The sequence below is a fragment of the Paenibacillus pasadenensis DSM 19293 genome (assembly GCF_000422485.1).
In the GTDB taxonomy this organism is placed as follows: Bacteria; Bacillota; Bacilli; order Paenibacillales; family Paenibacillaceae; genus Paenibacillus_O; species Paenibacillus_O pasadenensis.
This window is the reverse complement of the sequence record NZ_AULW01000016.1, coordinates 113,998-171,668: the sequence shown is the minus strand read 5'-3', so window position 1 is coordinate 171,668 and position 57,671 is coordinate 113,998. Positions and strand designations below refer to the sequence as shown.

The window sequence follows — 57,671 nt, the reverse complement described above, 5'->3', positions numbered from 1 at the left end:
CTGATCGGTCTTGAAGTCGACGATCACCCAGCCATCCTCTTCTTCAAAGGTGAAATCTATTACACCTTTCACCAAGAGATTTAAGCCGTTATTGGATTGTTGCGTCAATGCCGCGGCGGCTGTTTCGAACATCTTTTGCTCGGTTGCGGGATAAGGCGTTGCCTCCCCATTTCTCTGATGCATCATGGTCGGGATCTCAAACAACCGTTGCTTAGCTTGCTGACTACGTTGCCAGAGTCCACTTTCCAGCACTTCCCGGAGTGTTGGCAGAGCATCTCCCGCATCCTCCTCTGCAACCCCTTCGAACTGGCAGAGATATTGAACGTACGCAGGCAATTCACTCATCGGAAGGCCTTTTCCGACCGCCTCAAGTCCCTTATGGATTACACTGCCGAATGATTGGCCCCTCCCAATGGCTGACCACTCCGGCGTGTCGGCCAAGTTCTTCGTCAGCCCGGTAACGGTTGCTTCCGCGTAAGTAGGCTGGCGCAGCTGATGGAACACCTGCTCCCTCTGAGCCAAGTATGCTCCCAAATCAATAGATGAGATATCTCGCTCCATCTCCTCATCACACTCTTCAGTCCCTACATCCGTTTCCGGAACATCTAGCTCCCGGATTTGATCCATCCCCTCCATTAGCGAGCTCCACGGGCATTTCGCCGGCTGCTCAGGGTAGAGGCTGACAACCAACATTTGTTTTGCTCTTGTCGCCGCGACATAGAGAAGACGATCCCGCTCCGCATGCATGAAGGCTCGTTCCCGCACGCTCATCGCTTCCCAGCCGACCGGCTGGGCAATCGTTTCTTTCTGAAACCCTTTCGATTGTTGGATCAGGAAATAGCCCGCGGCCTCTGTCTCCGAACGATCAACAAACTGGTCAGCGTTATGATCCTTTTCGCCACAGGGACAAGCTAGAAATACGATTGGCGCTTCAAGCCCTTTTGCCTTATGCACGTTCATGATCCGTACCGATTGCCCTTTGCCTGTGTAGAGACTGGCGTTTTCCATACCTTGGCTCTCCCGAATGGCCGAAATCGCATGCGCCAGTTCATGCCAATCCGATGCGAGCATGGCGTCACGCTGCAATCGCTCCAACATCTTAAGCAGTGTTCCCGATCGATTTGCCCCTGCCTCTTGTATCGTGGAATAAGGCAAGAGACCGGTATCCTCCAAAAGGCGGTACAAGGCTGCCCATGCAGGCAATTCTTTCACCCAGCCAACATATTCCCGAAGTTTCCGGCATGCAGATGCAACTCGATTCTCTTGTTCGGATGACTCCTCTGGCAGCCGATAGATCGACCACGCATTCCCTAGAGCACGATACGCAATCAGCTCCTTGTCGCTAACACCGAATAGTGGTCCGCGCAATACACTCAGCATCGCTACTTGATCGAACGGATCGGCCAGGTAGAGGACCAATTGTCCCAGCGTATGAAGTTCGGGATATAGAGCGGAGCTTCCGACGGTTTCCGCGGCAACGCCCCTTTTCTCCAGCTCTTCCGCGTATAGATGCAAATAATGTCTCGTTCTTGTCAATATAAGAAAATCGCTGGGCTGTGCCTCTCTGAGTACCCAAGATGTACCATCTCGCTCCTGAATGTGCAAATTTCCATCACGGCAAGCCCACTCGATGTATGCGGCAATACGCCGTGCGTCAACCGCCGCTACTTCCTCCTTGCCTCCGGGAATTTTCGGGTAAGTGAGTGCATAAACCCCGTGACCCGCGCGCTTATTCCCCTTTGGATTCGGTATATTCGTTTCCATCCGGACATAAGCGGCTTGAACATCGGTCTCCCGAACGGGAAGCTTGCCGACAAATTGCCCGTTCACAAAATCGCCGATCGCATCGACGGACCGGAAATTGCTGGTCAAGTGAAGCACATCTCCACATGCTTGAATCCGCGATTTAACCTCGTTATAGATGGAAATATCCGCGCGGCGGAAACGATAGATGGACTGTTTCGGGTCGCCCACGACGAACAAGGAGCCAGGCTTTGGCGTAAGCTTCCGCCAATTCCGTTCATTCGGATCATCGCCGGCACCCGTTAAGAGAAACATCATTTCCGCTTGGACCGGGTCGGTGTCCTGAAATTCGTCGACCATTAGCCGTTGGTAGCGCCCGGCGAAAAACGCGCGAACCTCCGGGTAATCACGCAGCAGACGGCATGCATACATCAGAAGATCTTGAAAGTTCAGCTTCCCTGCCTGCAATCGCCGTTCTTTGCAATACTCCAATGCAGGCAGGACAAATTGAATGACCTTGGGATACAGATATTCCCGCCACGATTGAAGGAAGGGGAACAGGACCGTGATTTGCCAATCGTGAAAACGTTCGGAGGTGGCTTTGGCTTGCTTCTTTTCCGTCCATTTGTACTGCTTCACATCCAGCTTGAAGTCAAACATCTTCGCAAGCGTTAGTATCAACATATCGTCCTGTCCATCCGTCAATCGCAGCATGCGAGTAGCAGTTCGCAGTTTTGCCTGAAGATTATCCCACCCTTTTTCCGGTTCAACTGTCGGTAGAAACCTGTTGGCTTCTTCGATCATAGGAAGCAGGGAGAGCCGGATGAGATTGAAATCAGGACGATGAACCGGTTCGCAAGGGATTTGGAGATCCGTAAAAAGGGATACCCGATCATAGACATTCTTCAGGATGCTGACGTCGATTCCCACCTCGGCAAAGGAGGCAAGTGCTTCACTATCTTCCTCCTGCAGCTGAATCAGATATTCATCCCAGCATTGATCGTGGAACGCGCGATTCATTTCATCATCCATTTCTTCGAAAGAAGGGTCCAATCCGGCCTCAATCGGTCGCTCGCGAAGCATGGAGGAACAGAACGCATGGATCGTTCCAATGAAGATTTGGTCCAGATTGGCCAACGCTTCTTCCGTTCGTTCTCTAGTTTCTCCTTCAACATCAGCCGTTTTCTGCTCTAAAGCAATGCGGAAACGCTCCTTCATCTCATCCGCCGCTTTATTCGTAAAGGTGATCGCCGCAATATGCTCCATCTTCGCCGTTCCGGACTCGATGAGTGCCAGCAATCTGCCGACCAAGCTGGTTGTCTTTCCCGAGCCTGCACCGGCTTCTACCAGAAAGGTCGTGTTCAGCTCCTCCAATATCCTCTTTCTAGCTTGTTGATCGGATGGTTCATTCAATGTTCTCCACCTCCAGCAGCGTGTGCAACAGCTCCGAATTTGCTTCATCCTTTCGCTTATGGGCCATCATCTCTGCGTGCTCTCCGCATACAGCCGCATAGTCGCAATATCGGCAGACCGCAGGATTTGAAGCGGGAATAAACAATCCCTGTTCCATCGACGAAAGGATTCCTCGGATCACCGCGGTGACTCGATTCCGTTCGGTTTGCGAACGTGCAATCACTTGCCCGTGCCCCCGTTCGCTTGGAAAGACGTAAGACGCTTCAAGCACTTTTGCATCAGAATCCACACCCGTTTGCCGAATCCAAAGCTCCGTCCCCATTGCGTAAAGCGCATGTTGCAGCTGCGTGCCGCCTGCGAACATGCCATTTTCCTTGTAAGGCCGAGGACTGCCGGTCTTATAGTCGATAATTCGATATTGATGCGGCGCAACTTGATCGATCCGGTCGACGATCCCGCGCAGCGTAATCGCCATGTCCTCGCCAAGCTCAAGGTGCAACGGCTGGCCGTCCACGATGAGCTCTTGTTCGAAAAACCGGGGAGCCGTCTTAGCCTGCACTTCCATGCGATAGAATACTTCAACATCCCGGAGCATCGCTTGCCGTTCCCTCTCAAACACATGAGGGCTCGGTGCCGGAATCCGCTCGGCATACAAGAGAATCGTCTCCTCAGCAATACGAAGCAAACGGGCATGATCGTGTGTAATAGGCATGACTTTACTTGCGCTGACTTCCGTCATATAACGACGATAAACCTCGTGCAGCAGCGAGCCTCTTTCATTCGGCTTCAGCCAGGAGGTACGATCAAAAGTCACCTGATCTTTCACGCGAATCCTGAGCACATATTGGAAAAAGTACCGCATCGGACATTCCGCGTACTTCTCCAATTGACTTGCGCTAAGCGTCCGTTCGTCTCGGCCTTTCCAATAATCAGTCCATTCATCCCCCGCTATATATCCGTCATGCTCCGTCACTTGCGAGCTGCCACGCGCCTCGAGTGCAAGTCTGCCTTGACGAAGCGAAGGATAGACCGATTCGATGAAGGATTGCCGGTCCCTCATAAGGTTTACATTCGCATGGATTTGTCGGAAGACATAATGAGAGCCGTCTAATGGCAGTCCATTTAGCTCAGTAGAGGATGGCTGTTCTACATCCAAATACCCGACAGGTTCGCCTAAGCTTCGGTGCAACATCTCATAGTCCGCATTCGTTTCTCCGGATACTTTTCGGAATACCTGAAGAAGTTGAAAAGCCGGGCTTGCTGTCGCTCCTTCTGCCAAGTCATACGACGAGAAGCTAAATGTGATATTGCCGCTTATCATCCCAAGCCGACCATCACGAAGGCGTTGCCGATCTCTTTGTCTCTGCACGGCTGTTTGAAGCCCGGCACCGATCCGTCTGCACTCTTCATCGAGAAGCATGGGATTTTGCCTGATATTCCCGGACCACGAATGTTCATCCATCCCGAGAAGAAACGTCTGTTTTCTCCCGCTGTTCCCCCCGTTCGACAAACTCGATATGTACAGGAATCCGGGCTTGGGTAACCGTTGCACCCCGACTCGAAGTTCCTGCAGCATGTCTCGGGCATACAAGAACATTTGCTGAAACGGCATCGAGTCCGGAACAGGACATTCCTGCAGTTCTTTAGCGATACCTTTCATTTCTTGCAGGACGATCGCATCCTCTTCCGTTCCGCATACACCAAATCGATCCAAGATGTTAACTAGCCATCCCCAGATTCCCTTAGGAGAGGAGAGCGCCGCTTCGTCAGGAAACAATTCTCCCAGGAGGTTTGTCAGATGCTTCTTGATCTCGTCATCCCGCTGTTGTTGTTCCGTCCGCTCCCATTCTTCGGGTTTTTCATCTGAATCCCCTTGGGACCGAACATGCCCTGCCACCAGCAACTTGATATACCGTTCTTTCCCCCAGCCGATTCCGCTTTTCTCCAGGGCTCGAATACAATCTGCATTCGTTATTCTTTGGTCACGATCGGAGAACGTGATCAATTGCTGCTGCAGCATCAATACGAGCTGCCGCACCTGATAACCGGACTCCAACCAGTTCAGCAGAAAATGTGCGGCTCTTCCCATTCCGGATGTAATCACAGGCAGCCCGTCTGCAAAGGAAGAGGGAAGACCGAAAGAAGCACACATGGTCGAAATAACCAACGCATATTCTTCATCCGGGACGATCATCTCTACTTCATCCAATGGAATCCTACACTGAATGATTCGTCTCAATGCTTCGCGAACCTCCGCCAGCCTTCCGGTCGCATGATAGAACTGAACCTCTCCGAACGGCATTGTGGATTGGACGTCAGTGAAGGAAGAAACCGCTATAATCCTCGTCATCCGTCCGTTTGACAACCGCTCCAACATTCGAGCGGAAACCGGTGAAAGCGGCATAGGGTCTGGCAGAATAAGCTCCACGTTTTCCGGCAATTGGGTTGGTAAATGCGACAAAAGGCCGGGGAAATCGGTCCAGCTCCGCTGATTCAGAAAGCGCTCATACGCTGACAGCACCTTTCTGACATAGATGCCTTTTTGCTGGCTCAAAAATTGATCGCTTCGCAGTTCTTCTGCTTTCACCCCGGCACGGCGTAAATCCATAATGGCTTGGTGAACATGCATGGCAATACCGGGCTTTACTTGATCCATGGAGATGTAGGAATCCGGCTCGGAAGCCATTTGTTCCATGACATCATGGATAATCCAGAATGAACGCTGCTCCCCGATTAATGTCATCCCTTGTTTATACAGGAAGAACTGAACCTGACTTCTTACAAAGGATTGAACCGTTTGGACCTCCACGTTCATAACCGGCCCTAATTCCCGGCATATTCGCATAAGCCAGGACTGTCCTTCGACGTAGGAAGGAGCAATAACAATTTTGCGGCGAAAAGGCTCTTTACGGATTGCATCATATAAACGTTCTAGAAATGTACCTTCTACTTTCACAAGGGACACCTTCCTTTCGGTTAAACGCACATTTGCACTTACTGCCCATACAACTGTCCCCAACGTTGCAGCTGTTCCTTAAACTTTTCCCGCACAGATGCAGGTTCTAGGATCTCCGCCGAAGGTCCGTACTGAACCACCCAATTCATAAATTCGCGCTCGTGGTTGACGGTTACTTCGAATAATAAGCTGCCGTCTGGCAGATCGGTCATCTTCGGTCTCACGAACAATTCTTCTTCCTTTACATAGCGGGCGACATCCGGATGGAATTTAATCTTGAAGGTGATTAAGGAATCCCCGCGTTCAATAGACCAGGTGTGTTTCATGTACTGCGCGATGCTGAAATCGCCCTTGTCAAAATGATTTCCTGTCAGCTCTACATGCCGGAAACGGCTGGCGCGAAATGTGCGAATCTCCCGCTTGGCACGACAATAACCGATCAAATAAAACCGCTGATCCCTTGGAACCAGGTAGTACGGATCAATTTCGCGCTCCGTCAATTCATTCCGGCTCTGGGTATGATAAACAGCCCTGATCGTCTTGCAGGCGATAATCGCTTCCATGATGGGCAGCAAAAAGTTGGCATTGTTCTCCCGATAAGCCGGGGTGCCCATTTGGATCATGTCCGCGACATTTTCCAATGTATCGTACCGCTTCCGGGTTTCTTTCACATGCGTAGCCATCACCTTGTCGTAGGCGGATTCAAAGCCTGGAGGCAGTTTGCTGGTGTCCAACACGGAAGGCAGGACAGAAAATACCAACGCTTCCTGTTCCGTGAAATTCAGCGGATACATGGCGAAATTACCGACAAAACGGTACCCTTTCCCATACCCCTCGTTCGTGATCGGTGCGATTAAATCCAATATCCTCAAGTCTCTGTAAATCGTTCGATCCGTTGTCTCACATTTATCTGCCAGCTCTTTGGCTGAAATCCCCGGATTGGCTTGAATGGCAAGTAGCATTTTAAAGAGTCGTATCACTTTATCCGTCATATTATAGCTCCCATCGTGGCATATGGAATGTAAATGGTTATCATATTGGGATTCTACTTTTTACCTAGTTCTTCCTGCCTAGACAAGGAGAAAACACAACGTCCTCTGTCGTTTTGATGATGTACATTTCCTCTATGCCCGGTGTAAGTTCAACAATGGCTGTATCCTTCACGACAAATCGCACCATACCGCAAACATGTTGTTCAAATCGATCATAAATCCGTCCGGCACTCCGGCATCCTTTCGGTACGGTATGCGGACTGTTGGCGACATAACCGATTTTGCCCAATGGGATCATATCCACCTTTATTGCTTCATGGTCATGCGGATTATCCGGGTCTTTGATTAAGTGAACGATTTGACCCGGCTTTAGGAAATCAGCTCCGTAATAGTGCTGCGTGCCCGTAACGGCGACATAGATCATTTGGTCCACTGTACTCACTCCCGTATGTCTTTCCTCCATTATGACGAATCAAAGAGACAAGAGATTGTCAGCGAATGTACGTTCTAATTTTTTTTAACGTGGGGGCATTGACAACAAGTCCTACTATCTTTTATAGTATGAAACATAGGCAGAGTCATAGGCAGAATTTTCCCCTGTTATGCGGGATGCGGAAAGTTCCTCTGCTGAATTCTTAATAGTTCAACTGTTAATGAATATAAGTTTCTGGCATACGCGAAAGGGATCCAATTTTTCCACAGGTAACTGTGGTATTTTGGGTCCCTTTTTTGTTTTTCTATGCCTTTTTGAAAGAGGTAATGTTTATGGGGCTTGTTTCACCTAAGGTAATCAAGTGTTTTAAAGGCAATCATTTTCAACATAATGTTCAATCTGCAATTCGGGCTCTTGCTGCAAGTAAAGAATCAAAAACAAGTGGAATGAATACTTCAAAAGTTAATCATGCTTCAAAACGTTAATAGCACTGTTGTTACCCATTTTCGAAGCGGTAATCTCGACAGTAGCTTTCGACTTCAAAATTTCAATTGCTGACAAGAGTGACTGTTTATGATTATCCCCATAAATGACTCTAATTTTGGTTGGTACTACCTTTGCCACTTTCTCACCTCAGTCTTATTAGCTTTTTGAAATCAAATTAAGGAGGTCCCGACATGGATAAAGATTCCAAAAACGCAATTAATGAATTAATTAGCAACCAGAAGCCACAAAACGAACTGTGGAAAGGAACAGAATTATTTCTGTGGAATGCTTCTTCCACAGAAGAATTTATAAATGGAATAAAAAATCCTCACGATGTGCATCTTACAACTGACGCCGTATGGGACGTTAGTAAGAGCAAAGTGAGGAACATTATGGATACATTATTTAATTATGAAGGTTATGACAACTCCACTGATCTGCCCCACACTAAAGGGAACATCGCTGATTGGTTGTGGGAAAACAGAGTTCAGCCAAGTATCAAATTGGACAAAGTGAAAAATTATTTTAAACGGATTCAGACATCAAAGGCACCGATCGAACTTTACGGCTTCTACGAGGAAGCACTGGAATTTCAACAACAGATCTCTACATACATTAAAAAGCCGATTTGGCAGCTTAACGATCTTGATATTACAGAAATAAACTTTCAGTATTGTCTGAAAAACGTCAATTCAGACATAAAGAAATTCTTGCTCAACCAAATCGCTAAATTGTACTTCCCAGGAAGAAGATTCAATATTGTCAAGCAAAACAAAAGGATCCTCTCTAAACTAGCCGATCATGAACTGCATCCCTATTTGAAAAACTTCAATGACCAAATTCAATCAGAAGGTCGTTCCGGAGGATATATAAAAGATATTAACCGCGACGTAATGTTGTTTTTAAACTGGCTTGTTAACAATTACGCTAGTTTCAATGATTTCTCACCGAATGCAATACCTGTTTGGTTAATCGAAAGAGACCATATTTTAGAGTTTGAAAATTACCTTAAACGTTGCCATTCAAAAGGCCTTTACAGCGAAATAACGGTTAGCAATAAATTCTACTGTGTGATTTCGTTCTTTAAGTATCTGTATGACAACAGAATTATCCCAAAGAATATCGGTTCAATAAGAGGAATATCAGCACAGAGGTATCTTCATCGTGATATCCCCAATAAAGATCAATTATCAGATTTCTTCAATACTATAGCTAGATACTCGGATGATCCTGAGTATGATACAGCTTTTTTTGGATCCTTGCTGCATCTCGGACTACGATTCTGTGAAGCCGAGCGTCTAAATTGGGAAGATATTAATTTTCAAGCAAGGATAATCAAAATCCGGGGTAAGGGCAAAGCTGGGAAACCTGTACCCTTACACTTGCCGAAAAAACTTTATCAATATTTAGAATCCCTATATAAAGTTCGTACGGACGAGAAATCTGTCTTTAAGGGAAGACAATCTAAAAAAGTTTTATACGGAAAAATGTTAGATAAATACAAGTTATACTCTTTGATATCCGGTTGGACATTCCCCGGAGGTCTTCATTTGTTCAGGCACACATTTATCACCAAACTGAGTCTTAGAAAAAACGTACATCCGCAAATCATCAAACGTCTAGCTCGACATACCAGACTTGACACGACCTCAAAGTATTTACATAGGCAAAATCAAGAACTTAATGATGCAATGCAAAAAATCGATTCTATATGGAGATGATTTCATGTTCAAGGTAGAAGGTAACTCACCTGTCGCTAATCTGATGGTCCACTTGCAGAAACTTGCTGCGACCAACAGTCATGATCATATGAGACAAGCTTTAGAAAGAAGCAATCTTATTTTCGTTGAAGAACCAAAGGAACGGAAAGATGTAACGTTTGAGGAAGCCGTAAATTGGTACTTACAAAGCTCTGAATTCGGACGAAAGAGTGAAGCTACTCAAAAGACATATCGTTCTGAATTGAACCAGTTTGTTTCATATGTCGATTCGCTGCCGGAAACTCCATCTTTGCTTTCATTTGAGAAGAATCCCAAAGTACTACTTGATTACCTTAAGCCAGTTAAAACCCAAAATACGCGATCAAAAAAAGCTTCATTTTTAAGGGACTTTTTCACTGTTACCTTCACACGATTCTTTGAAATAGATATTAAAAAGATCAAGGAAACCTTGATAGTTGACGTTGAGTTTGATGAAGATCTTCCAAAGGCTTTTACGAAAGAACAAGTAGAGGAAATTATAAACTTATCGCGGCTGACCAACGATGGTTTTAGAAACTTTGTCATCTTATGGACTTTTCTTGGCAGCGGTATTCGCCTTAACGAGTTGACTCAACTTCAAATCGGGGATATTTGCTATAATTCTCAGAATATAAAAGTTCGTGTTAAGGGGAAAAAGCTTCAAAAAGTTCCTCGGCGGATTACAGCTACATCATTAGAGCTTCTTAGAAAATATGTAAGTTTTAAATACGGGTCACTTAAGAGTCAGCCTAATTATACTGATTTGTATGTTTTTTCAACGGATAAGGGAGTTACCCCTATCAGTGATAGTACAGTCCAAAAGATGTTAGATGGGTTAATTTCTGAGGCACAGACCATTTCTCCAGATGAGAAAGAGCGATTATCTGTCCATTCTTTACGTCATTCTTTCGCATTGTTCGCTTTAGAAGAGGGCGTGGATCTTGTCAGTATTTCGAAACTCCTTGGCCATAAATCATTAAAAACAACAACCATTTATTTGCAACTCTTTAACAGCATGCTTCTACAGGCAATCGAAAAACATCCTTTCGCTCGCTCGTTAGCGGCAAATTTATTTGATTGAGGTGGAGACGGAATGACGCCCTCTGGAATTGTATTCGACTCTATTTATTTTAAAACTTGGAGTGAACACTCTGGCTTAAAGAAACCAGCATGCTCAGCAACCAAAAAGGTTCTCGCCACACTTCAGGAATTTCTTTTGGAGAACGGTTTCGAAGGCAATCTAGATTTTGACCGATTCACATATTATGTTGAATCAAATGATTTTGAACCGATTAACAAATCGTTCATTGATCAATTTGTTCAGTATCTTATATCATCAAATCCAGGGCTTTCAAATAAAACCATTTACAATAAAATTAGTTCATTAAAGAGCTTTTTCAACTTTCTTGATCGAGTAAATATGATAAGCCACAACCCCATGGCCCATTATACAAACAAATATTATGAACGAAATATAAATATTAATTTCTTGACTGAGGTTGAGTGTAAAGACCTCCTGAAAGCAGCCCTTCTAGAGGAGCCCTTCTCCAAATATTACTATCTGTTGATTTGGACAGCCATTACAACCGGACTTAGAAACAATGAAATATGTTGCCTTTCATTTGAGCAGATCAACTTTCAAAATAATATGGTGATAGTTAACAAAGGTCAAAAAACAAATGCTAAGGGGGTCGCCATTCCTGGGTTCCTAGCAAACGAACTGAAACACTTCAGACAATATAAGGAGACCATTGAAGAAGATTTTAGTCCATATGTATTCTCAAGAAAAAAACGTAAACTCTATAATAATCAAATGGTATCTATAGTCAGATCTATATCAGAAAAAGCCGGGATTAATAGAAGGGTCATTCCCCATGATCTCAGAAGAACTACCGGATTTCTGATGCTTAAAAGTGGTGCAAACTTGAGAGCAATTCAACAACAATTAAGGCATGAGTTGTTAGGTACCACGTTGGAGTACCTCCCCATTTCGGTTAGTTTGATATTAGACGAGGATTAAAAAAATGCCCTTCCAATGCTGAATTGGACAGGGCATTCATATCGTTTGTAGGATTAATCTATGGCAGTTAAATGTCTCCAAGCCATCTCGATATGTGTATCTTTAAAGACATTCTTCTTCCTTTCATTCCAGGCTTTAAAATGATCAATCGCAATCTTCACATTATCTCTGGAATCAGGAAAATGCTTAATAATCCAATCGGTCGTAGCTAGCAATTCAAGTCCGTATGGGGTTTCGTAACCTTCAATTATTTGTTTGGTATGCTGAAGCCTTATTTCCGTGCTCCCATCATTTAATTGACTCAGAAAGCCTTCAGCTTCCCTTGTTACTTCAGGTAAAAGATAAATCTCCGCATCCCGATTTCGATCTCCATATCCCCGTATATAATGCCCTTCAAGTCTTTGAAGAACATGATTTAAATTGTCAGCATACGGTCCAAACTGAGCTTTAACAAATCTTAGCTTTAAATCCTCTCCACTCTCTTGCAAAAAGTAAGCAAGTTTCTGTATTTCCAACATTGACAGTTTGTAGCCCGGTGCAGCATAGAGATTCATTAGCATTATAAGTAAGGCTCTAGCACGAGTTAACTTCGGCTTTTCGGTTCCAACACGCATTTTATCAGGCTCAGGACTTCCAATTGGCGGGTAAACCATAAATAAAACCTCAGGAACTTTCAATGCCGCTTCCTCAATTAGTGGCCGAACGTCTTCCCAGTTCAAACCACCATTACCGCAGCCTAATGGAGGGATTGCTACTGATCTAATTCCATACTCCCGAATTATCTCAATAAAATCAATTAATCCAGACTGTATGTCTTCAATCTTTGACTTTCCTTTCCAATGACGCTTTGTTGGAAAGTTAATGATGTATCGAGGATTAAACATAGACCCTGTATCAACAACAAACATTTTACCTGGCATAACCATATTATTTTTGCATGCTTTTTCGTACTCTTTAAAATTATCAGGATAAGCCTGTTTAAATTGAAGTGCTATCCCCTTACCCATTACTCCTACACAATTCACCGTGTTTACTAAAGCCTCGGCCTCGGATTCCAACAAGTTACCTTTCTTATACTCAATCACAAACTCACCACCTTAGTAATACCATTCTCTGCGTACCTCAACAGGTATATTAATCGAGTTATTACGCAAAATTTTAAGTGCCTCACCCTTGTAAGTTTCATTAATTACACCAATTTCAAGTATAGAGTCAATGGGAAAAAACTCAAAAGCCAAGAACTCCGCCTGCCGTTTCCGTTTTCTGTCAGGATATTCAGTAGTATCATACCAATATTGGGATCTCATTATTCCCCAGTCAATTTGCTCTAAATCAACCGGGTCATTGTAAAATTCGGAATAACTCATGATCGCATGTCCATCTGTAAACACGAATGGGATTTTCTCTGATAACACTTGTTGTACCGTTGATACCAAATATATAATTTGATTTTGACCACCTTGATACTGTGGCACATTTCCTTGATTAATTGTATACAACATTGGTGACCGCGGCGCAAAGTAAAAAGGAACATAATCATGTAGATTACCGTATGGATGTATTGGAACTTGTTTTTCCGAGCGTCTAGATTGAATTTGCTCATAAGCAATATTCACGAAAGAGCTTTCGTGCTCGTGTAATTGGTTTATACAAACGAGACCATTATTGTTAAGGATCGAATGTAAATTCCCAATACTCGTTATATGATAAATAAATGTTGGATTCGGCACCATTTAGCTACACTCCATGTCTAATCACGTTAGAGTGTTATTTCGACAAAGGAAATGAATTTCCTCCCAGGTAGCAACAGAATATATGTTCGTATTTATTATATTCGAATGATTTAATCAAGTCAAAAGTTACTGATGATGTTATTCAAAGAATTTAACTCGGAATTACTCCATGTCATCAGAAATATGTAATTCACGTTGACACACATCACATTTAACAATTAGATATGTGCCTAAGCCCGAGGGGATAAAAGTAAAAGCGAATTTAGCCCCGCTTACGTCAACTGCTTTACATTGGTCCCATTGATTAATACTTTTCATGATTTCTTCACTTATTGAAAATGTTATCGCTGTTCTCGATGGTTCATTTTTCTGAGTACAATCACCCATATCGTCTAAATTAGTGTGATCAGGGTTTTTGGGATCAAACTCTCTTTGAACTGCCTTATGTAACTCAACGATTTCTTTAGCAAAGTCAAAAGTATTTAAATAAAAACCCCATATTTCTAAGATATCGTTTGAAAGTCCATCGAACATCATTCTTGCCTCTGCCTCAGAGTAATCCATCTTTTTTAGTTCTTCAATAACACCCATGAAATAATGCTTGTACATTTCACTTTTTGATTTCTCATCTTTCATTTTCCGCAACCCTTTCCGTACCCACAAGTATTCAAAAAGCCACATGCTCTGATGTGGCTTCATAAGTAATAAGCCTTTCTTTAATGCAACACTTATGACATTAGAATCTCGTTCTCGATGCAGCGGGCGGCGAATGTCGCCAGCTTCGTGCCCTTGCCGGTCTGGAAGCTTTCGATCGCCTTGATGAGCCCGATCGTGCCGATCGAGATGAGATCCTCCGCGTCCTCGCCTGTATTGTCGAATTTTTTGACGATGTGCGCGACGAGCCTCAGATTGTGCTCGATGAGCAGATTGCGCGACTGCTGGTTGCCCTCGGCCATCAGCTTCAGATGGCGGAGCTCATCCTCCTCCTGCAACGGCTGCGGAAACGCATTGTTTTTGACATAGGACACAAGCAGGCTGAGCTGCTTGATGAACAGGGCGATTGCGGCAAAAAGTCCAGGCATTTCGGAGGCCACCCCCATGCGGTACTACCGTCTCTGCCAGGGGCAGGCGGTGCAGATGTACGGTTAGTTTATGTGGGCGGCCGCCCAGAAGTGCCTGTACTCCGCCATCGAGCCGCAAAATTAGACATTCGGCGCGCGGTTTCATTCGATCCGGATAAGGGGAGCCGATGGCACTCCCGCCTGCCTGAACCTAAAAAAGGAGCGAAGCGTCGATCGCTTCGCTCCTTGCCGCTGTCGGCGAGCCTTCGACTCTCCCCCCAGCCTGCCGCCGCAATCGGCAGCTTCTTGCAGGCAGCCTCTTACAGCTTGACGAACTGCCCGGTCCGCTGGGACTCGAACGCCGCGAGGATGACCTTCAGCGACTTCAAGCCTTCCTCGCCGGAGATCGCCGGCGGCGTGCCGGTCGAGACGGATTCCAGGAACGCGTCGATGACGCCGCTCGGCACTTGCTTCTCGTTGGTCGCCATGGCGCCGACCTTGTACGTCTGGGTGAGGCCCTCGGTCGGCTCGACGATGACCTCGTCGCCGTCGACGGTGCCGATCTTCATGACGCCGCGCTCGCACCAGAGCACCGTGCTGTTGTCCCCGCCCTTGTACTGCGTCCAGCTGGCGACGAGCGTGCCGATCGCGCCGCTCTTCATGCGCAGCAGGCAGGCGGCGTTGTCGTCCACGTCCGTATCCTTCTTGTCCACCGTGCCGATGAAGCCGGCGACCTCCGCCACCTCATCGTTCAGCAGATAGCGGATGAAGTCCGACTTGTGCACGCCGAGGTCGCCCATCGCGCCCATGACGGCCTCGTCCTTGCGGAAAAACCAGCTGCCCGCGCCGTCGACGCTCCAGCCCTCGGGACCGGGATGGCCGAACGACGTGCGGAACGTCAGCACGCGGCCGAGCTCGCCGGAGTCGAGAATCTCCTTGGCCTTGACATGCGGAGGCATCAGCCGCTGATTGTGGCCGACCATGAGGAAAACGCCGTTCCTGCGCGCCGCCTCGATCATCTGCTCGCCTTCCTCTGCCGTGGCAGCCATCGGCTTTTCTACCAGCACATGCTTGCCCGCGTTCGCGGCGAATATCGCCATCGAGGCATGCAGATGGTTCGGCGTGCACACGCTCACGGCATCGACGTCCTCGCTCGCGAGCAGCTCCTCGTAGCTGGCGTAAGCCTTGCCGCCGTATTGGTCCGCCATCGCCTGCGCCCGCTCCAGGATCGGATCGGCAAAGGCGACCAGCTCCGCCAGCTCATTCTCGGCATACTCGGGAATATGTCTGCGCTGGGCGATCGCGCCGCAGCCGAAGACCGCGATTTTGATTTTGCTCATCGGATCGGTTCTCCCTTCGGAATTGGAATCAAGCGTTCAAATAATGGCGCTGCACCCAGGCGTAGCTGTTCGCTACGCTCTCGAGCGGCGGATTTTGGCAATGGTCCTGCTCCACGATCAGCCACTGCACGCCCGCTGCCTCGGCCGCCTCGATGACGGCCGGCAGGTCCACGCCGCCTTGTCCGAGCTCCAGCGTCTTCATGCCGCCCTGCTCGTCGAGGGCGAAGTCCTTGAGATGAAGGAGCGGCAGCCGGCCGGCATACTTGCCGATGTACGCCACCGGATCCCGTCCGGCGAACTGCACCCAGCAGACGTCCATCTCGACCTGGACCGCTTCCGGCGCCGTCGCTTGGAACATGGCGTCGAAAGCATTCTCCTCGCCGACCTGACCGTGAAACTCGAAGTCATGGTTGTGATAGCCGAAGACCAGTCCCTGCTTGGCCGCCTCGGCGCCGATCGCCTGCAGCTCGGCGAACAGAGCGGTCCAGCCCTCGCCCGTCTGCGGCCGGTCCTCCTCCATCAGATAAGGGCAGATCATGTAGGTCGCGCCGATCGTCTTCAGATAGTCGATTTCCTTCTGCAGGTTCTGGCGCAGCGCGTGCAGCGAGACGTGGCTGCTGAAGCCCTTCAGCCCCAGCTCGTCCAGCGTCGCTTTCATTTCTTCGGCGGAGAGGTCTCCGTATCCTGCGAACTCGACGCCTTGATAGCCGAGCGCCGCCGCTTTGCGCAGCGTGCCCTTGAAGTCGGACGCGGTCTCCTCGCGCAGCGTAAACAGCTGCAGGCCGATGCTGATCTTGGTCATTGGTAGTCAATCTCCTCTGCGGAAAGGATTTTAGGCTCAGGTTTCATTCTAGGCGATTCCCCTCTAGAATGAACATATACAATTCCGGCAAAACATGAACGATTTGCTTGGAAATCTGAAGACGGAGGCCGTTCCCGGTGGAAACTTCCCTGCTGATCTGCGATTATTCCAGCCATTACAAGCCGTTTCTCCATGATGTGAGGAGCGGCCTGCAGCATTACCTATTTCGCCTGCAGGCCGAAGGCACCTGCGAGGTCGCCTCGGGCGGCGTCTCCTACAGGCTTGCGGGAGGAGACCTGCTCCTGCTGCGGCCCGGCGACGACTATCATCTGAGCGTGAGCGAGCCGGCCAGGAAGGGACGGCTGTCGAGCGGGGACTATTATCTGTTCTGCCATGGTCCCTGGATCGACGCCTGGTGGAGCCGCAAAGAGCGCCCGACGGTCAGCCGCGTCGGAGCCGACGAGCAGCTCATCACGCTTTGGCGCAGCCTTCTGCTGGAGAAGCGCCGCCATGCCCTCGACGAGGATGCGGAGCTGAAGGACGCGCTCCTGCGCAGCCTCTGCCTGTATATCGACCGGGCGATCGCCGAAAGCGCGCCGAGCGGGACGCCGGGAACGGCGGCGCTCAAGATCAAGCGGTTCATCGAGGAGCGGGCCTTCTCCACCTTCAAGCTCGAGGAAGCCGCGCGGCATGCCGGACTGAGCCTCTCCCGAGCGGTGAGGCTGTTCAAGGAGCAGTTCGGCAAGACGATGATCCAGTACGCCATCGAGATCCGGCTGCAGGCGGCCGTCGAGCAGATCAAATACGGCGAGCTGAAGCTCGAGCGGATCGCGAAAGCATGCGGCTTCGCCAGCTATTCTTATTTCCACCGCGTCTTCCGGACGCATTTCGGGCTTTCGCCGCTGGAGTACCGTTCGCTGCACTACGAGCGAGGCTCGAGCGGGCCGGTTGGTTCGGACGGCTCGGCCAGCTCGGGCGGACCGGTTGGCTCCGGCAACCCGGGCGGCTCGGGCGGAGAGACCGGGCCGGAATGACCGGTCACGGCACGAACACGTCGATCCTCGCATTTCCATCCTTTTCATAAAAAACACTCAACTTCCCATGTCTTCCTGCCGATAATCTTTGGGTTCGATTATAGACAAGGGGAGAGTCCACCGATGGAAACGACCATCCAACCGCTTGACGGAAGCCCGTCCGGCCCGAATCCTTACGCGCCTTATCGCAGCGACGAGCCCGTCAGCGTCAAATCCTGGCTGATCACGCTCGTCATCCTGATGATTCCGATCGTGAACATCGTCATGCTGTTCGTCTGGGCGTTCGGCGACAGCGCCAATCTCAACCGCAAGCATTTCTCGCGCGCCTATCTGCTCTGGGCGCTCATCGGCATTGCATTCTACTTCGTCCTATTCGCGATCTTCGGCGCTGTCATGATCAGCGCGTTGAGCGAAATGCCGGTCTAAAGGAGGAATTTCGACATGAATGCACAGCCTTATTCCGGCTCGGCTCGCGATCCGTATCACGGGGGCGGCCCCAGCTCGGTCATGACGACCGGCAACTGGTTCGTCACCCAGCTGCTCCTGGCGATTCCGATCGTCGGCCTCATCCTGCTCTTCGTATGGGCGTTCGGCGAGAATGCCAACGTCAACAAGCGCAACCTGAGCCGCGCCTACCTGCTGCTTTTCCTGATCCTGATCGGCGTCGGACTCGCCATTTCCATGCTGAGCGCGCTGATCGTAGCGAGCGGAAGCTAGCCGCAAAAAAGCTGCCCTGCCAAGTCGACGGACTTGGCGGAGCAGCTTTTTTTTACCCTAAAGAAAGCCTCAGCGCAGAGCGCCTGCGGCCGTCGCTTGCGCCCGCGCGATTCGGCCGCGCAGCCAGACGCTCTCGCGGGCGAGCATGCCGGCGGGGTCTCCGCCGAACCATTCGACCGAGCCGTACAGCTCCGGCTCGCCCGCGGCGAGCTCCAGCAGCGGCTCGTAGTCGATCGCGCCGTCGCCGAGCGCGACCATGCCCTCGCGGCTGCCGCCGGCCGCATAAACGATGTCCGGCCGGAATACGCCGACATGCTCCAGCCGGTCGATGTTCTTGAGATGCACATAGCCGATCCACGGCTTCAGCGCCCGCCAGCAGGCGGACGGCTCGCCTCCCGCCTCCCACAGATGGAGGGCGTCGAAGTTGAGCAGCGCCGCTCCCGGCCGCAGCGCATCGGCCAGCCGCATCATCTCCGCCGCCATCGCCGGCGTGTCGAGCAGCGTCGCCGGATGCGTCTCCAGCAGCAGCTGCACGCCCGCCTCGCGGCAGAGCGCCCCGAGCTCGCAGGCCTGCTCGATGACGACGCGGCGCTCGCCGCCGTCCAGCTCGGCGCTGCCGCGGCTGCCGGCGAAGATGCGCAGCCGCGGAGCCCCGCACCAAAGGGCGCGCTCGATCAGCCGCTGGCAGCTGTCGCAACTCGCGGCGAAGTCGGCCTCCGGCGAGATGTCGACATAATGGCTCACCATCGAGATGCCGAGGCCGTGCGCGCGCAGCCGCGCGAGATCCTCCTCCGCCTGCCGGCGGTTCAGCTCATGGAGCTGGGCGGCGTGGGCGCCCCACAGCTCGATGCCGTCATAGCCGAGCCGGGCAGCCAGCTCCGCCAGCTCGCGGAACGAGACGAGCTGGTGGCGGAACGAGATCGTGCACAGCGCCGTTTTCATGCCGGCACCTCCGCCTGCCCCCGCAGCGGCGGGGCCGGCTCGCCGAGCGCCGCCTGCCGCCAGCCGTCGTACTGGCGCCAGATCTCCTCCTTGATGCCGCGTTCGATCGCGTCGGCTTCGTCGAGGCTTTCGAGCAGCGTCTCGACGAGCGCTTTTTTTCCGGTCATGGCGATCTTCACGGACAAGTAGTGGGCGGTCGAGTACGTCTGGCACAGGTCCTCGATCTGGTTCGCCCACTTCAGGAAGCGGTCGCGCGAGTAGCCGAGCGTATCCTGGAAATACATCAAGGCGTACTCGTAGCCGTACTTGCGGATCGCGAGCACCTTCAGCTGCTTCAGCGCCGGCAGCAGATGGGCGAGCGCCTCCGGCGTGCCGGCTCCGGCCGCTCTCGCCACGATGGCGCGCACCTGCTCCGTCAGCTCGTTGCGCTCCGGCCGGAACGTCTCGCGGAAGTACGCGTCCACGAGCTCCAGGCTCGGCGCGCCCACGGCCTGCGCATCGATCGAGTAGCCGGCCCCGTCCTCGCCCATCGCCAGGATGGCCGCCACGACGTCGTCCTTTTTGGCCTCGCCCTCCCAGCGGAAGTCCGGGTCGAACACGAACCACCTATCGTCGCGATCCGTCTTCGACACCATCAGATAATGAGGAAACGGGCTCATGCTCGCCTTCGTCTCGCGGTCCGGCAGCCGGCTCATGTCGAGCATGACGAGCAGGTAGCGATGCTCCGGCTGCTCCTCCATCAGCTCCAGCAGCCGCTCCACGTTGCGCTCCGGCGAGAGGCCGGGGTCATGCCAGCGCTGCGCGCGCAGGCCGAACAGCCGCTCGAAGTCGTCGAACCGCCGCTGATGCGACAGCCTTTCGGAATGATAGGCGAGGCGGCCGTCGTCCGTCACGTCGAACTCCGCATCCCACACGCCGAAATAAAACGGCCGGTGGTCGGCCTCTCCGCGCCTTTTCACGATCTCGCACAGGCAGCTCATCAGGCAATGGATCTTGATGCTCATGTCAACCCTTCCCTTCCGCTGCGAGCGGGCGCAGCTCCCCCATGAAGTCCAGCACCGATCCGACCGTCGCCAGCGCGCGCGGATCGACCTCCGCATCCGGCACCGCCAGCCCGAGCCGCACCTCGATCCAGACGATCAGCTGCATGACGAGGATGGAGTCCAGCCCCAGGTCCTCGGCGAGCCGCAGCCCGTCGTCCAGCCGCTCCGGCAGCTGTCCGAGGCCGAGGTCCTGCTCCATCAGGCCGCGCAGCCCGCTCCTTCTCGCTTCTCTCGGCATCATGATTCCTCCTCCCGGCGCAGTCGCGCGCGGCTGATCTTGCCCGAGGGCAGCGCGGGCAGGCTGGAGACGAGCGCGATCGCGGCCGGCACCTGGTAGGCGGGCAAAAGCCTGCGGCAAGCCTCGCGGATCGCCTCCTCGCCGACGCTGCCGTCGGCGACGACGCGCGCGCTCACGCGCTCGCCCATGACCGGATGACGGCTGCCGTAGACGACCGCCTCGCGCACGCCGGCCACCTGCAGCAGCGCCCGCTCGACCGCGGCCGGATACACCTTGCGTCCGCCGATGTTGATGACGTCGTCGGCGCGGGCGACGAGCCGCAGCCCGCCGTCTTCGGCGCGGTAGGCCAGATCGCCGGTGCGGAACTCCGCTTGCGCGGCGGCAGCTCCGCGCTCCGGGAGGCGTCCTCCCGGATCCGGAAGCACGATCCCGTCCGGACGACGCTCGCCGCTTCTCTTCTCCGCCGCAGACAGCGGCCGCCAGGATGCGCCGACCCCGCGCCCGTATTCGCCGGAGCTCGCGGCAAGCGGCCCCCGGCGGCGCAGCGTCAGCTCCGCCGGCTCGTCCGGGCCGCCGCCCGCCCGCGCCTCGAAGCGGCCGAGCTCGGTCCCGATGTCCTGCACGCCGGCCATGCGGGCCGACAGCGAGACGCAGCCGAGCTCGGTGCAGCCGTACTGCTGCATCAGCGTATCCGCCTGGGCTTGCAGCCGCTTGAACAGCGGCTCCGTCATCGGCGCGCCGGAGGAGAGCAGCCTGTGGAAGCGCATGCCCTCTCCCGCGAGCGACGAAATCAGATGGAACAGCAGCGGCACGCCGTAGACGAGATGGCGCGGATGCTCGCGCAGCGCGGCCAGCATCGCCTTCGGATTGCGGGCCGGAGCGAGCACCGGCTCGGCTCCCCGCGCCAGCGTGGCGACGACGCCGCACAGCAGCCCGAACGAATGCGACACCGGCGCGAGCACGACCGTTGTCAGGCCGCTGTCCGCCCCCGCGCCGGCCTGCTCGAGCGCCCGGTTGTAGTCGGCCGTCTCCTCGGCGATCTCGGCCCATGTCCGCCGCAGCAGCTTGGAGCGGCCGGTCGTGCCGGACGAGTGCTGGAGCAGCGACGGCTCCCAGGGCGTCCGCTCCTGCGGCTGCGGACCGGCCAGGAACTGCTCCGCGCGGCCGTAGACGAGGCCGCAGCAGCCGCTCTCGAGCGAGGTCTCGAACGCCGCGTCCAGCGGCATGTCCTCGCTCAGCAGCAGCGCGGACCCGCCTTCCTCCCGCAAATAGAGCGCGAGCGCGGCCGTTTCCTCGCGGCTTTCGAGGCATAGCGCGTACAGCCTCCCCGACGGCCGCGCGAGATGCGGCAGCCGGCGGAAGCCGGACCAATGCGATTCAAATCGGCTGGACATGGAGCATCGCCTTCCTTTCCTGAATTCGGCTGCGGGCGGCCAGCAGCGGGTTCGGAGCCTCGTGGCAGTAGGTCACCGTCGGATCGGGGAACAGGCGGCCCTTGGTCAGCGCCTCGACCTGGCAGAGCGGACGGAACAGGCTGAACGCCTCCATCCGCTCCGCAGGCTGCGGGAAGCGCTCGAAATGCGCGTCCAGCAGCTCTGCCGCCAGCTCCCAGAACGCCTCCTCCGCGAAGCCGTGGCGGCGCTCCAGCATCCAGCTCAGCTCGCCGAGGTTGAACAGCAGCAGCGCGTCCAGCAGCGTATCGCGCACAGCCGCCGGATCGTCCTGCTCGAACAGCGCGTTCGGCGCGGCGAGGCGGAAGTTCTCGTGGATCGAGCGGTAGTCTGGAACCGTCTGCGGCTCGGCCAGCAGCGGCGGATGGTAGTAGAAGCCTTCGTGCACGTCCTTGAGCGCGGCTCGCTCCGGCCAGCCGCCGCGATGCAGCAGCGCCATGTTCTGGCCGTGCGATTCCAGCGCGACGCCATGGACGACGAGCAGATGCGCGGCCGGCAGCAGCGACACCTCCAGCAGCCGGCGCACCCAGCGCTCGGCGCCGTAGCGCTCCAGCCAGGGGCCGACGAACGTGCCGCGCGCATCCTCCGCGAACAAAGCGTTGAACGGCGCGGCCTGCTCGCCCTCCTCCAGCTTCGGCTCCAGCGACTCGCGCCAGAGGCAGGCGAGCACGCCGTAGATGTCCGGCTCGACGCTCTCGTCCGCCGGCGGCGGATCGTAGACGACGCCGGCGAATTCCTCCAGCAGCACGAGCCTCGCCTCGTCGCGCAGATAGGCGTCCCGCCCGATCATGCCGCTCAGCCAGCGCGACGTCTGCGGCGCGCTCGCCACCGAATGCGGACTGAGATAGCGCGAGGCCGACGTGTTGACGAGGCTCATCGCCAGCTTGGCGTACGGCCTTTCGGGCCGGGACCGGTTCGTCATCGTGCGGATCGACTGCTGCGGCGCATAGAGGTCTCCGCCCTCGCCCAGCAGCACGACCGTGCCCTCGCGGATGCAGTCCGCCAGCGCCCGCGCGATCTGACGCCGCCATTGCCAAGGATGGACCGGCAGCAGCGCGTAGGCGTCCGGATCATGCCCGAGCCCGCGCAGCTTGGAGCGGAACGCCTCCAGCGTCTCCTCCCCCAGCTCCTCGCGGGCGAGGCTCTCCAGCGTCCGCTCCGGCGCGCAGGCAAGATGCAGCCAGCCGTCGTCCCGCACCGCCGCCCACAGCAGCCGCAGCTGCGGGCGATATTCCGGCCCGTAGCGGAAGTTGTCGGCGTAGTCGAAGCCGACCCGCGACTTGTACGAGGGATGATAAGGATGGCCCTCGCCGAGCGCCGTCTCCAGCTCGCCGTACGGCAGCTCGCGGAGCTCGGCGACCGGCGAAGGATGCAGGCAGCGATAGACGGCGTCCTTGAGGCGCGTCTCCTCCAGCTCGCGGATGAACGCGGCGAGGCTGTCCGGCTCGACCTCCGTGCCGCGCAGCAGCTCCGCCATCATCATGCCGAGCGGCGTTCCCTCCGCCGTGCCGCCGGCCGATCTGCGGCGCACCGGCCCGTCCAGCCGGATGCGGCCGAACGTCGCCGTCCGCCGCCCCTCCGCTTCATAGCGGACGGGGGCGCCGTCCCGGTCCGCTGCCCGCAGCGCGAACCTTAGCCGCCCGCGTCCTGCCGCGCCTTCTCCTTCCGCATGTCCTGCCGCCTCCAGCTCCTCGAACGGCACGAGCCGCTCGAACAGCATCGACTCGACCAGCTGGCGGCGCATCCGCTCGCCGACCTCGTCGTAAGCGGCGGAGCGCAGCGCCCGCTGCACGAGCTCGTCCTGCGGCATCGGCTCGTCCTGCGTCGATCGTTCGTCCTTCTGCACGAGCTCGCCCTGCCCGGACGGCTCGTCCTGCGTCGATCGTTCGTTCTTCCGCACGAGCTCGTCCTGCCGCGTTCTTTCCTCCCGCCTGTCCGGCCTCATGAAGCTCCTCCTCCCATCGCTTCGGCGAGCGCCCGGCGCCCGCCGCTCCTTCGTCCGAGCCCTGCCGCGGCGAGCAGCGGATTGGGGATCGGCACATAGACCGACTGCCGCTCCAGCGGCAGCTCCAGCTCGTCCATGTCATGGAGCCGCGTCAGCAGATTGCCTTTGCACGGCAGCTCCTCCGCCTGCAGCAGCCGCTCGAGGAAGCGCGAGCCCTCCCGGTCCAGCGGACGGAACGCTTCCAGCTCCCGCCGGATGTCCAGCAGCAGCTCCTCCTCCTTCGCCAAGCCCTCGACGCCGAACGCGCCGACGAGGCCGAACAGATGGTTGACCATCAAATAGTAGATCAGATGCTCGTCCGTCACCTCGTCGGCGTACACGTCGCCGCTCTTGCTGCCGATGCCCGGCAGCTCGCGCTCGAGCGCGCCGAGCATGGAGCGGCTGAAATAATAGCCCTGGTTGTCGCGGAACCAGTACCGCACCGGCCAGCCGTCGCCGTCCAGCTCGACGAGGCTGTTCTGCATATGGGCTTCGAGCGCGATGCCGTACGCGAGATGCAGCCGGACGAGCGGCCGCAGCGACAGCTCGAGATAGCGGCGGAACCAGCGCCTCGACGCCTCGGCCTCGGCGAGGCCCGTCCGCTCGGCGAGCCGGCCGATCAGGCGGCCGAGCGGCGAGCGCCGGCCCGGCAGCGCCTCCTGGGCGAGCGCGGCGAGCGTGACGGCGCGGCAGGAGCCGCCGCTGCGGAACGGATTGTCCCGCAGCACGACCTCGAAGCCGCTCGCCGGCCCCTCTTCCTCCCCGAGCGTCGCGTAGGCCGGATCCGTCATGACCGCGAAGCCGGGGTACGCCCGGCAAGCCTCGCCGATGCGCGTATCGAGCAGCCGCCGAATCTCGATGCCGCTTTCCAGCTCGTTGATCTTCATCACCCGCAGCGAGTTGGTCAGCTTCACCCGCAGCGAGAACTTCAGCATGTAGGCGGCATCCGGATGATACACCGTGCGGACGGAGGAGGTCGGAAAATACTCTCTGCCCCCCGGCCCCAGGCTCCGCAGCAGCCCGCGCTCCAGCCAGTCCTGCGTGCGCGGCTGCTCCAGCAGCCAGCGCGCCTGCAGCGGATGCACCGGCAGCATCGTCCAGCCGGCTTCGGCGCAGCGCTTCTTGAGCTCCGGCGCGGCCTCGGGATCGGCCAGCAGCTCGCCGCGCAGCAGCTCCGAGGCCGGGCTGCCGGCAGCCGACCGCTCCTTGACGATCGACCGATGCGCCTGAAAATAATGCAGCCGGAAGCGCCCGCCGAGCTCGGGGCAGTAGACGCCCGCTTCCGCGCCGCTCATGCCTTGGCGGCTTTTCGGCGTCGGATGGAAGCCGTGGCCGAAGACGAGCGACTGCTCGGCGGACAGGAAGTCGTTCCCGCCGGACTCCGGCTCCGGCCGGGCGAGCGCGGCGGCGACGATCTCCTCCACGTTGCGGCAGCTCTGGATGATGCGCAGCAGCAGCTCGTCGCGTCGCGCGAGGCCCGGCCTCGTCAGCGCCAGCTCCTGCACGAGCAGCGCCGACGCCGTGATGTAGTCGGCCTCCGCCAGCGCGCCGCCGAGCTCCGGCCGGTACCAGGCCTTGCCGCTGGCCGCATGCCGGCCGGTCGGCGAATGGTAGTCCAGCCCGACCCACAGCACGATGCCTTGCGCGCTCAGCCGCAGCTCCAGCATGCCGGCCCGGCCCGGCTGCGCGCCGGCCGGCGTTTCCTGCGGCAGCCGCAGCTCGGCGTCCGCTCCCGCCTCGCGGGCATAACAGTTGACCATCGCCTGCAGAGCTGTCCGCTCCGCGACCGATTTGGCCTCGTTCATAATAGACCCCCTTGTTCAACTTATTCAGGCATCCGCTTTGGTCGGGCGGCTTGCCAGGATCAGGAAGGAACGATTATAATAATGATAATCATTCTCATTAAATCCACAAAAAAAAGGAGCTTTCCATGCCCAGCGTCACGAAGCGCGCTTCTTCTTATACGTTCGTCTCCTTGAAACGCCATCGTCTCGAGGGCGGATCGCCGGTCCAGCCGTTCCGCCTGCTCCGCCATGCCCTCATCTTCCTCTTCGACGGCTCCGGCCGGCTCGAGCTCAACGGACAGCCTTGCCCGCTCGAGCCCGAAAGCTGCTGGGCGCTCGCTCCCGGCACCTGGATCAAGGCGGAGCTGCAGCCGGATCGGCCGCTCGACGCCTATGTGCTGGAGTACGACGGCAGCGGGCCGTCCGTGCTCCCTCTATGCGCCGCGGCCAAGCCTCGGCCGGGCGCTCCCGAGTTGCCGGGACGCAGCGTCCGCATCGCCGCCCCGAGCTCCGTGCTGACGCTGCTCGGCGGCATGCTCGAGCTCGGCCGCAGCCGGACGCCCTCGGCCTTTTTCCGGCGGCAGGCGCTGCTTTACGAGCTGCTGCACCGGGTCAGCCTCATGCCGGGCGAGGAGGAGAACGGCGCTCAGGAAGCGGTCCAGCGCACGATCCGTTATTTGGAGACGCACTATATGGAGCCGATCCAGGTCGGGGAGCTGCCGCGGATGGCCAGCCTGACGCCGAGCGCCTACTGCCGCTCGTTCAAAAAAGCGACGGGGCAGTCGCCGACCGCCTATTTGACGGAGCTGCGCATGCGCCAGGCTAAGGAGCTGCTGCGGCAGCCGGGACGGCCGACGCTGCGCGACATCGCCGCCAGCGTCGGCTACGCGGACGAGCTGTATTTCAGCCGGCTGTTCAAAAAGACGGCCGGCGTCTCGCCCAGCGCCTTCGCCGGACGCAGCGCAACGCGCGTCGCGATCGTCAGCCATCTGTTCCTGCAGGATCATCTGCTGGCGCTCGGCATCAAGCCGGTCGCCGCGCCCGCCTTTCCGAGCGTCTATCGCACGCCCTCGGGATTCCCGGACTATCTGCAGCCGCAGCTGGAGGGCACGAAGCCGCTCAACGCCGAGACCTCCATCCTCCCGCGCGACGTGCAGAGCCTGTCGCCCGACCTCATCATCAAGATGGATTTCGGCGGCAATCCGACCGACGGCCCGTGGCGCGGCATGCCGAACACCGTCTGCATGGACGGCTTCGGCGTCTGGCAGGCCTACCTCGAATCGCTCGGCGCCATGCTCGGCCGGGAAGCCGAGGCGGAAGCCGCCGTAAGCCGCGTGCAAGGCATCGAGCTCGCGTATCGCGGCCAGCTCGCCTCCGCCGCCGCAGCGGCCGGAGAGCTGGCGATCGTGCGCGTGCTGCCGGGCGACTTCCGCCTTTTCGGCGCCGACGGCCATGCCTTCAGCGATCTGTTCTATCGAGCGCTCGGCTTTTGCCCGCACAGCCGCATCCGCCACGGCTTCTACCGCAGCCATGCGTTCGAGGAGCTGCTGTCGATGGATCCGGACAGCATCCTCGTCGTATGGAGCGACGCGCGCGAGCTGGCCCGGCTGCGCGCCCACCCGGCCTGGAGGGAGCTGCGCGCCGTCCGCGAAGGCCGGCTGCATGTGCCTGACAGCCGCGAATGGGATCCATGGGGACCTTCGGGGCGGGAGTTCGCCATCTACGACTGCGCCCGCTACTTCAGCGGCATGCCCCGCGGAGCCGCGCGCGTGCGCTGATCCGGCTCGAGCCTCGCGCCTGGCCGCCTCCGCCGGCTACAGCCAGGTGATGAGCTGCGCGGCCGGGATTCTCAGCTCGGCCTTCGGGATCGCTTTCGGATAGCCGACATGCAGGTTGCCGACGGCCCGCTCGCCGGGCCGGATGCCGACCGCCTCGCGGAAGACGTCTTCGTGCAGCCACTCGTACGTTTCCCATACCATGCCGATTCCCTGTTCCCAGGCGAGCAGGCTGAAGTTGTGGATGACCGTCGCCGTCGCGGCATAATCCTCCTCCCTCACCTGCAGGTAAGGATTTTCCTTCATGACGACCGTGACGATCAGCGGATTGCTCATGATCTTGCGGTAATATTTCTGGCCGGTCTCCTGCTTTTTGGCCGGATCCCGCTCCCAGCGCTCGTTCATCGCGCGGCAGGCGTCGGCGATCTTGCGGCGTCCTTCGCCTGCGGCGACGATGAACCGCCACGGCTGGGTCATGCGATGGTTGGGCGCCCACACCGCCGTATCGAGCAGGTCGGAGACGAGCTGCGGATCGACCTCGCGATCCTCGAATACATGCACGCTGCGCCGTCCGCGAATCAGTTCGTTCAGTTCCATGGCTACCTCCGTCTCAAGCTGCGGAGCGGCTTGCCGCCCGCATGTCCTAGCATAACCGTGCCTGCGCCGGCGAGGCTATGGAGAGCATTGCCCCTTTTGCATGGACAAAAAAACCGCCCGCTCGGCCGCGATCCTTCCTGCCAAGCGCGCAAAAAGCCGCCTCGCCAGTCGTTGGACTGGCGAGGCGGCTCGTTTGGGATCTGTTCCTGCGCCTCCATTTGGACGGACCCGAATCGGCCGGCCTTTTGTCGTGAAGCGCCTTCGTCCGTCCTCACGATCCAAGGGCGGCCCAGGTCGGCTACAGCGACCCGAGCGCCTCGCCGATGCTGCCGCGCACGAGATGCGTCGCCATGCGGTCCAGCGGCGTCGCCGTGCGGTTGATGATGACGAGGCTGTCGCCGCGGAACAGCGAGACGAGGCCCGCCGCCGGCTGCACGGTCAGCGAGGTGCCCGCCACGAGCAGCGTGTCCGCTTGCCGAATCTGCTCGGCGGCGCGCTCGAGCAGCTCGAAGTCGAGGTTTTCCTGGTACAGCACGACATCCGGCTTGATGATGCCGCCGCATTCCGAGCAGAGCGGCACCGGCCGCGGATCTCCCGTCACCGCCGTCAGCGGATGGAACAGGCCGCAGTCGAGGCAGCGGTTGCGATGCACCGAGCCGTGCAGCTCCAGCACGTTGACGCTGCCCGCGCGCTGGTGCAGCCCGTCGATGTTCTGCGTGACGACCGCCTTCAGCCGGCCTTCCCGCTCCAGCTCGGCGAGCTTGAGATGCGCCGCGTTCGGCAGCGCCTGCGGATGCAGCATATGCTCCCGATAGAACGCATAGAAGTCGCCGGGATGGTCGAAAAAGAAGTCCCGGCTCAAAATCTCTTCCGGCGCGTACATCTTGCTCGTGCGCTGCTCGTACAGGCCGCCGGCCGAGCGGAAGTCGGGAATTCCGCTTTCGGTCGAGGTTCCGGCGCCGCCGAAAAAGACGATGCGCCGGCTGCGGCCGATCGCCTCGCGATAGTCTGGACCCGTCATGGCCGCCACTCTCCTCTAGTCAGGGTAGATGATGCCTCGGCTGGAACAGCTTGCTCCGGCAAGCCGGCGCGGCCGCGCCGCTCGTCGGAGGACGGCTCGTCCTTGTCCGCTCTAGAGCCTCGTCCGATAGACGGCCTTGTTTTCAAGGCCGCGGATCATCGGCGTCCAAGCCTCCTGCTCCGGGATGGAGCCGAGCGCGTCCTCGACCATCTGCAGCTTGGCGTCCAGCGAGTCGATATAATGAAGCGCCACCGCCTCCGCCATCTGCGGCTGCACGGGACTGCCCCATTCGCCGAGATTATGATGCGACAGCACGAGATGCTGCAGCACGGTCACCTTCGGCGAGTCGGCGGGCACGCCCAGCTTGAGCGCCGCCTCGACGATCCAGCCCGAGATGAGCGCCAGATGGCCGATCAGGCGGCCGCGGTCGCTGTATTCGGATACGATGCCGAGCTGCGCGTTCATCTCCTCGGGCTTGGCCAGGTCATGCAGGACGATGCCGGCGATGAGCGCGTCGCGGTTCAGGAACGGACGCTGCGCGCACAGGAACTCGCCGATCTCCAGCATGCGAACGGTGTGATAGGCGAGACCGGCATAGTAGGCATGATGATGGCTCTTGGCGGCGGGGTAATGCTCCAGCCGGTCGCCGGCCTTGACGACGCAATAAGCGGCGATGTTGCGGATATCGGCGTCGCCGATGCTGTCGACCTTGGCGCGGATCTGCGCGACGAGCTCCTTGGCCTCGACCGGCGCGGCGCGGATGTAGTCGGTCAGCTGCACGCCGTCCTCCGGGCTCGTCGGGCGGATGCGGATGATCTTCAGCTGGAGCCGGTCGCGGTACAGCTGCACGATGCCGTGCACCTTGGCGACCTGCAGCGACTGCAGCGACTCCTTCTCGGCCGGCTTCAGGTCCCAGTATTTGGCCGTAATCTGGCCGCTTGAATCGGCAAGCACGAGATCCCAGTAATCCTTCGGCGGAGTCGCGTTCGTCTGCTTGACATCCAGCTCCTTGACGAGAAAGAATCCGGTCACCTCTTGCTTGTCGGTCAGCGTGCTGATCAGGGTCATGCGTGAAAGCTCCTTCCGGTATAACCATAATGAACCTATTATACTCGATTTGGCTGCGCACGGATAATCGTCCTGCTCCCCTGCCGGCGTATGGACGCGCCTGCGATTGGAAACCCTTGCAGGAGGGTAAGATCAACGTATCCGAGTAGCCAAGCTCGATTCGACGGAGGAGGAATCTTCATGAAGCGCAACGACAACGATCACGGACTCTCGACGGAAAAGGACATCGATCCGCGGCACGGCCTGTTCGAGGATCAGGCGGAGGGCAGCCGCGTCCCCAGCGCCGAGGAGGAGCTTCTCCGCACGTATCCGTCCGGAGAAGGCACCTACGGCGGCGTGCAGGTCGACCGCTACACGATCGCTTCCGCCGAGGCGAACGAGCGCCTCGCGGACGATATCGCCTATGCGGAAGGCCCCGACCCGGGAGACTATGCCCGCCAGCGCGAAGGCGGCGACTATGCCGTAGAGACGCCGGTAGGAGAGTCGCCGGCGCCCGCGCCGACAAGCGTCGAGGCGGACTCCGAGCCGGGCCGGGCGGCGGCCAGGCCGAGCTCCGACGCCGAGCTCGACCTGACGGAAGGCACGCCGGTCGATCCGGTCGCGCCGCCCGACGAATTCCATGGCACCGACCTGCTGAACGGCGTCGGCTCCGCTCCGCAGGAGGAAAGCCGCTAGCAAGCAGGCCGCAACGCCATGCGCGGCGCGGATTGATTTGTTGCAAAAGGGACGAAGCTTCGGCTCCGTCCCTTTTTTGGTTCGCTGCGGAATGCTGCCGAGGGGACAAGGGGGCTTCTTCCCTTGTTCCCTCGGTTCTCCAGCTGCGGGGCTTCAGCAAGGGAGCTTCTTCCCTTGTTCCACGGCTTCGCGTGCTGCGGCGCTCCAACAAGGGAGCTTCTTCCCTTGTTCCCTCGGTTCACCAGCTGCGGCGCTCCGATTCCTCGTTCCACCGCCTCGCCCCGCCGCCCGCGGCAGCGTCAATCCTCCAGCCGGAACCCCTTCTCGCGCAGCAGCCCGGTGAACGTGCGCGGCGGATACGCCGTCCGCCCGCTCATCTCCTGCGTCCACGTCGTATCGCGGCCGCCGCCGGAGCGGCCGCGGATGTAGCCGCGGTATTCGTCGTCGTATGCCTCAAGCTGCTCGGCACGGCTGCCCGCCGGATAGCGGTTTTCCGCATAAACCGCCGAGCGCGGCAGCCGCGGCCGGAGGTCCGGCTCCTCGGCCGGCACGCCGATGCACATGCCGAACACCGGGTAGACGAGCGGCGGCAGCTCCAGCAGCTCCGAGACGGCGCGCATGTCGTTGCGGATGCCTCCGATATAGACGATGCCGAGTCCCTGCGCCTCGGCGGCGATCGCCGCATTTTGCGCCGCCAGCGCCGCATCCACGGTCGCGACGAGGAAATACTCCGTCGACGTCTGCAGCTGCGCGCCGTGCATGCCCGCCGCTTCCGCGAAGCGGCTCAAATCGGCGCACCAGACGAGGAAGGTCGGCGCCTCGCGCACATGGCGCTGGCCTCCGGCCAGCTCTGCGAGCCGTCCGCGCAGCTCCGGATCGGTAATGCCGATGACGCTGTAAGCCTGCATATGGCTCGACGACGAGGCCATCTGCGCGCATCCGAGAATCCGGTCCAGCTGCTCGGCCGTCACCGGCTTGTCCGCATAGCGGCGGATCGAGCGGTGGCGCTCCAGCAGCGACAGCGTCTCCTCCATGCGCAGCGCGTCCGGCCGCTCCTTCTTGCTTTCGTTCATCGCGAACCCTCCCGTTCCTCCTCGATTCCATTCGTGCCTAGAATAGGCAATCGGCCAGGGCTTGTCAACCGCAGGGCGGCTGCGGCTGCGGCTCGCCTAAACCTTGGCGCTGCGGACAAAAAAAGCGTCCAAGCCCGCCTGCGGGTCTGAACGCTTCCTCGGCTCCCATAGCTCCCGTCCGCTTCATGCCGCGCATCACGCCCGGCACTTCCCGCAGACCGCCCTTGCAGCTTCGGCCTACTCTTTCTGCAGATTGGCGATCATGCGGTCGAACAGCTTGAGCATCATATCCATCTCCTGCTTCTCCATGCCGCGATACAGCTTCAGCATGAGCGCATGCCGAGTCTCGTCGATCTGCTTGAGCAGCTTGAGGCCTTTCTTGTCGATGCTCAGCACCACGACGCGCCGATCCGACTCCCCGCGCTCTCGCGCGATATAGCCGAGCTCGACGAGCCGGTCCGCGAGACCGGTCACCGCTCCCGACGTGATGAGCAGCTTGTCCGCGAGCACCGACGCTTTTTGCGGCCCTTCCGTGGCCAGCAAGGTCAGTATGCGGGCATGCGTAAGGCCGAGCCCGTGCTCGTTGTCCCGGTTCCATTCCGATGTGATCAGCTTGCGCACCAGCCGGAACCGGTCATCCAGCTGCTTGGTCAGCTCTTCCAATGCCCCATCCTGTACCATGCTTTCGCCTCCTGCTTCTTCTCTCGCAATCTTGATGTAGGATAACCTTATAAGGTCAACTTCTTGTAGGTAAAGCAAAAAAAGACAAAAACCCGATCCTCGGGCAGCTCCGCGCATGACGGAAGCATCCTTAGAGGCTTCCTACGCCGGAGGCAGGGATCGGGTTTCATTTTTTATTCAGACAGACTTGACGAAAGGCGGCGGCGGCTCGCTCCAAAGCGCCTTGCGCGACTCGAGCCGGACTTCCTCCAGCACGCGCTGCACCGTCCATGCCGCATGGCCGGCCGCCTGCACGACGATGCCGCTCCGCCATGTGCGCGACACGCCCGTCCGCACCTCCCGGCCAGGCACCTGCGGCAGCCGGTCCAGCAGCTGGCGCAGCCGCTGCTCCAGCTCCGCGTCCGCGCCGCGCCCGAACAGGCAGAACGTGCCCCAATGCGTGAACCGATGCCAGCTGCCGGGAGCCGCGAGCTGCTGCGCGCGCGGCTCGACCCGCTGGCGCTGGCGGAAGATCAGCTCGCCGTCGGCGTACACCGTCAGCCGGTTGTCGAGCCGGCGATAGCGGAACACTTCTCCGCGCAGCGTGCGTCCCGGGCACAGCACCTCCGTCTGCATCCAGACGGCGCCCGGAGCGAGCCGCACCTCGGTGTCCGCCAGCAGCGAAGCGTCCTCGTACAGCATGACCGGTTCCGGCAGATGCTCGCATACGGCGCCGTTCTCCAGCGCGAAGCGCTGGCGCAGCGACGCGCCTCCCTCCTCTTCGCAAGGATGGACCTTGAGAAAGCTCTGGTTGGAGATCTGCACCGAAGCGCCGGCGCCGAGGCTCCAGTCGAGCTCGTAGCGGTCGCCGCTCAGCATGCCCGGAGAGACGTCCATGACGAGCACGCCGGCGCCGGAGCCGAGCGGGAACGCCTTGGCGATTTTGATCGGCGACGTGTGGTAGCGCGAGACGAGCCGGGTCAGGCCGCCGCGCTCCTCGAAGCGCGCCTGCAGGACGGACGCTCCGCGCGCCGCCGTCTCGGCGCCGGTCAGCTCGCCGGCGGAGAAGGCTCGCGCCTTCGCATGCTCCGCGCCCCCGTGGGAGAAGGCGCGCTCAGCGGACACGCCTCCGAGCGAGCTCCTCTCCGCTGCGTCCGCAGATGCGCCCGCAGACGCGCCCGCACCGCCGCCGGCCCGGGCGGTGCGGCTCAAGCGAGCGCGCCGCCCGAACCGGCCATTCGGAGCGGCGTCAAGGTCGGGCTCAGCGCGGCAGCATCCGCTCCGTGGCCATGCGAGATCCCTTTGGCATGGGCGAGCTCATGCTCGATCCAGTCGACCATCTCCGCCACCCCGTTCCCGCCGAACAGATTGGTGAAGACGAACGGCCGATCGCCGCGCATCCGGCGCGAGTCCTCCTCCATGACCGCAAGGCTGGCTCCGACATGCGGCGCGAGGTCGATCTTGTTGATGACGAGCAGGTCGGAGCGCATGATGCCCGGGCCGCCCTTGCGCGGAATCTTTTCCCCTTGGGCCACGTCGATGATATAGATGAAGCGGTCCACCAGCTCCGGGCTGAACGCCGCCGCCAGATTGTCTCCGCCGCTCTCGATGAAGATCAGGTCAAGCGGCGAGAAGCGCTCCTCCAGCTCCTCGATCGCCTCGAAGTTCATCGAGGCGTCCTCGCGGATCGCCGTATGCGGACAGCCGCCCGTCTCCACGCCGATGATGCGCTCCTCCGGCAGCACGCCGGTCGCCGCGAGGATGCGGGCATCCTCCTTCGTATAGATGTCGTTGGTGATGACGGCGAGGCTCCAGCGGTCCTTCAGCTCGCGGGACAGCGTCTCGACCAGCTTCGTCTTGCCGGAGCCGACCGGGCCGCCGATGCCGATGCGCACCGGACGTCCTTGCGGGATCGGATTCGTGTTCCACTCGATATGGGTATGTCCTTGGCCTTGGCACATGGGGAATTCCTCCTTGGAATAAATGAATTCGATCAGGACATGAACAGCCGGGAGTAAAGCGTCTCGTGGCGGATCATGCCGAGCTCCGAGCCCGGCATGTCGCTCCAGGCGTCCTCCGGCTCCATCGCCAGCGCCGCGCGCGCGGCCGGGACCGTCTCGCCCGACAGCAGCGCCAGCAGCCGCTGCGCCTCGGTCTGGCCGATCGCCATCAGGCGCAGCGCGCTGTTCACGGCATTGCTCAGGCAGCCGTACAGCCAGCCCTGAAGCGCCTGCTCCTCGCCGATGCCGGCTTGCCAGCAGATCCAGCCGAACACGAGCGGATGGGTCAGCAGGCAGTCGCCGCTCCGATAAGCCGCCTCGAGCCGGGCAAGGTTGAGCTCCGGATAGCTGCTGCCCGCGAGCTTGAGCAGGCGGCGGCCCATCTTTTCCATCCCGGAGCGGGTCTCGGCGCTCATGCGGCCGACATGCACGAGCCGCTCGGCCGCCCACAGCCGCTCCCACGCCTCTACGGGCGCGTCTCGGTAGACGGCGCGGACGACGAGCGCGTCGGTCGTCGTCCAGCTCTGCCGCAGCATCGCCCGCAAGTACGCCTCCAGCTCGTCGGGACGGGCGATGTCGCCTTCCTGGACGAGCGTCTCGAGGCCGAACGAATGCGAGAAGCCGCCGATCGGCAGCGCCGAGTCGAGCAGCTGCTGCAGCACGAGCCACGGCACGAGCGGCGCCCCGCCCCGCGGCGGCATCGCCCCCGTCAAAACAGGAAGTACCGCTGCGCCATCGGCACGACCTCGGCCGGCTCGCAGACGGCCGGCTCGCCGTCGACCGTCACCCGGTACGTCTCCGGATCGACGACGATTTCCGGCGTCGCGTCATTGAGGATCATGTCCTTTTTCGTGACGGAGCGGCAGCCCTTGACCGGCTCGACCCATTTTTGCAGCCCGAGCCGCTCGGCGATGCCGCCCTCGTACGCCGCCTGGGAGACGAAGGTGATGCTCGTGCGCTGCATCGCCTTGCCGAACGCGCCGAACATCGGACGGCCGAACACCGGCTGCGGCGTCGGAATCGAAGCGTTCGGATCGCCCATCTGGGCGTAGGCGATCATGCCGCCCTTGAGCACGAGCTCCGGCTTGACGCCGAAGAACATCGGGCTCCAGACGACGAGGTCGGCGAGCTTGCCCGGCTCGATCGAGCCGACGAGATGGGAGACGCCGTGCGTGATCGCCGGATTGATCGTGTACTTGGCGATGTAGCGCTTGATGCGGAAATTGTCGCCGCCCTCCGTGTCCGGCGCGAGCGGGCCGCGCTGCCGCTTCATCTTGTCCGCGGTCTGCCATGTGCGCAGGATGACCTCGCCGACGCGTCCCATCGCCTGCGAGTCGGAGCTCAGCATGCTGAACACGCCCATGTCGTGCAGGATGTCCTCGGCGGCGATCGTCTCCGGCCGGATGCGCGAGTCGGCGAACGCGACGTCCTCCGGAATCCGCGAGTCCAGATGATGACAGACCATGAGCATGTCCAGATGCTCCTCGATCGTGTTCACCGTAAACGGACGCGTCGGATTCGTCGAGCTCGGCAGCACGTTCAGCTCGCCCGCCGCGCGGATGATGTCCGGCGCGTGGCCGCCGCCGGCGCCCTCGGTATGGTAGGTGTGGATCGTGCGGCCGCCGATCGCGGCCAGCGTATCCTCGAGAAAGCCCGATTCGTTGAGCGTGTCGGTATGGATGGCGACCTGCACGTCGTACCGGTCGGCCGCCTGCAGGCAGGCGTCGATCGCCGCCGGCGTCGTGCCCCAGTCCTCATGCAGCTTGAGGCCGATCGCCCCCGCCTCGATCTGCTCGATCAGCGGCTCCATGAAGCTGGCGTTGCCTTTGCCGGTGAAGCCGAGGTTCATCGGGAACGCCTCCGCCGCCTCCAGCATGCGCCGCATATGCCAGGCGCCCGGCGTGCAGGTCGTCGCGTTCGTTCCCGTCGCCGGGCCCGTGCCGCCGCCGATCATCGTCGTCACGCCCGACGAGAGCGCGGTCTCGATCTGCTGCGGGCAAATGTAGTGGATATGCGCGTCGATGCCGCCCGCCGTGACGATCTTGCCCTCGGCCGCGATCACCTCCGTGCTCGCGCCGACGACCATGCCCGGCGTCACGCCGTCCATGATGTCGGGATTGCCCGCCTTGCCGATGGCGACGATGCGCCCGTCGCGGATGCCGATGTCGCCTTTGACGATGCCCCAGTGGTCGATGACGACGGCATTCGTGATGAGCGTGTCCAGCACGCCGTCGCTGCGCAGCGCCGAGCTCGACTGGCCCATGCCGTCGCGGATGACCTTGCCTCCGCCGAACTTGCACTCGTCGCCGTACACCGTGTGGTCGCGCTCGATGACGGCCCACAGCTCGGTATCCGCCAGCCGCACCGCGTCGCCCGTCGTCGGGCCGAACATGCCGGCGTAGCTGCTCCGATCCATCTCTCTCATGATCGGCCGCCCTCCCACTGCTCCAGCCTGCGCCGCACGTCGTCCGGCATCGCGCCGGCCGGAGCCGGGCCGCTCGTCAGCCCGCTGAGGCCGTAGCCGAGCCGGCTGCCGCCGAGCTCGACGAGCTGGACCGGCTTCTCCTCGCCGGGCTCGAAGCGGACCGCCGTGCCGGCCGGGATGTCCAGCCGCATGCCGAAGGCCGATTCCCGATCGAACCTGAGGCCGCGGTTCACCTCGAAGAAATGGTAATGCGAGCCGACCTGCACCGGCCGGTCTCCTCCGTTGACGACGATCAGCTCCGCCGTGCGGCGTCCTTCATTGAGCACGATGCTCCCCTGAGCCGTGCGGTATTCCCCCGGTATCATGACTGTTCCTCCCTCATGGCCGCCGAACGGCCTGTTCTCTCTAGCCGCCGATCGGATGATGCACCGTCACGAGCTTCGTGCCGTCGGGGAAGGTCGCTTCCACCTGCACCTCGTGGATCATCTCCGGCACGCCCTCCATCACCTGGTCGCGGGTCAGGATGCGCGTGCCGTATTCCATCAGGCGGGCGACGGTCTGTCCGTCGCGCGCGCCCTCCATGATTTCGGACGTGATCAGCGCGATGCTCTCGGGATAATTGAGCTTCACGCCTCGGTTCAGCCTGCGGCGGGCGACGTCGGCCGCCACCGTGATGAGCAGCTTTTCTTTCTCGCGCTCGGTCAACTGCATGCCCTTCACCTCTTCTCCGGAATAGCTCCATTATAGGCGCGCTGCCGCAGGAAAGTAAATGAGTTATGTGAGATTATCTGACATAAAGCAACCGGGAAGCGCGAAAAAAGCCCCGCCGTCCAGAAGGACGACGGGGCAGGCGAGTCGGAACAGGGTCCGGGAAAAAGGGCGCCGGCAGCCGGCGCTACCAGATGCGCAGCAGCAGGTCGACGAGTCCGGCGGACTCCCCTTCCTGGCTGCCGATCAGCAAGACGGCCATCAGCATCACTGCGCATGCCATGACCATCATCCACAGGTATCTCATGGACGTCCCTCCGCTTCCGCTTGGTTTCGATAGGATCATTGTACCGCAGGACGGATCGTTCATGCCGTAAAGCAATCCTAAAAAAACCTTAAGAAAGTCTAAAGATCGTGATCCTGCGCCAGCGGCAGCCTCACCTGGAACGAAGTCAGATACGGATCGCTCGCGGCCGAGATGCCGCCCCCGTGCTGCTCGACGATGCTCTTGGCGATCGCCAGGCCGAGGCCGGAGCCGCCGCTGTCGAGGCCGCGCGCCTTGTCGACGCGGTAGAACCGGTCGAACAGATGCGGCAGGTCGACCGACGGAATCATCTCGCCGTAATTGACGACCTCCACGACCGCCTCCTCGCCTTCCGCCGAGGCATGGAGATCGACCTTGCCGCCGTCCTTGCCGTAATGGATCGCATTGGCGAGCAGGTTCTCGAACACGCGCACGAGCTTGTCCGGATCGCCGGTGACGGCGAGCTTGCCGGACGGGGCATGGAGCGCGCCGACGAGTCCCGCCTCCTCGAGCGGCACCCGGTATTGAATGAGCAGCTGGCGCAGCAGCTCGGTCAGATTGAACGTATGGATGCGCTGCGGAGACGTCTCGTACCGCATTTTCGTATAGTCGAACAGGTCGTTGATCAGCACGTTGAGCCGCTTCGACTTCTCATAAGCGATATGCACGTACTGGCGCACCTCCACCTCGTCGCGGCAGCGGTCCTGCTCGATCAGGCCGAGATAGCCGATGATCGAGGTGAGCGGCGTCCTCAGGTCATGCGAGACGTTCGTGATGAGCTCGCTCTTGGTCTGCTCGGCCCGCCGCTCGTCGTCGAGCGACAGCTGCAGCTTGTGCACGAGATAATTGATGTAGGCGGCGAGATCGCCGAGCTCGTTTTTTTGCCGCACCGGCACCTGGTAGTCGAAGTTGCCGTCGGCGATGTACCGCACGCTGCGGCTGACGTCGCGGAAATAGCGAAACTGGCGCTGCTGGAGCAGCAGCAGGAAGACGAGGAACAGCCCGATCGCGAGAATGACGAGCGTGAAGTCGCCGAACTGGTCGATCAGCAGATGCGCGATCCAGCGCAGCGCGGGCAGCTCGCTCGCCAGCCGCTCCGCGACGACGACGAGCAGCACCGACGAGATGACCGAGAGCGCGGCGCTCAGCGCGAGATGGAGCAGCAGGCGGAACGTCATGTCCTTGACGACGTTGTCATCCTTCAATTTTGTAGCCGACCCCCCACACCGTCACGATGAACTTGTCTCCCGTCTCCTGCTCCAGCTTGTCCCGCAGCTTGCTGATATGCACCATGACGGTATTGTTCGATTCGTAAAATTTTTCTTTCCACACTTGCTGGAAAATGTCCTCCGCGCTGAACACCTTGCCCGGATGCGAGGCGAGCAGATGGAGGATGCCGAACTCCGTGCTCGTCAGATGCAGCTGCCGCCCGTCCTGGCGGCAGGTGACCGTATGGGTCGACTTGTCGATGACGATCGGCCCGAGCTCCACCGCCCCGCCGGCGTCGGACCCGCCGCCCGCCTTGGGGAACTGGTAGGCCCGCCGCAGCAGCGACTTGACGCGGGCGACGAGCTCCAGCGGGTTGAACGGCTTGACCATATAGTCGTCCGCTCCGGTCATCAGCCCCATGATCTTGTCCATGTCCGCCGCCTTGGCGCTCAGCATGAGGATCGGCACCTGGGCCGATCCCTCGCGGCGCAGCTGCCGGCATACTTCAAGCCCGTCCGCCTTGGGCATCATGATGTCGAGCACGATCAAATGGAACGGCTCCGCGGCGGCCATGGCGAGCGCCTCCTCCCCGTCATGGGCGAGCACGGTCGCATAGCCCTCGTTGGCCAGATAGATCTGGATCAGCTCCGCGATCTCGCGGTCGTCGTCTACGATCAGCAGCTTTTTCACCGATTACCACTCCTTACAGCCACTATACCGCACGGCCGCCGGCCTTGGAAGCGCGCGCGCCCGATCGAAAGGGCCGTTTAAGGAATCTTCAGGCTTTCTTCAGGAAAGCCGGCGCCGGACCGGCTTTTTCCGAAGCCGGAGGCGCGAAAAGCCCCCTTCCGGCTGGAAGGGGGCAGCGCCGTTTCTTGCGGGAAAGCTAGCTTTCCACGCGATCGGTGATCGTGATGAGGTTCTGGTCGGCATAGTAGACGCAGTACGTGCCCAGCGCCTCGGCGATGAAGCGCAGCGGCACCATCGTCGTGCCGCTCATGTTCTGCGCCGGCACCGACAGCTCGATCTCCATGTCGTTGACCTTGGCCTTGGTCTTGTTCACCTGCAGGAAGATCTCGTTCTTGCCGCGCGTCGCCGTGATCGTCTGCTCGTACTGGTTCCAGTCGACCGTCGCTCCGAGCGCCTCGAAGATGCCGCGCAGCGGCACGAGCGTGCGTCCGTCCTTGACCAGCGGCTCCTTGTCGAGCGCGTAATTCACGCCGTTGACCAGCACCTTCGGCGCCTCCTTGGCGGCTTCTGCGGCCGGCGCGGCCGCGCCGGCGATCAGGATGCCGGCCAGCAGCAGGCCGGCCGCTTTCTTGCTTCGATATGTACTCATGAACATGCCTCCTCGGAGCGGATTTGATTCTCATTAAACCGCTTCCCGAACGACTTAAACGCTGACGATATCAAGAAGTTGCGATGCCGATAGGATTCATTCCACTTTAATGCAGGAATGCGGCAATCGGTAGTCAATCCAGGGCACATATGGTACACTAATTGGAATGATGTTAATCCTGGGAGGGACAAGCATGGCACCGAAGAAGATGCGTTCTGACATGATCAAAAAAGGCTTCGACCGAGCCCCGCACCGCAGCCTGCTGCGCGCTGCCGGCGTCAAGGAAGAAGACTTCGACAAGCCGTTCATTGCCGTCTGCAATTCCTATATCGATATCATCCCCGGCCACGTCCACCTGCAGGAATTCGGCAAGGTCGTCAAGGAAGCGATCCGCGAAGCGGGCGGCGTGCCGTTCGAGTTCAATACGATCGGCGTCGACGACGGCATCGCGATGGGCCACATCGGCATGCGCTACTCGCTGGCGAGCCGCGAGATCATCGCCGACTCCGTCGAGACGGTCGTCAACGCGCACTGGTTCGACGGCATGGTGTGCATCCCCAACTGCGACAAGATCACTCCCGGCATGATGATGGGCATGCTGCGCGTCAACATCCCGTCCATCATGGTGAGCGGCGGCCCGATGAAGGCCGGCCGCACGAGCGACGGACGCGCGATCTCGCTGACGAGCGTGTTCGAGGGCGTCGGCCAGTTCATGGCCGGCAAGATCGACGAGGTCGGCCTGACCGAGCTCGAGCAGTTCGGCTGTCCGACCTGCGGCTCCTGCTCCGGCATGTTCACCGCCAACTCGATGAACTGCCTCGCCGAGGCGCTCGGCATCGCCCTTCCGGGCAACGGCTCCATCCTCGCCGTAGCGGAGGAGCGCAAGGAATTCGTCAAGGAGTCCGCCCGCCAGCTCATGAAGCTGATCGAGATGGACCTGCGTCCGCGCGACATCGTCACGGCGGAGGCGATCGACAACGCGTTCGCGCTCGACATGGCAATGGGCGGATCGACCAACACCGTCCTCCATACGCTCGCGATCGCGCATGAAGCCGGCATCGAGTACCCGATCGCCCGCATCAACGAAGTCGCCAACCGCGTGCCGCATCTGTCCAAGCTGGCTCCGGCGTCCGACCTTCACATGGAGGACGTGCATGAGGCCGGCGGCGTCAGCGCCGTGCTGCGCGAGCTGCTCAACAAGCCGGGCGCCCTGCATACCGAATGCATGACCGTCACCGGCAAGACGATCCGCGAGAACGTTGAAAATACGGAAATCAAGCGGCGCGACGTCGTGCGCCCGATCGACGATCCGCACTCCGAGCGCGGCGGCCTCGCCGTCCTGTTCGGCAACCTGGCTCCGGACGGAGCGATCATCAAGGTCGGCGCCGTAGACAAGTCCGTGGGCGGCTACCACCGCGGCCCGGCGATCTGCTTCGACTCGCAGGACGCCGTGCTGGAAGGCTTGAGCAAAGGCCTCGTCAAGGAAGGCCATGTCGTCGTCATCCGCTACGAAGGGCCGAAGGGCGGCCCCGGCATGCCGGAGATGCTCGCTCCGACGTCGCAGATCGTCGGCATGGGCCTCGGCGCCAAGGTCGGCCTCATCACCGACGGCCGCTTCTCGGGCGCCTCGCGCGGCATCAGCATCGGCCATATCTCGCCGGAGGCGGCGGACGGCGGTCCGCTCGCGTTCGTCCACGACGGCGACATCATCGAGCTGGACATGAACAACCGCACGATCCAGCTCGAGATCAGCGACGAGGAGATGGCCAAGCGCCGCGCCGAATGGACCGGCTTCGAGCTCAAGATCAAGCGCGGCTACCTCGCCCGCTACGCTCATCTCGTCACCTCCGCCAGCACCGGCGGCGTCATGAAGATCTGATTCCTTACCCAAAAAGCTCCCCGGCGCTCGAAGCGCCGGGGAGCTTTTGGTTTACAGGTTGAATTGTCGCCGTGCTGTCCATCTATGTCTTGAGAGCTCCGGCGAGCACGATGCTGCCTCGCGGCTCCTGGCCGAAGGCGTCCGGCTCCAGCGTGATGGCGACCTGGTCGTACGAGCCGCCGGGGAACGTAAACGTGACCGCGCCGGCGTTGCCCGTCGGCATGAACGTGCCGGCATTGACCGGCTTGTCGCCCTTGATCAGCCACACCTGGAACGCCTGCTCGTCCTTCAGCTCCGGAAGCCGGCTCGCCTGCACGATCAGATGGGTGCCGCGATCGTCCACGACGAGATAGGCCTGCCCTCTGGCGACGAGATCTTTGACCGGCTTGAGCGAGACGATCTGGCTGACCATCGCGCCGGCAAAAGGCTGCTCCGTCTTGCGCAGCTGCTCGATCGTGCTGTCCAGCGTCTGCGTCGACGCCTGCAGCTCGGCCGAGAGCCGCTTGTTCTCGCGCCCGAGACTGTCCATGCGCTGGGCCAGCACTCCGGTCACGAGCAGCATGACCGCTGCCGCACCGGCCAGCGCTCCGACCGCGAGCCGCCTACTCCTCCCGGTCCCCTCCGCGGCTGGCGCTTCCTTTGCGCGCTCGGCCGGGCGCTCGGTCCGGTCCGCTCCGGAGAGCGGCGCGGCCGACGAACGCTCGTTGCGGTCCGCGAGCTGCTGCCTCGCGTCCGTTCCGTCCTCGTCTTGGCGAAGCGCAAAAACGTCCGGAGGCAGCGCCGGCTCGGAGCGCTCGGCCGCGTCCTCCTCCAGGCGGTCCGCCTGAGGACGGCCCAGCACCTGGCCCAGCACGCGCTCGCGCATTCCCTGCGGCGGCTCGGCCGGCTCGGCGGCTAGCGGCAGCAGGCCGAGCAGCTCCTCGATCCGGGCCAGCTCCTCACGGCAATCGCTACAGCCTGCGATATGCCGCTCCATGCGCTCTCGTTCTTCGCCTTCCAGCAAGCCCATCGCATACAGATCGATGTCCGAGCATGGCTTGCGATTTTCCTCCTCATGTCCTTCCCTCATGATCGAACCTCCCCCCTCCACGATTCGCCCAGCTGACTGCGCAGCTGGCGAAGACCGAGGCGGATCCGACTTTTGACCGTGCCTAGCGGGATGTCATGCCTGTCCGCGATTTCCTGCTGGGTATACCCGCCGAAATAAACCCACTCGATCACCTGCTGCTGTTCCTGGCTGAGTCCGGACAGAGCTTGCCTCATCTGCTCCGCCAGCATCCGGTTCTCGACGGTAAGCTCCGTCGTGACCGGGTCGCGCAGCTCATCCATGCCGTCCTGGCCGCCGGCGGCCGGCCGGCGGTCGCGCTTGCGCAGCCAGTCGATCGCGCCGTTGCGCGCCATCGTGAAGATCCAGGTGCTGACCTTCCCGGAGCGGCCGTTCGATACATACGCCTCGGCATGGTTCCAGAGCTTGAGGAACAGCTCCTGAACGATCTCTTCCGCCGCCATGCTGTCCTTCACGATTCGGTAGACGAACGAGTACAACGGCTTCTCGTAGCGATCGTATAGCTTCTCCAGCGCATCGCTGCTCCGGGAGGCGATCTGAAGCATCAGATGCTCCTCCCAGTCTGCCTCGGTCATGTGTTCCTCTCCCTTCCTATCTATCATATCCCCTAGGGGATAAAAGTCCAATCCGCCGCAAAAACAAAAGCCGGTCCTCCCGTAAGGGGACCGGCCGGCAAGGTCAGGACAGCATGCCCGGAGCAGCCGCAGGCTCGCTCGCCAGAGCGGCCAAAGCGGCTTCCGGCTTGGCCGCGACAGGCTGGCGCGGAGCCGGGGCGGAAGTGCTCGTATAGCTTTCCATGTCTCTGCGGGAGAGGAACAGCATGCGCGGATACATCGGCTTGGCCTCGCCGCGCGGTTGCGCTCCGCGAGGCTTGCGGGACTTGGCGCGCGGTTTGGCGGATAGAATTCGGAAAAGGATCTTCAAATAAATGCGGGATGCCTTGGCGAACAGGTTCTCCGGCAGGTCAAACACCTGGAAGCCGAGCTTGTCGGTTCCGTTGTGGATCATCGTCACTCCGTAGAGCGCCTTGACCTTGTCCATCGCAGGATCGTTCAGCACCGCGGCGGACAGGGCCGGGAGAGCCGACTCCATCTCGCGCAGGAGGCGGATGATGACCGCGAGCGGAGAGGAGGAGCGGACCGCCGCCTGGCGGAGCATCTCATTGTCGAGATGGATCTCGGCGAGCGGATCTCCCTTGACGATGCGCTCGCCTTCGCTCAGCTCGATCGGCGGACCGTTGTAGGCGACTTTGCGATAGTGAAAGACCGGCCTGCCGCCCTTCTCGCTGGCGACCGGCTTCAAGCGGAACACGAGATGGAACAGCTTCTCGTATTGCAGCCAGGCGCCCGCCAGCAGACGGTTGAACGCCGTCGGACGCTTCGCCTTGTTTTTCTCGGTCAGCTCCATGAGCGTCGGCACGCCGACGAAGCGGAAGCCCTTGCGGCCGCCCTCCTCCAAATACACCTCCAGCGCCTCCAGCATCTGGGCCGGCGCGTCCTCGTCCGCTCCGAGCGTGCGGCCGCAGTCATGCAGCAGCATCACCTCGCCGGGACGAAGCTTCTTGAGCAGGCGCCTTTTCAGCCTGTCGGACGTTTCATGAGCCTTCCAATCGCCGAAAATGCCCGACCAGAGCACGATCTTGTACTGGCCCTTCTTGGAGAAATCGAACAGGTTGACGATTCCCCAGGGCGGTCGGTAATAAACGGGCGTCTCCCCGATCGCCTGCTCGATGACCGCGCTCGTCAGGGCAATCTGCCGCTTGACGGTTTTCGGCCGCATGATCCAGTTGCTCTTGTGCACGTAATTGTGGATGCCGACCGTATGCCCCTCGTCCCTCATCCGCCGAAGCAGCTCCGGATGCTGCTCCGCATGGGACCCGACGACAAAAAAAGTCGCCTTGGCGCGATGCCTGGCGAGCAGATCGAGCAGCATGGGCGTGTAGACGGGATCCGGGCCGTCGTCGAAGGTAAGCGCGATCTCCTTGTCCGCGAGTCCGCGCTTGAACACGCGGAAGCCGAACAGGCGGCTGATCAGTCCCGGGATAAACGCATAGAGCGATAGGAAGTAGAATCCCCAGACGAGCAAATTCTCCATGTTTCTGTTCCCCACCATATTCTCTAGAAGTCTACCACCCATTGTAGCATAAACGAGTTTCAAAAAACCGCCTGCATCTTTAAAATCTATAGTACAATCAAAGCGGAAATATGAATCGATTTCCAATTGACGCTGCAAAGGAGCCGGATTTCCCTCATGCTGATGTTTTACCGCAAATATTGGCGCACCGCATTCGATATCGCTCTCATCGCTCTGACCGTGTACCTCATTATGCTCGCGTTCAGCTTCCTTTACTCCATCGCCGCTCCGATCTTCCTCTCCCTGCTCATCTTCGCCGTCATCGAGCCGCTCGCGAGGCTGCTCCACCGGCTCGGCCTCAAGAAGTCGATCGCCTCGGCGCTTTCGATCCTGCTCTTCTCCGCGATCGTGCTCGGCATCTTCTTCGGCGCGGGCTACATCATGGTGCGGGAAGCGAACTCGATCGCCCACAAGCTGCCTCAATACCAGGCGATCCTGCAGGAGCAGCTCGCCCAAGGGTCCACCTGGCTCAAGGACAAGACGAGCGCGCTGCCGCCCGATACGGTGGACAAGATCCAGGACTACATCGACGCTCTGACCCGCTGGGGGCAAAAGGTCGCGGAAGGCTTCCTGCTGAAGGCCGCCGGCTACCTGAACTCGGTCTCCACGTTCATGTTCAACTTCGTGCTCGGCGTCATCCTGGCGTACTTCCTGAGCATCGAGATCGCCGACTGGAAACGGATCGCCGCGAGCAAGACGCCCCGCACGTTCAAGAAAGCCTTCGTCTTCCTGCGCGAAAACGTCTTCTCGGGCATCGTCGGCTATCTGAAAGCCCAGATGAAGCTCATCTCGATCACCTTCATCGTCATCTTCGTCTCGCTGCTGGCGCTCGGCGTCGACAACGCGCTGACGATCTCCGCCATCGCCGCCGTGTTCGACGTGCTGCCGCTGCTCGGCGTCGGCACCGTGTTCGTCCCGTGGATCGCCTACCTGCTCGTCGTCGGCGACTACAACCTGGCGATCTGGCTCGGCATCCTGTTCCTCGTCATCGTCGCCGCCCGGCAAATTCTCGAGCCGCTCATCACCGGCGACACGCTCGGCGTCTCCGCCTTCACGATGCTCGCGTTCATGGTCATCTCGCTGTCCTTGTTCGGCGTCGCCGGCGTCATCCTCTCTCCGGTGCTCGTCATTCTCGTCAAGGCGCTGTACGACCAGGGCTATTTCCGCCGCTGGATCACTCCTCCCAAGGACGAGTACGACGTCGAGCTGGCGGAGAAGGGCTGACGCCGTTCCTGCCTCGCGCCAAGCCCAAAAGGGCCGCATCCGCTGTCATGACGACAGCGGATGCGGCCCTTTGCCTGCTTTATCCCACCTATCCGGCGGCGGGTCCGTCCTTGCCGAAGGATGGGCTTGCTTCCTCCTCCAGCCGGAAATGCCCCAGCGAAGCGCGCAGCGACGAGGCGACTTCCTCCAGGCGGGCGGACAAGCCGACCAGGCTGTCGCTCACGCCGAGCTGCTCGCTGCTCAGCGAAGCGACCTGCTGGGAGGCGGCGGCCGACTGCTCCGAGACCGAGCTCACGCCGGACATCGCCTGGCCGATCTGCAGCTGCGTAGCGCCGAGCTCGACGATCGCCTCGTCGACGCGCGCCAGGCTCTCCCCGAGCAGCGCCATCCGGGACTGCGCCTGGAGGAACAGGCTGCCCGCCTCCTGCACGGAATCGAGCTGCTGCCGGAATGCCGGGCGAGCCGTCGCCAGCGTCTCGACCGTTTCGCCCACCTCGGCCTGAAGCGCGGCGAGAATGGCTTCGACCTGCTGGATGGAAGCCTTGGACTGATCCGCCAGCTCCCGCACCTCGCCGGCGACGACGACGAAGCCCTTGCCGGCCTCGCCCGAGCGGGCCGCCTCGATCGAAGCGTTGAGCGACAGGATGTTCGTCTGCTTGGCAATGCCCGACAGCAGCGTCAGGATGCCGCGGATCGAGCGCGTATTGTCGGAGAGGCGGGCGATCTTGGCGGAGATGTCGCTTACGATCCGATCCGCTTCCTCCGTCTTGCCGAGCATCTTCTCCATATGGCCGGTCCCTTCCCGGCTCGCGGACTCCACTTGGCCGGCCGATGCGCGCATCTCGTCCGTGCTGAGCTTCATCCGCTCCATGCCTTCATCCATCTTTTCCGTCAGCTCGATTCCCTTCTCGGCCTCGACGGCGAGGCTGGAGGCTCCGGCCGCGATTTCGTCCGTGGCGGCTGCGATCTCCCGCGCGGACGTGGCGGTTCGGCGAGACTGATCGGCCATCTGGCCGGCGGTATCAAGCACTTGGGCGGCCATGCGGCTCGTCTGGCCGACAAGCTGGCCGAGCTGCTCCATCATGCCGTTGAAGCTCGCCGCAAGCTGGCCGATCTCGTCCTTGGAGCGGTGGCTCGACCGGACGCTCAGCTCCCCGTCCTTGCCCCGCCGCATGAGCGAGCGCAGGCTGCGCAGCGGCCTGCCGACGCTCCAGACGACGAACGCGCCGACGAGCACCGCCAGCAGGGCGGCTCCCGCCGCGACCCAGACCGTCATGACGAAAATGCTTTTGGCATCCTTGACGAGCTCTCCGCCCGGAATCGTGGCCGCCACGGTCCAAGGACTGTTCTTGAGATGATCCTCGATCATGAGCAGCGAGCCGCTCCAATAATGGATGGGCGTTTCCGAGCCCTTGAGCTGCAGCGGACTCGCCTGGCCGGCCCGCTGGCCTCCGCTCGAATCCGAAAGCACGATTCCCCGCTCGTCGATCAGGCTGATCTCGCCGCCGGATCCGAGCCGGATGCCCTCCAACTGGCTGCCGACGAAGTCGGCATCCAGCTCCAGCAGCATCAGGAAGGCCGGATCGCCCGAGATCGACTTGATGACTCTCGCCAGACCGATCGAAGGCGGGCTTTTCGCATCGAAGCCTCCCGGCTGGTAAGGCGTCCAATACGGCTTGCCGTCCAGGCTGACCGCCTCCTTGTACCAGGCCTCCTCCTTCGCCAGCTTCACGTCGAGCGTCAACGTGCCGACCGCTTCGGTCTGCAGCCGGTCGTCGATCGGGATGAAGGCGATATGGCGGATCGTCTTGTTCGCCATCGCCATCGAGGAGATGCGGTCATACAGCGTCCGCTGCGCCTTGAAGCGCTCGAATACGTTTTCTTCCTTATGGGCGAATACCAGCTCGCTGACGGATTCCTGAACGATCTTGTCCGTCAGGAAGTGCATGGAGAAGCGCAGGTAGTCATCCAGCACGATGTCCAGCCGATCCGCGACCTGATTGGCCGTCTCCACCGTCGATTCCGTCACCTTGCGCTCGATCACCGATTTGGCGATTCCATACGAGATGAAGCCCATGGCGAGCACGCAAGCGACGATGCTGGCGAAAATGATCAGGAACAGCTTTACGCTGATGAGGCGAAAAGGGCGAAGGATCCACTTCGAAACAAATTGATTCAATTGAAATCGCCTCCAATTCCGAAAAAGGGGTGTCTTTATACCTATCGGAACGTAGAGGGGATATTTTTATTAACAAAGGGCTCTTTTTCACTTTTCTTGGGCGGACGAGGCCAAGGCGGCGCGCTCCCAGGCCGCGATCCGATCCATGACGCCGCCGAACAGCCGCGCCGCCAGGTTGGCGCTTCCCTCCGGACGTTCCTCGGCCAGGACGGCGACGGCATAGCGGGGATGGTCGGCAGGCCCGTAGCCGATGAACCACTGGCTGTTCCCCGCTCCGGGCCTGCCGCTTTCCGCCGTCCCCGACTTGCCGGCCAGCGGCCAGGCGGCTCGGTGAAGGCCGCGTCCGGTTCCGCTGGCTACGACCTGCTCCATGCCTCTCCTCAGCATGGCGGCCGTGCGCGGCGAGATTTGCCCGTGCGCGGAGGGCGAGGCATGGCTGCGCAGCGCGGCGAGACGCTGGCCGTCGGCAAAGTCGATTTCCTTCACGAGCGCCGGCTCGGCCACCCTGCCGCCATTGACGATCGTCGCCGCCAAATTCGCCGCCTGCAGCGGCGTCATCCGCACATCCTCCTGCCCGATGCCGCTGCGGGCCAGCTTGCCGCTGCGCAGCAGCTCAAGCCGGCTCCATGGGCTTGCCGCGCCGAATACCGTGCCCGCCTCCTCCTCGCCGATCAGGCGCAGCGGTCCGGACAGCGCGCCTTCCCTGCGGCCCGCCTCGAGATGCCAGCCGATGCGCCTGCCGAGACCGAGCTTGTCCGCCGCCGCGGCGAGCTCATCCGGCCGCAGCCGCTCCGCCAGAGCGGCGAACACGATGTTGCAGGACTGCGCCAGCCCTTGCTCCAGCGTGAGCCGGCCGTGGCCGCCTTCTTTCCAGCATGACAGGCCATGATGGCCGTATTCGCCTCCGCAATAAAATTCCTCGCCCGGCTCGGCCGCTCCGGCCTCCAGCGCTGCCGCCTCGGTGACAAGCTTGAAGATCGAGCCGGGCGCATAGGCGCGCACGGCCCGATTGGCCGCTCCGTCAAAAAAAGCTTCTCCTCGTGCCGGAAGCTCCATGTCGGGCTTGGAGACCATCGCCAAAATGTCCGAGTTCCGGACATCCAGCACGACGACCGCGCCTTTTTTCAGCCCGGCCTCGCCCGCATACCGCTGAAGCTCGACTTGCAGAGGCAGGCTGAGCGTCGTCCGCACCTGCAGCGGATAACGCGGGTTGGCCGGGCGCTCCACGGTCAGGCCGAGCCCTTTGAGCGGCAGGCCGGCCGCATCGGTCATATAGCTGGCATAGGCCGGCCCCGTCCCCCGAAGAAGCCCGTCCAGCGACAGCTCGAGACCGCCGCCTCCCGTTGCGTCGCGCAGGCTCGCCTTGCCTGCGGCCAGCCGCTTGCCGTATGCGGCGGCGATCCGTTCGGGATTTTCGCTGACATATCCGATCGCCTGGACGGCAGCGGACGACGGATCGCGGCGGGCGCGGTAGGGCAGGATGGCCACGCCTTCCAGCTTCAGGCCCGCCAGCTCGGTCCGCTGCCGCGGACTGAGCCGCAGCGGCAGGCCGCTTTTCGCATCCATCCAGAAGCCCGGCTCCTTCCTCCGCTCCAGCTCTTGCCACAGCTCCTCGGAGCCGGCTTGCAGCACTCGCGCCAGCTCGGCCATGTCCCGGCCGCTGCCGCGCGGCTGGCCGGACGGATGCGGAAAGATCGCCAGCGCCTCATAAGCGAAGCCTGTCAAAGGCAGCCCGGAGCGGTCGACGAAATCGCCTCTTCCGGCGTCCAGCAGCAGGCGGTGGCTGCGCTGCCTAACCGCTGTCTCGGACGCTGTCGCATGGCGGGCCGAGGAAGCGGGGCTCCACGGCCAAAGCATCACCCAGCCGAGGCGGAGCAGAGCGACAAGCAGCAAAGCGGCGATCAGAGCCGCCGCCGTCTTCATTCGGGAAGCGGACATGGGCCGTTCCTCCTTCGGTTCCAGATGTCGCGGTTGTTCTGGAATCCAGTATTCCCCTGCCGCTCCCCGCCTACACGCGAAAAGCCCCGCCGGAGGCGGGGCTGGGTCGAAGCAGGAAGGAGTCAGAAGTCATGCCTTGAAGCGGTCGAGCGATCGCTGGAGCGACTGCGAGACCTGCTCGAGCTGGGCGGCGAGTCCGACGAGGCTGTCGCTCACGCCGAGCTGCTCGCTGCTGAGCGATGCGACCTCCTGGGAGGTGGCGGACGACTGCTCCGCTACGGCGCTGACGCTGCCCATCGCGGAGCCGATCTGCTGCTGCGACTCATCGAGCAGACGGATCGATTCGGCCACGTTCTCCAGCGTCGACGCAAGCGAATTCATGCGAGCCTGGACCTCATGGAAAATGCCGTTCGCTTCCTTGACGGAGCCGATCTGCTCTTGGAATACCGGCTGCGCCTTGCCGAGCGCCTCGACGGTCTCCTCGATCTCCGTCTGGATCGTCGTCGTGATGCTTTCCACCATGCCGATCGACTGGCGGGACTGCTCCGCCAGCTGGCGGATCTCTCCAGCGACGACCATGAAGCCTTTGCCGGCCTCGCCGGCCCGGGCGGCTTCGATCGACGCGTTGAGCGAGAGGATGTTCGTCTGCTTGGCGACGCCGCCGAGCATTTCCAGAATCTTGCGGATCGAGCTGGTGCTTTCCTGGAGGCGGCCGACTTTTTCGGTCATGTCGCGGACCATCTGCTCGGTCTCTCCCGTCTTCTGGATCATCGCAGCCATATGCTCCGTGCCCTGCCGGCTCGCCTGGTCGACCTGCTCGGCCGACAGCCGCATCTCGTCGCTCATCGCCTTCACTTGGCGCATGTTCTGATCCATGCCGCCGGCAAGATCGCTGCCTCGCTCGGCTTCCATCGCGAGGCTGGTCGCTCCGCCCGCGATCTCCTCCGTCGCGACCGCGATCTCCCGCGCCGCTCCTGCCGTCCTGCGGGAGGCTTCTCCGACCTCGGAGGCGGTATGCAGGACATGCTGGGCGTTGTCCCTCGTCTGGCCGACGAGAGCCGTTATTTGGCCCATCATGTCATTGAAGCTCTCCGACAGCTGGCCGATCTCGTTCTGCGAGCGGATGTCGGAGCGGACGGCGAGATTGCCGTCCTTGGCCTCCCCCATCAGATTGCGCAGCTTCTGCAGCGGCCTGCCGACGCTCGCGACGACATAGACGCCGACAAGGATCGCGATCAGGGCGGCAGCCGCGGCGATCAGCCAGGTCATTCTCTCGATTTCTTTGGCATCGCGCACCAGCTCCGACGTCGGAATCATGCCGAGCACCTTCCAGCCGACCGTCTCCAGCGTCTGGTAGACGGCCAGCACCTGTCCGACGTTGCTTTCCGTGATGAAGCTGCCGCTATCGGCTGACGCGCCGCTGCCGGCGAAGTCGATGACGGACTTCTCCCCGGCGAGGCCGGACTCGATATTGTCGATCAGGATCGTATTGTCGCCATCGAGAATCCGGATGCGGCTGCCTTCTCCGATCTTGACGTTCTGCAGCTGCTGCTCGAGCAGCGAGGCCTTGAGCTCGATCAGCAGCGCGTACGCGTAGCTGCCCGACGTATCCCGGATCGTCCGGGCCAGGCCGAACGACCTCTGGTCGTTGCCCTGGAAGCCCTTTTCCTGGATCGGGATCCAGATCGACTTGCCTCCCAGCTCGACCGCCTGCTTGAGCCAAGGCGCGTCCTTGACCGTTTCGTACTTCAGATTGCCCGTGCCGAGCACGTTCGTTCCGTATTTCTCTTGCAGCGGAATATAGTTGACGTTCATGACTTCCGCGTTGGACATCGCCATCGCGCTCAGCTTGGTCGACAAAGCGCGCTGATTCTCGAAAATCGCGTATTCGTCGGAAGCGCTGCTCCCGAGCTCCCGGATGTTGTCCTGCAGCGACTTGTCCGTAATGAACTGGATCGAGAAGTTCTCGTAGTTGCCCAGAATCAGATCCAGCTTGCCGCGGATCTGATCGATCGTCTCATTGGAAGCGGCGGTCACCTTCTTTTCGATGACGCCCTTGGAAATCTGGAAGCTGAGCGTGCCGACGACGGCGACGCAGGCGACGATGCTGACGAAAACGATCAGGAACAGCCTCACGCTTAAAAGATGTAGCGGATTGCGGAGCCGGGCCCGCGCATCTGCCTTGGCGCCGGTGGGCTTGTCCGACAGGGAAGGCTCCGTGCTTGTTCCGCCGCCCGACTTGCGCATACGGCGTTGGAATGGATTCTGCATCTGTATACACCATCCTCTATTCATGAAAGCTTTCCCTATCCATATCGGAGTCTGCGTGGACGAAGTTTAATCCATCTTAAAAATAAACAAGGCTGCCGGCTCTTGACAAGCCTCGATCCGGTCGATCGAGAAGCCTCTGCCTCCTCCGAGCGGGCCGAACGAAAAAAGCGTCCCGTCGGCTGCATGGGCCGGCGGGACGCTTCGTCAACTCGGGCTTGCGGGATCGAATCATTCGGTGCGGAAACGCTCCAGCGCGGCCTGCAGCGACTGCGAGACGCCTTCGAGCCGCGCGGACAGCTCGACCAGGCCTTGGCTCACGCCCTGCTGCTCCTGGGTAAGCGAGGCCACCTCCTCGGATGTAGCCGATGCCTGCTGCGAGACGGCGCTTACGCTGCTCATCGCTTCGCTCAGCTGGGCGTGGACGTCGTCCAGCAGGCGGACCGACTCGCTTACGCGGTCGAGCGACTCCGTGAACTCGCCCATCCGGCCCTGCACCTCCAGAAAAATCTGGCTCGTCTCTTTGACCGATTGAATCTGTTCCTGGAACATCGGCTTCGCCTCGCCGATCGAAGCGGCCGTCTGGGCCATCTGCTGCTGGATCCGTCCGGTAATCGTCTCGACCAGCGCGATCGACTGCCGGCTCTGCTCCGCCAGCTGCCGGATCTCCGCCGCCACGACCATGAAGCCTTTGCCGGCCGCTCCCGCGCGGGCCGCCTCGATGGAGGCGTTGAGCGAGAGGATGTTCGTCTGCTTGGCGACGCCTCCGAGCACGTCCATGATCTGGCGGATGGAGCGGGTGCTCTCCTGCAGCGATTCGACCTGCGCCGCCAGCGAGCTTGTCGCCGATTCCGTAAGCGCCGTCTTCTCGACGAGCTGCGTCATGCATTCGGTCCCGCGGCGGCTGGAAGCCTCCACCAGAGCGGCCGTCTCGCCCATCTGGCTGTTGCTCCGCCGCAGCTGCTCCATCCCAAGGCTCATGTCGGCCGTCAGATCGCTTCCGCGCTCGGCGTCGGCCGCCAGGCTGGTCGCTCCGCCGGCAATCTCCTCCGATGCGGTCGCGATCTCTCGCGCCGCCTCGGCCGTCCGCCGCGAGGCCCCTCCAAGCTCGCCCGCCGTGCTCAGCACTTGCACCGAGCCGCTTCGCGCCTGCTGGACCAGCTCCGTAATCTGCGCCATCATATCGTTGAAGCTCGTCTCCGTCTGGCCGATCACGTCGGTGCTGCGCGGCTGCGCCCGTACCGTCAGATCGCCTTCGCGGCCCCTCTGCATCAAGCTCCGCAGCCGCTGCAGCGGGCGGCCGACCAGGCGCATGACGAACAGCCCGATGAGCGCGGCCAGCAAGGCCGCCGCCGCGGAGACGAGGAACGTCATCCGGTAGATCGCGTCCGCTTCCTGCACGAGCAGGCCGACCGGAACGACGCCGGTCAGGACCCAGCCGTTGGAAGGAAGCCGGTCGTAGATCGCCAGCGCCTTTCCGCCTTCCTCTTCCTTGACCAGCGAGCCGCTCGGACGGGCTGCCGCCTCCGCCGCCACCTTCACGCGCGCTTGCTTGCCGATCGCTTCCCGTCCGGAGCTGTCCAGCAGCACCCGGTCCGTCTCGTCGACGATCGAGATGCCGCTGCCTTCTCCCAGCTCGGCGCCCTTGAGCTGATCTTGCAGCGCCGAATCCTGAATTTCGACGAGCAGCAGGTAGACCGCGTCCGTGCCGCCCGGCTCCCGCAGCGCGCGCGCCAGGCCGATCGTCGGCTTGCCGCCGTCCTGGAAGCCGGCGGTCTGCGTCGGAATCCAGATCGACTTGTTCTCGGTCTTCACGGCCGCCTGGTACCAGTCCAGCTGCTCCAGCTTGGCTTTGTCGAGGCTGCCCGTTCCGAGCACCTTGCTGCCGAGGCTTTCCCGCAGCGGGATGAGGTTCAGATTCTCGACGCCGGACATTCCGATGACCATGCTCTGGATCTTGTTGTTCAGCTCCCGCTGCGCGTTCGCGAGCGCCGTCTCGCTGCTCGCGTAAAGCGTGCTGCCGATCATGTTCTGCAGCGTCGTGTCCGAGACGAACTGCACGGCGATGTCGTTGAACTTGCCGAAGACGAGCTCCAGCTTCTCGGCCAGCTGCTTCAAGGTCCGGCTGGACGAGTCCGTCGCCTGCTGCTCGATGATCGACTTGGAGATGCTGTAGGACAGCTGCCCCATCGCAAGCACGCAGATGAGGATGCTGGCGAATACCGTCAGGAACAGCTTCAATCCGATCGACAGCGTCCGCCTGGGCGGGGAAACGGACGGGGGACGGCCCGCGACGGCCTGATGCCGCTCGGCCTCCCCGATCTGCTCGCGTCCATCGTCCGGCTTGATTTTGCTCCTCGCCCGCTCCCATCGGCTCTTCCATCCATTCCGCATGACAGCCACACTCCATCCGTTTGCTAGTATCCTTGTATTCCCTTGTATCGGATCGTCCGAGATGGTCCTTTATGCCTATGTCAGCTTTATATTCATGAATTATTTTGGATTTTAATTCCATTATCCAGTGATTGCGATATTTTCTTTCACTCGTTAACGAGATAAGGCAATAAAGAAATCAATCGAAATTCATGTAACCGTATTCAATCGCGCAAAAAAAAGCCCGGACCTGTGTAAAGGTCCGGACTGTCTCGCTTCGGCGATCAGCGGATGCGCTTGCGCATCATGTCCATCGGGCGCACCGGCTCGGCGACGCGCAGCACGATCTCCTGCAGCGGATGGCGCGCCGCGTCGAGCCGATTGCCTTCGCGGTCGCGCAGCTCGTCGACCGTCTGCTTGAAAAACGTGCCGCCCGGGCCGAAGAACTCGATCTCCTGGCCCGGCTTGAAGTGGTTGCGCTGCTGGACGACGGCAAGTCCCGTCTGCTCGTCATACTCCAGCACGACGCCGGCGAAATCGTACGGCGCGGCTTTTTCCTCCGGCTCGTAGATGTGGTCCTCGGTGCCAGGCGTATCGAAGAAGAAGCCGGTATTGAGCGGACGGTTGGCCGCCTTGTGGACCTCTTCGAGCCATTCCGGCCGCAGCTCGTAGCCGTCCGGGTCGGCGAAGTAGGCGTCGATCGCCTGGCGGTACGCATTGACGATCGTCGCGACGTAATGCAGGCTCTTCATCCGGCCCTCGATCTTGAAGCTGTCCACGCCGACGTCGATCAGCTCCGGGATGTGGCGGATCATGCACAGATCCTTGGAGCCCATCGTGAACATCTGCTCCTCGCCCTCGGCGATCGTGTCGCCGTCGACGTACAGGTCGTACTTCCAGCGGCAGGACTGGCAGCAGCCGCCGCGGTTGGAGTCGCGGTCGGTGAAGTGGTTGGACAGCACGCAGCGGCCGGAGAAGGAGGAGCACATCGCGCCGTGGATGAACGCCTCGATCTCGATGTCCACATGGGACTTGATCTCGGCGATCTCCTCCAGGCTCGTCTCGCGCGCCAGCACGACGCGCGGCAGCCCTTCCTCCTTCCAGAACTGCACCGTCCGCCAGTTCAGCACGGACTGCTGGGTGCTCAGATGCACCTCGAGGCCCGGAGCGACCCGCTGCGCCGTCTCGACGATCGCCGGATCGGCGGCGATGATCGCCGCGATGCCGACCTCCTCCAGCTTGCGCAAATAAGCCTCCAGGCCGTCGATGTCCTCGTTGTGGGCGTAGATGTTCGTCGCGACGAACACCTTGGCGCCGTAACGGGCGGCGAATTCGACGCCTTCCCGCATCTCCTCGAAGCTGAAGTTGTCGGCGCCGGAGCGCAGGCCGTACTTCTGTCCGCCGATGTAGACGGCGTCCGCGCCGTAATGGACGGCGAATTTCAGCTTTTCCAGATTGCCTGCGGGCGCAAGCAGCTCCGGCCGGTCGAGCCGGTATCGTTTCCCCTGATAGCGGGGCTTGTTCATCGTCATGCCCATCGTTCGTTCACCTCCTGAAGCTCGGCCGTCAATAGACCTGCTCCTTATAGAAAAATCCGTAGCTCAGCTCGCGGGACGGATCCTGCACGCGGCGGATCGCGGCGAGCCAGGACGGGTCGAAGCGGTAGCCTGCCGGATCGGCGGCATAAGCGTCGATCGCGGCGCGATAGGCCCGCACGACCGTCTCGTTGTACGCCGGCGTCTTCATGAGGCCTTCGACGCGCAGGCTGTCGATGCCGGCCTCCAGCAGCTCATGCAGGTTCTCGATCATGCAGATGTCGTCCGAGCTCATCATGTACGTCCCGTAC

At 60.2% G+C, this 57,671-nt stretch carries 48 protein-coding genes and 1 pseudogene (2 of these 49 only partly in view); 10 read left to right on the top strand and 39 right to left on the bottom strand.

Going from position 1 to position 57,671, the window contains the following annotated elements; all coding sequences use genetic code 11:
• The 4 genes from H582_RS0104635 to H582_RS0104620 all read right to left on the bottom strand — a co-directional run.
• Positions 1–3,156, bottom strand: partial view of a UvrD-helicase domain-containing protein gene (locus tag H582_RS0104635; protein ID WP_164820095.1) — the 5' portion only. Its footprint begins 162 nt before the window's first position; 3,156 of the gene's 3,318 nt are visible here — the first part of the coding sequence; its start codon is at positions 3,154–3,156; the stop codon falls past the left edge of the window.
• Positions 3,149–6,112 (bottom strand): PD-(D/E)XK nuclease family protein, encoded by a 2,964-nt coding sequence (locus tag H582_RS0104630; RefSeq protein ID WP_127464325.1) that lies wholly within the window; start codon positions 6,110–6,112, stop codon positions 3,149–3,151. Before H582_RS0104630 ends, H582_RS0104635 begins: the two co-directional genes overlap by 8 nt.
• 38 nt (positions 6,113–6,150) lie before the next feature.
• Positions 6,151–7,104, bottom strand: coding sequence for a helix-turn-helix transcriptional regulator (locus H582_RS0104625; protein WP_028597587.1), 954 nt, complete (start codon positions 7,102–7,104; stop codon positions 6,151–6,153).
• A gap of 64 nt (positions 7,105–7,168) precedes the next feature.
• Positions 7,169–7,528, bottom strand: coding sequence for an HIRAN domain-containing protein (locus H582_RS0104620; protein ID WP_043110905.1), 360 nt, complete (start codon positions 7,526–7,528; stop codon positions 7,169–7,171).
• Positions 7,529–8,214: 686 nt separating this feature from the next.
• Here H582_RS0104620 and H582_RS30680 point away from each other — a divergent pair.
• From H582_RS30680 to H582_RS30670, 3 genes are read left to right on the top strand one after another with little or no spacing between them, the layout of a single operon-like run.
• Positions 8,215–9,744 (top strand): tyrosine-type recombinase/integrase, encoded by a 1,530-nt coding sequence (locus H582_RS30680; protein WP_084136582.1) that lies wholly within the window; start codon positions 8,215–8,217, stop codon positions 9,742–9,744.
• Between the two features lie 4 nt (positions 9,745–9,748).
• Positions 9,749–10,843 carry a tyrosine-type recombinase/integrase gene (locus H582_RS30675; RefSeq protein ID WP_164820096.1) on the top strand — a complete coding sequence of 365 codons (1,095 nt, stop codon included), beginning with the start codon at positions 9,749–9,751 and terminating at the stop codon, positions 10,841–10,843.
• Between the two features lie 12 nt (positions 10,844–10,855).
• A complete protein-coding gene (locus H582_RS30670) occupies positions 10,856–11,782 on the top strand; it encodes a tyrosine-type recombinase/integrase (RefSeq protein WP_084136575.1) in 927 nt (308 codons plus the stop codon).
• Between the two features lie 53 nt (positions 11,783–11,835).
• Here the strand turns inward: H582_RS30670 and darG are convergent, their stop codons facing one another.
• The 6 genes and pseudogenes from darG to H582_RS0104600 form a co-directional block, all read right to left on the bottom strand.
• The gene (darG, locus tag H582_RS29790) at positions 11,836–12,867 is read right to left on the bottom strand and encodes a type II toxin-antitoxin system antitoxin DNA ADP-ribosyl glycohydrolase DarG (protein ID WP_052332962.1); all 1,032 of its coding nucleotides are present in this window, start codon (positions 12,865–12,867) and stop codon (positions 11,836–11,838) included.
• Between the two features lie 12 nt (positions 12,868–12,879).
• A complete protein-coding gene (gene darT, locus H582_RS29785) occupies positions 12,880–13,515 on the bottom strand; it encodes a type II toxin-antitoxin system toxin DNA ADP-ribosyl transferase DarT (RefSeq protein ID WP_052332961.1) in 636 nt (211 codons plus the stop codon).
• A gap of 162 nt (positions 13,516–13,677) precedes the next feature.
• A complete protein-coding gene (locus H582_RS31585; RefSeq protein WP_127464326.1) occupies positions 13,678–14,151 on the bottom strand; it encodes a hypothetical protein in 474 nt (157 codons plus the stop codon).
• Positions 14,152–14,249: 98 nt separating this feature from the next.
• Positions 14,250–14,597: pseudogene (locus H582_RS25985) on the bottom strand (sigma-70 family RNA polymerase sigma factor); the annotation flags it as partial.
• A gap of 299 nt (positions 14,598–14,896) precedes the next feature.
• A complete protein-coding gene (locus H582_RS0104605; RefSeq protein WP_028597585.1) occupies positions 14,897–15,916 on the bottom strand; it encodes a Gfo/Idh/MocA family protein in 1,020 nt (339 codons plus the stop codon).
• A 28-nt stretch (positions 15,917–15,944) separates the two neighbouring features.
• Positions 15,945–16,718, bottom strand: coding sequence for a sugar phosphate isomerase/epimerase family protein (locus tag H582_RS0104600; protein WP_028597584.1), 774 nt, complete (start codon positions 16,716–16,718; stop codon positions 15,945–15,947).
• Between the two features lie 137 nt (positions 16,719–16,855).
• Here H582_RS0104600 and H582_RS25980 point away from each other — a divergent pair, with 137 nt between their 5' ends.
• From H582_RS25980 to H582_RS0104585, 3 genes are all read left to right on the top strand, one after another.
• Positions 16,856–17,752, top strand: coding sequence for a helix-turn-helix domain-containing protein (locus H582_RS25980; RefSeq protein ID WP_084136572.1), 897 nt, complete (start codon positions 16,856–16,858; stop codon positions 17,750–17,752).
• Positions 17,753–17,875: 123 nt separating this feature from the next.
• Entirely contained in the window at positions 17,876–18,178 is a 303-nt protein-coding gene (locus H582_RS0104590) for a hypothetical protein (RefSeq protein WP_028597583.1), read from the top strand.
• Positions 18,179–18,193: 15 nt separating this feature from the next.
• A complete protein-coding gene (locus H582_RS0104585) occupies positions 18,194–18,469 on the top strand; it encodes a hypothetical protein (protein ID WP_028597582.1) in 276 nt (91 codons plus the stop codon).
• Positions 18,470–18,538: 69 nt separating this feature from the next.
• On the opposite strand, the gene H582_RS25975 is transcribed toward H582_RS0104585, so the two are convergent.
• The 6 genes from H582_RS25975 to H582_RS25960 are packed head-to-tail and all read right to left on the bottom strand — an operon-like array spanning position 18,539 to position 25,932.
• Positions 18,539–19,411 carry a sugar phosphate isomerase/epimerase family protein gene (locus tag H582_RS25975; protein ID WP_043110904.1) on the bottom strand — a complete coding sequence of 291 codons (873 nt, stop codon included), beginning with the start codon at positions 19,409–19,411 and terminating at the stop codon, positions 18,539–18,541.
• Positions 19,408–20,415 carry a DUF6005 family protein gene (locus H582_RS25970; protein WP_052332960.1) on the bottom strand — a complete coding sequence of 336 codons (1,008 nt, stop codon included), beginning with the start codon at positions 20,413–20,415 and terminating at the stop codon, positions 19,408–19,410. Before H582_RS25970 ends, H582_RS25975 begins: the two co-directional genes overlap by 4 nt.
• A gap of 1 nt (position 20,416) precedes the next feature.
• Entirely contained in the window at positions 20,417–20,653 is a 237-nt protein-coding gene (locus H582_RS0104570) for a phosphopantetheine-binding protein (RefSeq protein ID WP_307719968.1), read from the bottom strand.
• A 38-nt stretch (positions 20,654–20,691) separates the two neighbouring features.
• On the bottom strand, positions 20,692–22,086 hold the full coding sequence (locus tag H582_RS0104565) for an AMP-binding protein (protein WP_028597580.1): 1,395 nt from the start codon (positions 22,084–22,086) through the stop codon (positions 20,692–20,694).
• Positions 22,070–24,088, bottom strand: coding sequence for an IucA/IucC family protein (locus H582_RS25965; RefSeq protein WP_052332959.1), 2,019 nt, complete (start codon positions 24,086–24,088; stop codon positions 22,070–22,072). Before H582_RS25965 ends, H582_RS0104565 begins: the two co-directional genes overlap by 17 nt.
• A complete protein-coding gene (locus H582_RS25960; RefSeq protein ID WP_052332958.1) occupies positions 24,085–25,932 on the bottom strand; it encodes an IucA/IucC family protein in 1,848 nt (615 codons plus the stop codon). Before H582_RS25960 ends, H582_RS25965 begins: the two co-directional genes overlap by 4 nt.
• A 125-nt stretch (positions 25,933–26,057) precedes the next feature.
• Here H582_RS25960 and H582_RS25955 point away from each other — a divergent pair, with 125 nt between their 5' ends.
• On the top strand, positions 26,058–27,689 hold the full coding sequence (locus H582_RS25955; RefSeq protein WP_052332957.1) for an AraC family transcriptional regulator: 1,632 nt from the start codon (positions 26,058–26,060) through the stop codon (positions 27,687–27,689).
• A gap of 36 nt (positions 27,690–27,725) precedes the next feature.
• Here H582_RS25955 and H582_RS0104545 read toward each other — a convergent pair whose 3' ends face one another.
• From H582_RS0104545 to H582_RS0104535, 3 genes are all read right to left on the bottom strand, one after another.
• On the bottom strand, positions 27,726–28,283 hold the full coding sequence (locus H582_RS0104545; protein ID WP_028597579.1) for a nitroreductase family protein: 558 nt from the start codon (positions 28,281–28,283) through the stop codon (positions 27,726–27,728).
• Between the two features lie 298 nt (positions 28,284–28,581).
• Entirely contained in the window at positions 28,582–29,304 is a 723-nt protein-coding gene (locus H582_RS0104540) for an NAD-dependent protein deacylase (RefSeq protein WP_028597578.1), read from the bottom strand.
• A gap of 111 nt (positions 29,305–29,415) precedes the next feature.
• Entirely contained in the window at positions 29,416–30,372 is a 957-nt protein-coding gene (locus H582_RS0104535; RefSeq protein ID WP_028597577.1) for a 3'-5' exoribonuclease YhaM family protein, read from the bottom strand.
• 180 nt (positions 30,373–30,552) lie between these two features.
• Between H582_RS0104535 and H582_RS0104530 the strand changes: the two genes are divergently transcribed.
• Positions 30,553–31,047, top strand: a complete 495-nt coding sequence (locus tag H582_RS0104530; protein ID WP_028597576.1) for a hypothetical protein — start codon at positions 30,553–30,555, stop codon at positions 31,045–31,047.
• A 299-nt stretch (positions 31,048–31,346) separates the two neighbouring features.
• Here H582_RS0104530 and nfsA read toward each other — a convergent pair whose 3' ends face one another.
• The 11 genes from nfsA to H582_RS25940 form a co-directional block, all read right to left on the bottom strand.
• Entirely contained in the window at positions 31,347–32,120 is a 774-nt protein-coding gene (gene nfsA / locus H582_RS0104525; protein WP_240478928.1) for an oxygen-insensitive NADPH nitroreductase, read from the bottom strand.
• Between the two features lie 237 nt (positions 32,121–32,357).
• On the bottom strand, positions 32,358–32,801 hold the full coding sequence (locus H582_RS0104520) for a MarR family winged helix-turn-helix transcriptional regulator (RefSeq protein ID WP_164820097.1): 444 nt from the start codon (positions 32,799–32,801) through the stop codon (positions 32,358–32,360).
• A gap of 177 nt (positions 32,802–32,978) precedes the next feature.
• Positions 32,979–33,905 carry an urease accessory protein UreD gene (locus H582_RS25950; RefSeq protein ID WP_052332956.1) on the bottom strand — a complete coding sequence of 309 codons (927 nt, stop codon included), beginning with the start codon at positions 33,903–33,905 and terminating at the stop codon, positions 32,979–32,981.
• A gap of 83 nt (positions 33,906–33,988) precedes the next feature.
• Positions 33,989–34,741 (bottom strand): urease accessory protein UreG, encoded by a 753-nt coding sequence (ureG, locus tag H582_RS25945; RefSeq protein WP_052332955.1) that lies wholly within the window; start codon positions 34,739–34,741, stop codon positions 33,989–33,991.
• Between the two features lie 32 nt (positions 34,742–34,773).
• A complete protein-coding gene (locus H582_RS0104505; protein WP_043110903.1) occupies positions 34,774–35,481 on the bottom strand; it encodes an urease accessory protein UreF in 708 nt (235 codons plus the stop codon).
• Positions 35,482–35,489: 8 nt separating this feature from the next.
• Entirely contained in the window at positions 35,490–37,205 is a 1,716-nt protein-coding gene (gene ureC, locus H582_RS0104500) for an urease subunit alpha (protein WP_028597572.1), read from the bottom strand.
• Positions 37,202–37,570 (bottom strand): urease subunit beta, encoded by a 369-nt coding sequence (locus H582_RS0104495; RefSeq protein WP_028597571.1) that lies wholly within the window; start codon positions 37,568–37,570, stop codon positions 37,202–37,204. Before H582_RS0104495 ends, ureC begins: the two co-directional genes overlap by 4 nt.
• A gap of 40 nt (positions 37,571–37,610) precedes the next feature.
• Entirely contained in the window at positions 37,611–37,916 is a 306-nt protein-coding gene (locus H582_RS0104490) for an urease subunit gamma (protein WP_028597570.1), read from the bottom strand.
• 402 nt (positions 37,917–38,318) lie between these two features.
• The gene (locus H582_RS0104480) at positions 38,319–39,422 is read right to left on the bottom strand and encodes a sensor histidine kinase (protein ID WP_228551611.1); all 1,104 of its coding nucleotides are present in this window, start codon (positions 39,420–39,422) and stop codon (positions 38,319–38,321) included.
• On the bottom strand, positions 39,412–40,116 hold the full coding sequence (locus H582_RS0104475) for a response regulator transcription factor (protein WP_028597568.1): 705 nt from the start codon (positions 40,114–40,116) through the stop codon (positions 39,412–39,414). Before H582_RS0104475 ends, H582_RS0104480 begins: the two co-directional genes overlap by 11 nt.
• Before the next feature lie 196 nt (positions 40,117–40,312).
• Positions 40,313–40,765 carry a copper amine oxidase N-terminal domain-containing protein gene (locus H582_RS25940; protein ID WP_052332954.1) on the bottom strand — a complete coding sequence of 151 codons (453 nt, stop codon included), beginning with the start codon at positions 40,763–40,765 and terminating at the stop codon, positions 40,313–40,315.
• 193 nt (positions 40,766–40,958) lie between these two features.
• Between H582_RS25940 and ilvD the strand changes: the two genes are divergently transcribed.
• Positions 40,959–42,644, top strand: coding sequence for a dihydroxy-acid dehydratase (gene ilvD / locus H582_RS0104465; RefSeq protein ID WP_028597567.1), 1,686 nt, complete (start codon positions 40,959–40,961; stop codon positions 42,642–42,644).
• An 82-nt stretch (positions 42,645–42,726) separates the two neighbouring features.
• Here the strand turns inward: ilvD and H582_RS0104460 are convergent, their stop codons facing one another.
• The 3 genes from H582_RS0104460 to H582_RS0104450 form a co-directional block, all read right to left on the bottom strand.
• Complete coding sequence (locus tag H582_RS0104460; protein ID WP_028597566.1) at positions 42,727–43,713, bottom strand: anti-sigma factor; 987 nt, start codon at positions 43,711–43,713, stop codon at positions 42,727–42,729.
• Positions 43,710–44,285 (bottom strand): RNA polymerase sigma factor, encoded by a 576-nt coding sequence (locus H582_RS0104455; protein ID WP_028597565.1) that lies wholly within the window; start codon positions 44,283–44,285, stop codon positions 43,710–43,712. Before H582_RS0104455 ends, H582_RS0104460 begins: the two co-directional genes overlap by 4 nt.
• A gap of 103 nt (positions 44,286–44,388) precedes the next feature.
• Positions 44,389–45,804, bottom strand: coding sequence for a polysaccharide deacetylase family protein (locus H582_RS0104450; protein WP_028597564.1), 1,416 nt, complete (start codon positions 45,802–45,804; stop codon positions 44,389–44,391).
• A 156-nt stretch (positions 45,805–45,960) separates the two neighbouring features.
• Here H582_RS0104450 and H582_RS0104445 point away from each other — a divergent pair, with 156 nt between their 5' ends.
• On the top strand, positions 45,961–47,067 hold the full coding sequence (locus H582_RS0104445; protein ID WP_028597563.1) for an AI-2E family transporter: 1,107 nt from the start codon (positions 45,961–45,963) through the stop codon (positions 47,065–47,067).
• A gap of 88 nt (positions 47,068–47,155) precedes the next feature.
• On the opposite strand, the gene H582_RS25935 is transcribed toward H582_RS0104445, so the two are convergent.
• The 6 genes from H582_RS25935 to H582_RS0104415 form a co-directional block, all read right to left on the bottom strand.
• Positions 47,156–49,246, bottom strand: coding sequence for a methyl-accepting chemotaxis protein (locus H582_RS25935; protein ID WP_052332953.1), 2,091 nt, complete (start codon positions 49,244–49,246; stop codon positions 47,156–47,158).
• A gap of 87 nt (positions 49,247–49,333) precedes the next feature.
• The gene (locus tag H582_RS0104435; RefSeq protein WP_101807911.1) at positions 49,334–51,184 is read right to left on the bottom strand and encodes a peptidoglycan D,D-transpeptidase FtsI family protein; all 1,851 of its coding nucleotides are present in this window, start codon (positions 51,182–51,184) and stop codon (positions 49,334–49,336) included.
• 129 nt (positions 51,185–51,313) lie between these two features.
• Positions 51,314–53,455 carry a methyl-accepting chemotaxis protein gene (locus H582_RS0104430; RefSeq protein WP_028597561.1) on the bottom strand — a complete coding sequence of 714 codons (2,142 nt, stop codon included), beginning with the start codon at positions 53,453–53,455 and terminating at the stop codon, positions 51,314–51,316.
• Positions 53,456–53,683: 228 nt separating this feature from the next.
• Positions 53,684–55,846: a methyl-accepting chemotaxis protein gene (locus tag H582_RS0104425; protein ID WP_028597560.1), complete on the bottom strand. Its 2,163-nt coding sequence runs from the start codon at positions 55,844–55,846 to the stop codon at positions 53,684–53,686.
• Positions 55,847–56,109: 263 nt separating this feature from the next.
• Entirely contained in the window at positions 56,110–57,363 is a 1,254-nt protein-coding gene (locus tag H582_RS0104420; RefSeq protein ID WP_174817668.1) for a peptidase U32 family protein, read from the bottom strand.
• A gap of 28 nt (positions 57,364–57,391) precedes the next feature.
• Positions 57,392–57,671: the final stretch of a peptidase U32 family protein gene (locus H582_RS0104415; RefSeq protein ID WP_028597558.1), read on the bottom strand. The gene runs 659 nt beyond the window's last position; the window shows 280 of its 939 coding nt (coding positions 660–939); its start codon lies beyond the right edge, outside the window — the gene reads right to left on this strand; the stop codon is at positions 57,392–57,394.

What these genes read in the sequence shown, in the direction of transcription:
- H582_RS0104625 (WP_028597587.1), bottom strand. Translation starts at nt 7,104, where the DNA reads ATGACGGATAAAGTGATACGACTCTTTAAAATGCTACTTGCCATTCAA.
- H582_RS0104620 (WP_043110905.1), bottom strand. Translation starts at nt 7,528, where the DNA reads ATGATCTATGTCGCCGTTACGGGCACGCAGCACTATTACGGAGCTGAT.
- H582_RS30680 (WP_084136582.1), top strand. Translation starts at nt 8,215, where the DNA reads ATGGATAAAGATTCCAAAAACGCAATTAATGAATTAATTAGCAACCAG.
- H582_RS30675 (WP_164820096.1), top strand. Translation starts at nt 9,749, where the DNA reads ATGTTCAAGGTAGAAGGTAACTCACCTGTCGCTAATCTGATGGTCCAC.
- H582_RS30670 (WP_084136575.1), top strand. Translation starts at nt 10,856, where the DNA reads ATGACGCCCTCTGGAATTGTATTCGACTCTATTTATTTTAAAACTTGG.
- darT (WP_052332961.1), bottom strand. Translation starts at nt 13,515, where the DNA reads ATGGTGCCGAATCCAACATTTATTTATCATATAACGAGTATTGGGAAT.
- H582_RS31585 (WP_127464326.1), bottom strand. Translation starts at nt 14,151, where the DNA reads ATGAAAGATGAGAAATCAAAAAGTGAAATGTACAAGCATTATTTCATG.
- H582_RS0104605 (WP_028597585.1), bottom strand. Translation starts at nt 15,916, where the DNA reads ATGAGCAAAATCAAAATCGCGGTCTTCGGCTGCGGCGCGATCGCCCAG.
- H582_RS0104600 (WP_028597584.1), bottom strand. Translation starts at nt 16,718, where the DNA reads ATGACCAAGATCAGCATCGGCCTGCAGCTGTTTACGCTGCGCGAGGAG.
- H582_RS0104590 (WP_028597583.1), top strand. Translation starts at nt 17,876, where the DNA reads ATGGAAACGACCATCCAACCGCTTGACGGAAGCCCGTCCGGCCCGAAT.
- H582_RS0104585 (WP_028597582.1), top strand. Translation starts at nt 18,194, where the DNA reads ATGAATGCACAGCCTTATTCCGGCTCGGCTCGCGATCCGTATCACGGG.
- H582_RS25975 (WP_043110904.1), bottom strand. Translation starts at nt 19,411, where the DNA reads ATGAAAACGGCGCTGTGCACGATCTCGTTCCGCCACCAGCTCGTCTCG.
- H582_RS25970 (WP_052332960.1), bottom strand. Translation starts at nt 20,415, where the DNA reads ATGAGCATCAAGATCCATTGCCTGATGAGCTGCCTGTGCGAGATCGTG.
- H582_RS0104570 (WP_307719968.1), bottom strand. Translation starts at nt 20,653, where the DNA reads ATGGAGCAGGACCTCGGCCTCGGACAGCTGCCGGAGCGGCTGGACGAC.
- H582_RS0104565 (WP_028597580.1), bottom strand. Translation starts at nt 22,086, where the DNA reads ATGTCCAGCCGATTTGAATCGCATTGGTCCGGCTTCCGCCGGCTGCCG.
- H582_RS25965 (WP_052332959.1), bottom strand. Translation starts at nt 24,088, where the DNA reads ATGAGGCCGGACAGGCGGGAGGAAAGAACGCGGCAGGACGAGCTCGTG.
- H582_RS25960 (WP_052332958.1), bottom strand. Translation starts at nt 25,932, where the DNA reads ATGAACGAGGCCAAATCGGTCGCGGAGCGGACAGCTCTGCAGGCGATG.
- H582_RS25955 (WP_052332957.1), top strand. Translation starts at nt 26,058, where the DNA reads ATGCCCAGCGTCACGAAGCGCGCTTCTTCTTATACGTTCGTCTCCTTG.
- H582_RS0104545 (WP_028597579.1), bottom strand. Translation starts at nt 28,283, where the DNA reads ATGGAACTGAACGAACTGATTCGCGGACGGCGCAGCGTGCATGTATTC.
- H582_RS0104540 (WP_028597578.1), bottom strand. Translation starts at nt 29,304, where the DNA reads ATGACGGGTCCAGACTATCGCGAGGCGATCGGCCGCAGCCGGCGCATC.
- H582_RS0104535 (WP_028597577.1), bottom strand. Translation starts at nt 30,372, where the DNA reads ATGACCCTGATCAGCACGCTGACCGACAAGCAAGAGGTGACCGGATTC.
- H582_RS0104530 (WP_028597576.1), top strand. Translation starts at nt 30,553, where the DNA reads ATGAAGCGCAACGACAACGATCACGGACTCTCGACGGAAAAGGACATC.
- nfsA (WP_240478928.1), bottom strand. Translation starts at nt 32,120, where the DNA reads ATGAACGAAAGCAAGAAGGAGCGGCCGGACGCGCTGCGCATGGAGGAG.
- H582_RS0104520 (WP_164820097.1), bottom strand. Translation starts at nt 32,801, where the DNA reads ATGGTACAGGATGGGGCATTGGAAGAGCTGACCAAGCAGCTGGATGAC.
- ureG (WP_052332955.1), bottom strand. Translation starts at nt 34,741, where the DNA reads ATGTGCCAAGGCCAAGGACATACCCATATCGAGTGGAACACGAATCCG.
- H582_RS0104505 (WP_043110903.1), bottom strand. Translation starts at nt 35,481, where the DNA reads ATGCCGCCGCGGGGCGGGGCGCCGCTCGTGCCGTGGCTCGTGCTGCAG.
- ureC (WP_028597572.1), bottom strand. Translation starts at nt 37,205, where the DNA reads ATGAGAGAGATGGATCGGAGCAGCTACGCCGGCATGTTCGGCCCGACG.
- H582_RS0104495 (WP_028597571.1), bottom strand. Translation starts at nt 37,570, where the DNA reads ATGATACCGGGGGAATACCGCACGGCTCAGGGGAGCATCGTGCTCAAT.
- H582_RS0104490 (WP_028597570.1), bottom strand. Translation starts at nt 37,916, where the DNA reads ATGCAGTTGACCGAGCGCGAGAAAGAAAAGCTGCTCATCACGGTGGCG.
- H582_RS25940 (WP_052332954.1), bottom strand. Translation starts at nt 40,765, where the DNA reads ATGAGTACATATCGAAGCAAGAAAGCGGCCGGCCTGCTGCTGGCCGGC.
- ilvD (WP_028597567.1), top strand. Translation starts at nt 40,959, where the DNA reads ATGGCACCGAAGAAGATGCGTTCTGACATGATCAAAAAAGGCTTCGAC.
- H582_RS0104460 (WP_028597566.1), bottom strand. Translation starts at nt 43,713, where the DNA reads ATGAGGGAAGGACATGAGGAGGAAAATCGCAAGCCATGCTCGGACATC.
- H582_RS0104455 (WP_028597565.1), bottom strand. Translation starts at nt 44,285, where the DNA reads ATGACCGAGGCAGACTGGGAGGAGCATCTGATGCTTCAGATCGCCTCC.
- H582_RS0104450 (WP_028597564.1), bottom strand. Translation starts at nt 45,804, where the DNA reads ATGGAGAATTTGCTCGTCTGGGGATTCTACTTCCTATCGCTCTATGCG.
- H582_RS0104445 (WP_028597563.1), top strand. Translation starts at nt 45,961, where the DNA reads ATGCTGATGTTTTACCGCAAATATTGGCGCACCGCATTCGATATCGCT.
- H582_RS0104435 (WP_101807911.1), bottom strand. Translation starts at nt 51,184, where the DNA reads ATGTCCGCTTCCCGAATGAAGACGGCGGCGGCTCTGATCGCCGCTTTG.
- H582_RS0104430 (WP_028597561.1), bottom strand. Translation starts at nt 53,455, where the DNA reads ATGCAGAATCCATTCCAACGCCGTATGCGCAAGTCGGGCGGCGGAACA.
- H582_RS0104425 (WP_028597560.1), bottom strand. Translation starts at nt 55,846, where the DNA reads ATGCGGAATGGATGGAAGAGCCGATGGGAGCGGGCGAGGAGCAAAATC.
- H582_RS0104420 (WP_174817668.1), bottom strand. Translation starts at nt 57,363, where the DNA reads ATGGGCATGACGATGAACAAGCCCCGCTATCAGGGGAAACGATACCGG.